The following is a 56,385-nucleotide window of genomic DNA, read 5'->3' as shown; positions in this document are numbered from 1 at the left end:
CTGGACCCCGGCGCCGGGGTGATCGAAGGGGCGGTCGCGGTCGGCGGCTGGGGGCTGAGCGTGCTGCCGGTGCACTGTGTGCCCAGGCGCCGGGCCGCGGGGGCCTTGGGCGCGGGGCGGTGGCGTCGGGCCCTGCGGCGCGGGGCCGGAGGTGCCTCGGCCTCCTCGCGGTCCCGGTTGTAGCGCTTTACAACGGGACGTGACCCGACTAACGTACAACCAAATGGTTGTAGATGGGGTTTCCGAAGTAGCCGAAGAGCGCGTGGACCGCTTGTTCCACGCACTGTCCGACACGACGCGCCGCGACATCCTGCGTCGCTGCGTGCGGGACGACCTGTCGGTGTCGCGACTGGCCGACGCCTATCCGATGAGTTTCGCCGCGGTGCAGAAGCACGTCGCGGTACTGGAGCGGGCCGGTCTGGTGGTCAAGCAGCGCCGCGGACGGGAGCAGATCGTGCGTACCGACCCCGACGCCGTGGGCCGGGCCCGGCAGGCACTGGACGAACTGGAGACGGCCTGGCGCGGCCGGGTGGAGCGGATGTCCCATCTGCTCGCCCAGGACGCGGAACCCGATGCACACGACCCGACGGAAGGACAGATCTGATGAGTGTCACCAGCTTGGACAAGGATCTCGACAACCTGACCTTCACCCTCATCGCCGACTTCGCCGCGCCCGTGGAGCGGGTGTGGGAGCTGTGGGCCGACCCGCGGCAGTTGGAGCGCTGGTGGGGTCCGCCGACCTACCCGGCGACGGTCGAGGAGCACGACCTGACCCCCGGTGGGGACGTCACGTACTTCATGACCGGGCCCGAGGGAGACAAGCACCGCGGGTGGTGGCGGATCGCCTCGGTCGACGCGCCGACGTCACTGGAGTTCACCGACGGATTCGCCGACGCGGACGGCGTGCCGAGCGCCGACATGCCGACGACCACGACCCGGGTCACGCTCACCGAGCGCGACGGCGGCACCCGCATGGAGATGCGCTCGGCCTTCGACACCCGGGAGCAGATGGACCAGCTCGCGAAGATGGGCATGGAGGAGGGGCTGCGCGAGGCGGTCGGCCAGATGGACGGCCTGCTCGCCGGCTGAGCTCTCGGGTTGAGCGCGTTGGCTCAGCGTGTTGGCTCAGCATGTGGGCTCAGCATGTGGGCTCAGCTCGTCTGCTCGAGTCACCCCGGACCGCGCCGCGGCCCGGTACCGGTACGGTCGGCCGGGCGCGGCGCAGGACCGGGCTGGCAGGTCGGGCACCAGTACGTGGGACGCTCCCGGGAGCCGTCGCCCTGGTTCGCCACCCGGACCGACGTGCCGCAGCGCAGGCAGGGGCGGGGCGCACGGCCGTACACGAACAGGTCCTGGCCGCGCAGACCCGTCGTACGGCGGACCGGGCGGTCCCGGTTGGCCTCCAGGAGTTTCTTCGCGAGCGCGGGCAGCCGCGCGGCGTGCGCGGCGGGCAGGTCCCCGACGGGGAGCCAGGGAGTGACGCCGAGCAGGAAGCAGAGCTCGCACTTGTAGACGTTGCCGACACCGGCGAGATTGCGCTGGTCGAGCAGGGCCTCACCGAGCGGGCGGGCGGGGTCCGCACGGAGGTTGGCCAGGGCCTGCTCGGGGTTCCAGTCCGGGCCCAGCAGGTCCGGGCCGAGATGGCCGACGGCGCGCTCCTCGTCGGCGGTGCGGAGGAGTTCCAGCACCGGGAGGCGATAGCCGACGGCCGTGCGGTCGGCCGTGCCGAGGATCACGCGGATCTGGTGCGCCGGGCCGCCGCTCCAGCGCTGACCGGTCGCGAACACCTTCCAGGAGCCGTCCATCCGCAGGTGCGAGTGCACCGTCAGGCCGCCCTCGACCCGGGTGAGCAGGTGCTTGCCGCGCGGGGTGACGTCCAGGACCGTACGGCCGGTGAGATCGGCCGTGGCGTACCGCGGCACGCGGAAGTCGCTGCGGGTCAGCACCTTGCCCGCGAGGGCGTCGTGCAGCCGCCGTGCCGCCTGCCAGACCGTGTCTCCTTCGGGCATGGGTCAAGGGTGACAGGCTCAGGCTCTGATGCGCAGGCCGCGCGGAGTGGCGATGAACCCCGCTTCCTCCAGGAGCGGGCCGAAGGGGGACGTGAGGGCTGCCGCGCCGTTGACCCGCTCCACCGTGACCGTGCCGAGGGAACCGGCGCGGGCGGCCGAGGCGAGCGCCTCCGCGGCCGCCCGCAGACGGGGATCGTCGGTGGGCGGACCGTCCGGGGCGGAGGGCCAGAGCAGGAGCGTCTTGCCGCCGCGCTCCATGTAGAGCGCCGGTTCACCTTCGACGAGTACCACCAGGGAGCCCGCCTTGCGGCCCGGCTTGTGCGTGGCACCGGCCGGGGGCTCGGGCCAGCCGAGGGCCGCGCCGTAGGCGTTGGCCGGGTCGGCGGCGGCCAGGACGACGGCCCGTGGACCGGCGGAGGGGCGGCCCTGACGGCCCGCGAACCCGGTGTCGTACGCGCCGCGCGGGCCGCCGAAGCCGCCGTGCGTGCCGCCTCCGCGCGGACCGCCCGCGCCCGGTTCCGCGTAGTCGCGGGGCGAGACGTAGTCACCCCGGGAGGGCGGCAGCCGCGGAGAGGCCGCGAAGACGTCGCCGGAGCGGTCCGGGGCGCCGGCGTGCCCGTGGTCGCCGGGTGGGAAGTCGTCGAAGGGGGAGCCGCCGAAGACCGGGTCACCCGCACTGTCGGAGCCGTCGGGTGAGACGTGGGCGTCGAAGCCGCCGCCGGTGAAGTCCGGCCGCCCGGGCGGGCCCTCGCCGCGCTCCCGGGCGTTCGACACCGCGCGCAACCGGTCCACGGCACCCTCCATGGCGAACTGTGCCGCGCCCAGCCCTTCCACGACATAGCCGCGCCGGGCCTGCCCGCTCTCCTCGAACGCGGCAAGAATGCGGTACACGGCGGAGAAGCCGCCTTCGACGCCCTCGGCGGCGACGGCGCCGCGGGTCACCACGCCGTGCCGGTCCAGGAGCGTGCGGGCCAGGGCGTGGGCGCGCACGGTGGCATCGGCCTCGCGGACCGGGAGCAGGGACCAGCGGCCCGCGACGGTCGGCGGGCCGGTGCGGGAGGCGGGGCGGGCGGCGGCCGTCAGCGAGCCGTAGCGCCCGCGTGGCACCGCGCGCTTGGCGCGGTGGGTCGTGGAGCCCGCGGTGCGGCCGGAGCCCAGCAGAGAGCGCAGGGGGGCGAGTGTGTCGTTCGTCAGGCGCCCGGACCAGGCCAGGTCCCACAGGACGTCGGCCAGCTGCGGATCGGTGGCGTCCGGGTGGGTGGTGGCGCGGACCTGATCGGCGATCTGCCGGAAGAACAGGCCGTACCCGCCCGAGAGGGTGCTCAGGACGGACTCGTGGAGGGCGGTCGTCTCCAAGGGGTGCGGGGGCGGCAGGAGCAGCGGGGCCGCGTCCGCCAGGTAGAGGGAGACCCAGCCGTCCTTCCCCGGGAGCGAACCCGCTCCCGCCCACACCACCTCACCGGCGGCCGTGAGCTCGTCCAGCATGGCCGGGTTGTAGTTCGCCACTCGGGAGGGCAGGACGAGCTTCTCCAGGGCGGAGGCGGGCACGGAGGCGCCCTGCAACTGCTCGACGGCGCGAACCAGTCCGTCGAGGCCCCGCAGCGCGTGCCCCTTGCCGATGTGCTGCCACTGGGGGAGGAACTGACCGAGTGCGGCCGGCGCCACCGGCTCCAGCTCGTGCCGCAGCGCGGCCAGGGAACGGCGGCGCAGCCTGCGCAGGACGGTCGCGTCGCACCACTCCTGGCCGATGCCGGCCGGATGGAACTCGCCCTGCACCACCCGGCCCGCCGCCGCGAGCCGCTGCAGTGCGCCCTCGGTGACCGCCACACCCAGGCCGAAGCGGGCCGCCGCGGTGACCGACGTGAAGGGGCCGTGGGTGCGGGCGTGGCGGGCGAGGAGGTCGCCGAGCGGGTCCTTGACCGGCTCGGTGAAGGCCTCGGGCACGCCCACGGGCAACGCCGTGCCCAGCGCGTCGCGCAGTCGGCCCGCGTCCTCGATCGCCGCCCAGTGGTCGGCGCCGGCGATGCGCACCCTGATCGCGCGGCGGGCGGCGGCCAGCTCCTGGGCCCACTGCGGCTCGGCGCCCCGCTCGGCCAGCTCGGCGTCCGTGAGCGGGCCGAGCAGCCGCAGCCGGTCCGCGACGCCCTCCGGGTCCTTGACGCGGCGGTCCTCGGTGAGCCACTGCAGCTCGCGCTCCAGCTCGGTGAGCACCTCCGCGTCGAGCAGCTCGCGCAGCTCCGCCTGGCCGAGCAGCTCGGCCAGCAGCCGGGAGTCCAGGGAGAGGGCGGCGGCACGGCGCTCGGCGAGCGGCGAGTCGCCCTCGTACAGGAACTGGGCGACGTACCCGAAGAGCAGGGAGCGGGCGAACGGGGACGGCTCCGGGGTGGTGACCTCCACCAGGCGCACCCTGCGGGACTCCAGGTCGCCCATCAGCTCGGTCAGGCCGGGCACGTCGAAGACGTCCTGGAGGCACTCGCGGACCGCCTCCAGCACGATCGGGAACGAGCCGTACTCGCTCGCCACCTCCAGCAGCTGCGCGGCGCGCTGGCGCTGCTGCCACAGCGGGGTGCGCTTGCCGGGGCTGCGCCGCGGGAGCAGCAGCGCACGGGCGGCGCACTCGCGGAAGCGGGACGCGAACAGGGCCGAGCCGCCCACCTGGTCGGTGACGACCCGGTCGACCTCGCCCTTGTCGAAGACGACGTCGGCCGCGCCGACGGGCGCCTGCTCGGCGTCGTACTCCAGCCCTGGCTTCGTCGGTTCCTGGTCGAGCAGGTCCAGGCTCATCAGGTCGGCGTCCGGCAGGCGCAGCACGATGCCGTCGTCGGCGTGCATGACCTGGGCGTCCATGCCGTACCGCTCGGACAGGCGGGCGCCGAGCGCGAGCGCCCAGGGGGCGTGGACCTGGGCGCCGAAGGGCGAGTGGACCACGACCCGCCAGTCGCCCAGTTCGTCGCGGAAGCGCTCGACGACGATGGTGCGGTCGTCGGGGATGTGGCCGCAGGCCTCGCGCTGCTCGTCGAGGTAGGCGAGGACGTTGTCCGCGGCCCAGGCGTCCAGTCCCGCGGTGACCAGGCGGAGCCGGGCGTCCTCCTTGGTGAGGGAGCCGACCTCGCGCAGGAACGCGCCCAGCGCGCGGCCCAGTTCGAGGGGGCGGCCCAGCTGGTCGCCCTTCCAGAAGGGCAGCCTGCCCGGCACGCCCGGAGCGGGGGAGACCAGGACCCTGTCGCGCGTGATGTCCTCGATGCGCCAGGAGCTGGTGCCGAGTGTGAAGACGTCCCCGACGCGGGATTCGTAGACCATCTCCTCGTCCAGCTCGCCGACCCGGCCGCCGCCCTTCTTCGGGTCGGCTCCGGCGAGGAAGACACCGAAGAGGCCGCGATCGGGGATCGTGCCGCCCGAGGTGACGGCGAGGCGCTGCGCGCCGGGTCGGCCGGTGACCGTCCCGGCGACCCGGTCCCACACCACGCGCGGACGCAGCTCGGCGAAGGCGTCGGACGGATAGCGGCCCGCGAGCATGTCCAGGACGGCCGTGAAGGCCGACTCCGGGAGCGAGGCGAACGGGGCGGCGCGGCGGACGGTGGTGAGCAGGTCGTCGACCTGCCAGGTGTCCAGCGCGGTCATCGCGACGAGCTGCTGGGCCAGGACGTCCAGCGGATTGGCGGGCACCCTGAGCGCCTCGATGGAGCCGCTGCGCATCCGCTCGGTGACCACGGCCGCCTGGACCAGATCGCCGCGGTACTTGGGGAAGACCACGCCCGTGGAGACCGCGCCGACCTGGTGTCCCGCGCGGCCGACGCGCTGGAGACCGGAGGCGACCGAGGGCGGTGACTCGACCTGGACGACCAGGTCGACGGCGCCCATGTCGATACCCAGCTCCAGACTCGAGGTGGCCACCACGGCGGGCAGGCGGCCCGCCTTGAGGTCCTCCTCGACGAGGGCGCGCTGCTCCTTGGAGACCGAGCCGTGGTGGGCGCGGGCGATCACCGTGGGGGCGCCCTGGGCGGCTCCCGAGCCGCCCATGAGTTCGGCGGGGGAGTGGTGCTCGTCCAGGGGCTCACCGGTCGCCCGTTCGTACGCGATCTCGTTGAGCCTGTTGCACAGGCGCTCGGCCAGACGCCGGGAGTTGGCGAAGACGATCGTGGAGCGGTGCGACTGGACGAGGTCGGTGATCCGCTCCTCCACGTGCGGCCAGATCGACGGACGCTCCGCGCCGTCGTTGCCGTCCGCGACCGGGGAACCGCCCAGCTCGCCCAGGTCCTCGACCGGGACGACCACGGACAGGTCGAACTCCTTGCCCGAGTCCGGCTGGACGATCTCCACCTTGCCGCGCGGTGCGAGGAACCGGGCGACCTCGTCCACCGGACGGACCGTCGCCGACAGGCCGATGCGACGGGCCGGCTTCGGCAGCAGCTCGTCCAGCCGCTCCAGGGTGAGGGCGAGATGGGCGCCGCGCTTGGTGCCGGCGACCGCGTGCACCTCGTCCAGGATCACCGTCTCGATGCCGGTCAGCGCGTCGCGCGTGGCCGACGTCAGCATCAGGAACAGGGACTCCGGGGTGGTGATCAGGATGTCCGGCGGGCGGGTGGACAGGGCACGGCGCTCGGCGGCCGGGGTGTCGCCGGAGCGGATGCCTACCTTGACCTCGGGTTCGGGCAGGCCGAGGCGTACGGATTCCTGGCGGATGCCGGTCAGGGGGCTGCGGAGGTTGCGCTCGACGTCGACGGCCAGGGCCTTGAGCGGGGAGACGTACAGGACTCGGCAGCGCTTCTTGGGGTCGGCGGGCGGGGGTGCCGAGGCCAGCTGGTCCAGGGCGGCGAGGAAGGCGGCCAGCGTCTTGCCGGAGCCGGTCGGGGCGACCACCAGCACGTCCGAGCCCTCGGAGATGGCCTGCCACGCGCCCGCCTGGGCGGCGGTGGGCGCGGAGAAGGCCCCCGTGAACCAACCGCGGGTCGCGGGGGAGAAGCCGTCCAGGGCCCGGTGTGCGGAGCTGACCATGGATCCATCGTGCACCCGAGCACTGACAATCGGCCTGAGCTGGACGGATGCCGGGCGGGACTCCGGCGCCGCGAGGCCGTGACGGAGAATGGGGACATGGCGGCATCGGGCGAGCGGGCACGGCACTGGCGGTACGCGGAGCTGCCCGACGTCGATCTGCTGCGGGCCCAGTACATACGGAAGACCTTCGTACGCCATACCCACGAGCACTTCGTCATCGCCGCCATCGCCGACGGGGTGGAGGTCTTCCACCACGGCGGAAGCGATCAGTACGCCGGAGCGGGAGCACTCGCCCTGGTCAACCCGGACACCCCGCACACGGGGCGGGCCGGAGTGCCGGAGGGATGGCGCTACGGGGCCGTCTATCCGGCGCCCGAACTCGTGGCCGGGATCGCGGCGGAGACGACCACGCTGCGCGGGACGCCCGGGTTCGTCCGGCCGGTGCTCGACGATCCGTACGCCGTCGAGCTGGTGCACCGCGTGCTGCGGGCCGCCGACGAGGGAAACGCGCTCGCCGCCGACACCCTGCTGCGGGTGGCCGTGACCCGGTTGCTGCGGCTGAACGGCGGGCCGCTGCCGCGGCGGGAGGTGCGCACGGCAGGGGCCGGCATCGCGGCACGCGCGCGTGCCGTGCTGGAGGAGCGGATGGCCGACCCGCCGAGTCTGGAAAGGCTCGCCGGGGAGCTCGGGAGCAGTCCGTTCGCGCTGCTGCGCGCCTTCCGGGACGCCTACGGGATGCCGCCCCACACCTGGCTGACGGACGCCCGGGTACGGCGGGCGCGGCGGCTGCTGGACGCCGGCACGAGGCCGTCCGAGGCCGCCGTCGCCGTGGGGTTCACCGACCAGCCGCACCTGAACCGGCACTTCGCGCGGATCGTGGGCGTGCCGCCCGGCGCCTACCAACGGGAGCGCAAGAACGTACAAGACGCGCGGCGGCGGCTTCTCCTACCGTCCGAGGCGTGACAGAACAGACAGCCGTTCCCGACGCGGGCGTCGTCGAGGACAAGCCGGACGCCGCCGTCGTACGGGACGCCCTCGGGGTGGGAGTCGCCGTCGGACTGTCCGGGTTCGCCTTCGGGGTGACCTCGGCCGGCAGCGGACTGACACTCATGCAGACATGCGCGCTCAGCCTCCTGGTGTTCACCGGGGCGTCCCAGTTCGCGCTCGTGGGGGCGCTCGCGGCCGGCGGCAACCCGCTCACCGCCGCGGCGGGCGCCTTCTTCCTGGGCGTGCGCAACGCCTTCTACGGGCTGCGGCTGTCGCAGTTGCTGGCCCTCCCGCGCGCGGTGCGCCCGTTCGCCGCGCAGTGGGTCATCGACGAGACGACTGCCGTCGCCCTCGCACAACCCACGCGGCGCAGCGTCCGGATCGGGTTCACCGTCACCGGACTCACCCTGTACCTGCTGTGGAACCTCACCACGCTGCTCGGTGCGCTGGGCGCGGAGGCAATCGGGGACACCGACGCCTGGGGGCTCGACGCCGCCGGCCCCGCCGTCTTCCTGGCGCTGCTCGCGCCGATGCTGAGGACCACCACCGAGCGCGCGGTCGCCGCCCTGGCCGTCCTCCTGGGACTCGGCCTGCTGCCCGTGCTGCCCGCCGGTGTGCCCGTCCTGGTGGCCGCGCTGGCGGCACCGGCCGTCCTGTGGGCGCGGGGACGTCGCGGAAGCAGTGCTGTTGAGGACTCCGCGCGGGAGGGAGAGCGTTGAGCGTCTGGATCGCGATCGGTGTGACCGCCGTCGGCTGCTACGCCGTCAAGCTCCTCGGGCTGCTGGTGCCCGCGGGCGCCCTGGAGCGGCCCCTCGTCCGGCGGCTCGCCGCCCTGCTGCCCGTCGCCCTGCTCGCCGCGCTCACCGCCCAGCAGACCTTCGCCGACGGGCAGGCGCTCGTGCTGGACGCGCGGGCAGCGGGAGTCGCCGCGGCCGCCGTGGCGCTGGTGCTGCGCGCGCCCTTCCTGCTCGTCGTCGCGGCGGCCGTGGTGGTGACCGCGGGCGTGCGGGCCATGGGCGGGTGAGCCGGGTCAGCAGGGTCAGCCGACCGGGCGGCCGTACGCGCGGAGCGTACGCAGGGCCTCGATCGTCACCACAGGGCGCGCCTCCAAGGCGGGGCCGGGTGCCCACCGGCGCCGGCGCACGGGCCAGCCGCCGTCCTCCTCCTGCTCGGCCGAGAGAGCGCGGAGGGACCGGGCCATCTCGTCCTCCGTGAACCACGCGCGCGCGAGGGAGTGCGGGTGCCTCGCGTAGTCGTGGGGGAAGTGGTGCTCGCCCGGGGCGTAGCCGGGGGAGACCGGGTACGCGTCGAGGTCGTCGGGGTCCAGCACCGCCAGGCGCTGCTCGCGCACCAGGCGGCCCAGCCGGTCGGCCGCCGCCTCCGCGCGCGGACGGTCGGGGGCGGCGTCCAGGAAGGCCACGGCGGCCTCGACCTCGTACGGGTGGGAGGTCCCCAGCGACTCGACCGCCTGCCAGCAGAAGTCCGTGGCCCGGAACAGCCAGGCGTGCCATACCTCGTTGCGGTGCAGCAGGCCGACCACCGGACCGGTGGCGAGGAGCTCGCCGGGCGGGTCGTCCACCACCGGCATGAAGGGCGCGGTCGGATACCCGCGTTGGCTGGGGTGGATCGCCGGCAGGGCACCGTCCGCGGTGGACACGGAGGTCAGATAGCGGCACATCCGCTCCACGCGCTGTCCGCCGCAGCGCCCGACGGCGTCCAGGACGCGCAGGGCGTGCGCGGTGTGCGGCGGCTGGCTGACCGGGCCGCGCAGATCGGGTTCCAGCGCGTGGCCGTACCCGCCGTCCTCGTTGCGGTAGGCGTCCAGCGCGGTCTCCACCGGGCCGGCGTCGCCGCCGCGGAAGTGGTACGCGAAGAGGCGCTGCTCCAGTACGCGCGCGGTGAGCCAGACGAAGTGCTCCGCGAGCGCGAGCGGGGAGCGCGCCGTACGGGCCTGGGGCGTCGGGGGGAGTGGGGAAGCTCCAATTTCGGCCATGGTCAGACCGTATGACGCAAAGCGTTCCCGGCACGTGGTCCCGGCGCAGGGCCCACTCTCAGGGGCGGGATACTGGAGTCATGCGGTTGACGGTCTTCTGGGAGCGGATGACGGATCACTTCGGTCCGGGCTACGCCGACACCTTCGCGCGCGATCACGTGATGGCGGAGCTGGGCGGGCGCACGGTGCACGAGGCGCTGGACGCCGGATGGGACGCCAAGGATGTATGGCGGGTGGTCTGCACTGTCATGAACGTGCCGCAGGAGCAGCGTTGACCGGTTACGAAGATCACCGGATGGCGCTCCGCTGTCGGTGGCGTGGGCGAGACTTGGTCCGTGGCACCCACTGACGAGTCCGGGCAGGCGACCCGGCACGCATCCCCGACCGGTACGACGCCGCCCACCGGTCCCCCGCCCGGCGGCCCCGCCGGGCCGGGCGCCCGCATGCCGCGCTGGCTCCCGCGTGCCATGGTGCTGGCCCTCGCGCTCATCGCCGTCTTCCAGCTCGGCAGCTGGGCCTTCCACCAGCTCACCGGCCTGCTGATCAACGTCCTCATCGCCTTCTTCCTGGCCCTCGCCATCGAACCCGCGGTGAGCTGGATGGCCGGACGCGGATTGCGTCGCGGGCTGGCCACCTTCCTCGTCTTCATCACCGTGCTGATCGCCGCCGCGGGGTTCGTCACGCTGCTCGGCTCGATGCTCGCGGGCCAGATCGTCAAGATGGTCGAGGACTTCCCGGACTACCTCGACTCCGTCATCAACTGGGTCAACGGCCACTTCCACACCGAGCTGAGACGGGTGGACATCCAGGAGGGCCTGCTCCGCTCCGACTGGCTGCGCAACTACGTGCAGAACAGCGCCACCGGCGTCCTGGACGTGTCGGCCCAGGTCCTCGGTGGCCTCTTCCAGATGCTGACGGTCCTGCTGTTCTCGTTCTACTTCGCCGCCGACGGCCCCCGGCTGCGGCGTGCGCTCTGCTCCGTCCTGCCGCCCGCCCGGCAGGCCGAGGTCCTGCGCGCGTGGGAGATCGCCGTGGACAAGACCGGCGGTTACCTGTACTCGCGCGGTCTGATGGCGCTGGTCTCCGGCATAGCGCACTACATCCTGCTGGAGATCCTGGAGGTGCCCTACGCCCCCGCGCTCGCGGTGTGGGTGGGTCTGGTGTCGCAGTTCATTCCCACCATCGGCACCTATCTCGCGGGCGCCCTGCCCATGCTGATCGCCTTCACGGTCAACCCCTGGTACGCGCTGTGGGTACTGATCTTCGTGGTGATCTACCAGCAGTTCGAGAACTACGTACTGCAGCCCAAGCTGACGTCCAAGACCGTGGACATCCACCCGGCGGTCGCCTTCGGCTCGGTCGTCGCGGGCGCCGCCCTGCTCGGCGCCGTCGGCGCGCTGATCGCCATCCCGGCGATCGCCACGCTGCAGGCGTTCCTCGGCGCGTACGTCAAGCGTTACGACGTCACGGACGATCCGCGCGTCCACGGACGCCGGAACCGCCGGTCGGACCCTGGGGGCTCGACGCGTCTGCGGAAACTGTGGGCTCGGCGACCGGAGCCGGGACATCCCGGGGCGGAGGGCGCCGGGGGCGGCGGCTCGTCCTGATGAGGCCGCCCAGTACGTGAGAGCGGCCCCCGGAGCGCACCGCCGGCGTCATGCCGGCGGGCCCGGTGGGCCGACAGCGGAACGAGGCGAGCGGTCGGCCGGTACGGTGCCCGGAACCTGGGCAGGTGTTGCCAGGTGGGCGGTGCCGACGGCCTGACGTTCCGCACGGGGCGAGCCTGACCGTGGCCTGCCCGCCCGCGGGACGGCGGCGGGTGCGGGGATCAGCCCTGCGGTTCCTGCGGCTTGGCGTCGACCTCCCGCAGGTTCCGGTCCTTGAACTCGGTGCGGGTCTCCGTGCGGTGGCCGCGGGCGATGTAGTCCCGCACCACCGCCTCGACGGCGTCCTGTGGCGAGCCGATGCCGGCCAGAACCATCGCTTCCACCACCAGTTCGGCGTCGAGACTGATGCTGACCTTGGCCATGCTGTCCCCCTCCTCCACGTCGCGTCCGCACTCTAGCCACCCGACCGCCGGCCCGGCAGACGTACGCTCGGAGGTGCCGCGTGGTGCGCTTGACACCAAAATCGAACATCCATTCTTATGGAGGCTCTGGCGAGGCTCGTGACGGGTGATTCGACTGGGTTTGGGCGGAGAAGCGCCCGAGTTATCCACAGGCCGGACCCGCATCAGGGTGGATTGTCAGTGGCAGGCATTAGCGTCTTTGACGTGAAGCGATCGAATCAAGCAAACCGGGTGGAACCCATGGCAGGAACCGACCGCGAGAAGGCCCTGGATGCCGCGCTCGCACAGATTGAACGGCAGTTCGGCAAGGGCGCGGTCATGCGCATGGGCGACCGGTCGAAGGAGCCCATCGAGGTCATCCCGACCGGGTCGACCGCGCTCGACGTGGCACTCGGCGTCGGCGGCCTGCCGCGCGGCCGCGTCATCGAGGTCTACGGTCCCGAGTCCTCGGGCAAGACGACCCTGACCCTGCACGCGGTGGCGAACGCACAGAAGGCCGGGGGCCAGGTCGCGTTCGTGGACGCGGAGCACGCCCTCGACCCCGAGTACGCGCAGAAGCTCGGCGTCGACATCGACAACCTGATCCTGTCCCAGCCGGACAACGGTGAGCAGGCCCTGGAGATCGTGGACATGCTGGTCCGCTCCGGTGCCCTCGACCTCATCGTCATCGACTCCGTCGCAGCGCTCGTGCCGCGCGCGGAGATCGAGGGCGAGATGGGCGACAGCCATGTCGGTCTGCAGGCCCGCCTGATGAGCCAGGCCCTGCGGAAGATCACCAGTGCGCTCAACCAGTCCAAGACCACCGCGATCTTCATCAACCAGCTCCGCGAGAAGATCGGCGTGATGTTCGGCTCTCCGGAGACCACGACCGGTGGCCGGGCGCTGAAGTTCTACGCCTCGGTGCGGCTCGACATCCGACGCATCGAGACGCTGAAGGACGGCACCGACGCGGTCGGCAACCGCACCCGCGTCAAGGTCGTCAAGAACAAGGTCGCGCCGCCCTTCAAGCAGGCCGAGTTCGACATCCTCTACGGCCATGGCATCAGCCGCGAGGGCGGCCTGATCGACATGGGCGTGGAGCACGGCTTCGTCCGCAAGGCCGGTGCCTGGTACACGTACGAGGGCGACCAGCTCGGCCAGGGCAAGGAGAACGCGCGCAACTTCCTGAAGGACAACCCCGACCTGGCCAACGAGATCGAGAAGAAGATCAAGGAGAAGCTGGGCGTCGGCGTACGTCCCGAGGAGCCGGCCACCGAGCCGAGCGCGGACGCCGCCGCCTCCACCGCCCCGGCCGACGCCGCACCGGCGGTGCCCGCCCCCGCGACCGCCAAGGCCACCAAGTCCAAGGCCGCGGCAGCCAAGAGCTGACCGTGACACGACGAACCGACTGGGCCGAGTACGCGTATCCGGACAACGCCTCGCGGGAGCGCGAGCGGGGGAGACCGGGTGACGCCGGCTCCGTCGGCATGGACGGCGGCGTGTACGGGGCGGCCGCGGCCCCGTACGAGACGGACCTGTCCGACGTCGCGGACGGCACGGCCGACCCCTTCGCGCCGTACGGCGCCGAGGGCCCGCACGGTGCCGGCTCTCCCGGTGACGGTGGGGCACGCCACGGTGACGGTGGCGCGCGTGGCAGGGCTCGACGGGGCCGTGGGACGGGTAGCGGGCGCGGGCGGCGTCGCGAGCGTACGGAGTCGCCCGCCGAGGACGGAGGTGCCACTTCCTCGTCGAGGGCCGAGAAGGGGGAACCTCCGCGGGACCCGGTCGAGCAGGCACGGGCGATCTGCCTGCGCCTGCTCACCGGGACCCCGCGCACGCGCAAACAACTCGCCGACGCCCTGCGTAAGCGGGAGATCCCCGACGAGGCCGCCGAGGAGGTGCTGTCCAGGTTCGAGGAGGTCGGCCTGATCAACGACAGCGCCTTCGCGGAAGCCTGGGTGGAGTCCCGGCACCACGGCCGCGGGCTGGCCCGGCGCGCCCTCGCCAGGGAGCTGCGGACCAAGGGCGTCGACGCCACGCTCATCGACGAGGCGGTCTCGCAGCTGGACTCCGAGCAGGAGGAGGAGACCGCGCGCGAGCTGGTCGCCCGCAAGCTGCGCGCCACTCGCGGCCTCGACCGCGACAAGAGGCTGCGCCGCCTCGCGGGCATGCTGGCCCGCAAGGGCTACCCCGAGGGCATGGCACTGCGGGTGGTCCGCCAGGCGCTGGAGGAGGAGGGCGAGGACACGGAGTTCCTCGGCGACGAGGGGGTCTGACCCGGGTCGCGCCGGCCGGACGACATCCTGGAGGCGGTGGTCGTCCGACCGGTGGAGCCGACCGGGTGGGGTATACGGGCTACGAGGCGGTCACCGGCAGTCCTGCCGCCCGCCAAGCCTGGAATCCGCCGATCAGATCGGTGGCCCGGTGCAGGCCCAGGCGGTGCAGGGACTCCGCCGCCAGGCTGGAGGCGTAGCCCTCGTCGCACACCACGACGACGCGCAGGTCATGGCCCGTGGCCTCGGGGAGACGGTGGCTGCCCTGCGGATCCAGGCGCCACTCCAGTTCGTTTCGCTCGATCACCAGCGCGCCGGGGATCACACCGTCCCGCTCGCGCAGGGCGGCGTAACGGATGTCCACCAGCAGCGCCGTACCGGCCCCGGCGGCGTCGTACGCCGCGAGCGGCGCGATGCGACGGTAACCGCTGCGCACGCGCTCCAGCAGAGCGTCGATGCCGGTCGGCTCGCTCACTGCCAGTCCTCCGGCCGCTCGACCTGCTCCAGGCGCAGGGTCTGCCCGTTGCGGGTGTAGCGGCGGATCCGCGGCAGGGGCGGGTAGTAGGCATGCACGGAGACCGCGTGCCGGTCGGGTGACTCGTTGAGCACCTCGTGCACATGGTGCCGGCCGAATGCGCGTCCCTTGCCCGTCGGCAGCCGGCGCTTCCGGTCCACCCCGTCGGTGAGTTCCAGGGTCTTCCAGCCGTCGGTGGGCAGGCGGGCGGCGAGCGCGTTCTCCGTGAGCTCACCCGCGCCGGTCACGAAGGCGCCCACGGACTCGGCGTGATCGTGCCAGCCGGTGCCCGTGCCGGGCGGCCAGCCGATCAGCCAGGCCTCGCTGCCGCCCGGTCCGGCCAACCGGACCCAGGTGCGGCCCTCCGGGTCGAGCGGGAGGGAGGCGATCAGTTCGGCGTCGGCGGCCGTACGGCGTACGAAGTCGAGGAGTTCGGCCTGAGTGGGAGTGGGAGTGGGAGTGGCCGTGGCCGCGGAGGCGGAGACAGGGGAGGAGACAGACATGGGTACCGTCCTGGGAGTTTCGCGAAGGGGCACGCGGCGGCGCGCAGAGAAGTGATGCGAATTCAGCAGGACGGGCGACACACGCAGCCCGCATAGCGGATGAGGTCCATGTGGACCCTCCGCCACAGGCGTACACAGGTGTCGGTCACGATCCGGAGTAGACCACGGCGGTGTGGGACGGTCAACTCGCAGTCACCACATGGACAGTGTGGACAGTGCCCGGCGACGGCTGACAGCTGACGGCCGACGGCGACGAGCCGTCGGCACGCCCCCCGGACGGCCGTCAACGGGATCCGGCCGCGGCCTCCGCCCCCGCCTCTTCCGCCGTGGGCTCCGTGGCCGTGGTCGTCGCCCCGCCCACCGCCGTCTCCGCCGCCGCGTACAGGTCGGCCGGGCGCACCCCGTTCAGCGCCGTGACGAGGTGACCGTCGGGCCGCACCAGCAGCACGGTGTGGGCCGCGGCACCCGGGTAGCTCTCGGCGACCAGCAGCTCGGCGTGATGCGGCAGTGCCGTCACCGCCGCCGCCAGTCGGGGCATGATGCCGGCGGTCACCCAGTGCTTGCGGTCCCACACACCCGTACCCGGCGCGATCAGCACCACCAGCAGCGCCCCGCGCCCGAGCCGGTCGCGGAGCCGTACGAACGTGCCGTCCTCCGCCGTGACCCGCACATCGGTGACGGGCGCCCCGGGCGGTGTGCCGACGGACACCTCCCCGGCGAGGTCCTCGGGCGCGAGCGGCGAGTCGGCGTACGTGCCCGGCGCACCCAGAGTCCCGCGCCGCAGGTGGCCGTCGGCGAGCAGCGCGTCGTTGCCGCGGGTCGAGCCGGGGACGTAGGAACGCAGGCCTCCGCCGCCGCGCAGCAGCGGCAGTACCTGGTCGGCGGCGCGCAGCCGTGCGGCGATCGCCGTGCGCCGCTCCTCCTGGTAGCTGTCGAGCAGTGCCTCACGCGGTCCGTGATGCCAGGCCAGGGCCAGTTTCCAGGCGAGGTTGTCGGCGTCCAGCAGCCCCTCGTCGAGCCCCTGTGTGCCCAGCGCGCCCAGCAGGTGGGCGGCGTCCCCGGCGAGGAGCACGCGGCCCACCCGCCAGCGGCGGGCCAGCCGGTGGTGGACCGTGTGGACTCCGGTGTCGAGGAGTTCGTACGACGGGGGTGAGCCGCCGGCCCAGCCGGTGAGGGTCTCGCGGACCCGGTTGACCAGCAGTTCGGGCGTGACCAGATCCTTGCCGGGAGGCAGCAGCCAGTCCAGACGCCACACGCCGTCCGGCAGGGGGCGGCCGACGATCTCGCCGGCCGACGGACCGGACGTACGCCATGGAGGCATCCGGTGGAGCAACGCCTCGTCGGTCCACGGGAGTTCCGTGCGCAGTGCGGCGACGGCGTATCGTTCCACCGCCGTACGGCCGGGGAAGCGGATGTCCTGGAGCTTGCGGACGGTCGAGCGGGGGCCGTCGCAGCCCACCAGGTAACTGCCGCGCCACCAGGTGCCGGCGGGGCCGCGGGTGTGGGCCGTGACGCCCGACGCCTCCTGCTCGATACCGTCCAGGCGGCTGTCCACCGCGACCTTGACGAGCGACTCGTGGGCGAGTGCCGTGCGCAGGACGTCGGTCAGTTCGTGCTGGGCGATGTGCAGCGGCGCCGGGTCGGTGTCGCCGAAGACTACCTCGCGCGTCACCTGCTTGCGCCGCATCGACCGCCATCCGGCCCAACGGAAACCCAGCCCCGTCAGCGGTGTGCCGGTCAGCCGCTCGACGAGGGTGACGGCGTCCTCGCCCAGGACGACGGTCCGCGCGGGACGCGGTTCGTCCTTGCCCGGCCCTTCGTCGAGAACGACACAGGGCACCTCCTGCCGCGCCAGCGCCAGGGCGAGCGTGAGCCCCACGGGCCCCGCTCCGGTGATGATCACCGGGTCCACGGCGCGACGCCCCCTGCCCGTGACGGTGTCCCGGGGGACGTGGGTGAACAGGACATTGGAGCAGGGTGCACGGTCACAGAACGTATGCAACCTATTGCCGCTGCTTGCGTCAAGTGACGGAGGCAGTGGCGATCATGCCACTGCCTCCGTTGATGGTCATATGAGGTGACCGAGTGTCAGCTGTGTCAGGCGGCGCCGGTTCCGGCTGCCTCGGCGTCGTCCGCCTTGAGTACCGCGCCGGTCGACTTCTTGGCCCGGCGCAGCCGCCGCTCCAACCAGCTCGCGAAGCTCGTGAGGAGGAAGTTGAGCGCGATGTAGATCACCGCGACAACGGTGAAGCTCGCGATGACGTTGGCACCGTAGTAGCCGCTCATCGTGTTGGCCGACGCGAGCAGTTCGGGGAAGGTGAGGACGGCACCGCCGAGCGCGGTGTCCTTCAGGATGACGACGAGCTGGCTGACGATGGCCGGCAGCATCGTCGTGACCGCCTGGGGCAGCAGGATGGTCCGCATCACCTGGCCCTTGCGCAGGCCGATCGCCATTGCCGCCTCGGACTGGCCCTTGGGCAGGGCCAGGATGCCCGCCCGGACGATCTCGGCGAGGACGGAGGCGTTGTACAGCACCAGACCCGTGACCACCGCGTACAGCGGGCGATCGTCCGAGCTGACGTTGGTGTACTCGGCGAACAGGGCGAGGCCGAAGATCATCAGGACCAGCACGGGGATGGACCGGAAGAACTCGACCACGATCGCGGCCGGAACTCGTACCCACACGTGGTCCGACAGGCGGGCGATACCAAGGATCGCGCCCAGCGGCAGTGCGATGATCACCGCGAGAGCGGCGGCCTTCAGAGTGTTCTCCAGGCCGGGCCAGATGTACGTGGACCAGGCCTCCGAGCCGGAGAAGAACGGCTTCCAGAGGGCCCATTCCAGCTGGCCCTTGTCCTTGAGGGTGCCGTACACCCACCACAGGAGAGCCGCGACGGCCACCACGAAGACAGCCGTGAAGACGATGTTGCGCCGCTTGGCCCGGGGGCCCTGGGCGTCGTACAGAACGGAGCTCATCGCTTCACCGCCACCTTCTTGCCCACCCAGCCGAGAATGAGGCCGGTCGGCAGCGTCAGAACCACGAAACCGAAGGCGATGACCGCGGAGATCAGCAGCAGCTGTGCCTCGTTCTCGATCATCTCCTTCATCAGGAGCGCCGCCTCGGCAACGCCGATGGCCGCGGCCACCGTGGTGTTCTTGATGAGCGCGATCAGAACGTTCGCCAGAGGGACGACGGAGGAACGGAATGCCTGGGGCAGCACCACGTGTCGCAGCACCTGGCCGAAGCTGAGGCCGATCGCCCGGGCCGCCTCCGCCTGCCCGACCGGCACCGTGTTGATGCCGGAGCGCAGCGCCTCGCAAACGAAGGACGAGGTGTAGAGGATCAGGCCGAGGACGGCGAGCCGGAAGTTGATCGTCTCGACGTCGTTCGCGCCGAGGGACACTCCCAGTGTCTGGTTCAGGCCCAGCGACGTGAACAGAATGATGACGGTCAGCGGGATGTTGCGCACGGTGTTCACGTACGCGGTCCCGAAGCCGCGCATCAACGGCACCGGGCCCACCCGCATGGCCGCCAGCATGGTGCCCCAGATCAGGGAGCCGACGGCCGACAGCACAGCGAGCTGCACTGTCGTCCAGAAGGCTCCCAGCAGGTCGTAATCCTCAAGAAAGTCGAACACGATCTCCCGCGCTTCCGCGTGTAGGGATGCCCACCCCGGTGCGCCGCCCCTTCCGGTGGGCGGCGCACCCTGTCAGGCGCTGCCTCAGCTCTTGATGTCGCCGATCTTGGGCGCCGGCTCGTTCTTGTAGTTGGCCGGGCCGAGGTTGTCCTTGACGGCCTTGTCCCAGGACTTGTCGGCGACCATCTCCTCCAGAGCCTTGTTGATCTTGTCCTTGAGGTCGCTGCCCTTCTTGACGCCGATGCCGTAGTTCTCGTTCGTCAGCTTGAAGCCGCCGAGCTTGAACTTGCCCTTGAACTGCTTCTGGGAGGCGTAACCGGCGAGGATCGAGTCGTCGGTGGTCAGCGCGTCGATGGCACCGTTCTGCAGGCCGGGCAGGCAGGCGGAGTACGTCGGGTAGGGCTGCAGCTGCGCCTTGGGCGCCAGCTTCTCCTTGATGTTCTGCGCCGAGGTCGAGCCGGTGACCGAGCAGAGCTTGGCGTCGTTCAGGTCCTCGGGCGTCTTGATCTTGTCGTCGTCGGCGCGCAGCAGCACGTCCTGGTGGGCGAGCAGGTAGGGGCCGGCGAAGTCGACCTTCTCCTGGCGCTGCGGGGTGATCGAGTACGTGGCGGCGATGAAGTCGACGTCGCCGCGCTGCAGCATGGTCTCGCGGTCGGCGCTCTTCGACTCCTTCCACTCGATCTGGTCCTCGGTGTAGCCGAGCTTCTTGGCGACGTACGTGGCGACGTCGACGTCGAAGCCCTCGTAGCCGTCGGGGGTCTTCTGGCCGAGGCCCGGCTGGTCGAACTTGATGCCGATGGTGATCTTCTTGTCGTCGCCACCCGAGGAGCCGCTGTCTCCGTCGTCGGAGCCGCACGCGGTGGCGGTCAGGGCGAGGGCGAACACGGTGGCCGAGGCGGCGGTGACCTTGCGGAGCTTCATGGTGAACATCCTTTGACTGTGATCAGACGATCAGACGATCAGATGCGAGAGGCGAGCCGGCTGGAGCGCGGGCGACACGGACGTCGGGCCCGCACCGTGTCAGTGGTGCAGGATCTTCGACAGGAAGTCCTTGGCGCGGTCGCTGCGCGGATTGCTGAAGAACTGGTCCGGCGTGGCCTCTTCGACGATGCGGCCGTCCGCCATGAACACCACGCGGTTGGCCGCCGACCGGGCGAAGCCCATCTCGTGCGTGACGACGACCATGGTCATGCCGTCACGGGCGAGCTGCTTCATGACCTCCAGCACCTCGTTGATCATCTCGGGGTCGAGGGCCGACGTCGGCTCGTCGAAGAGCATGACCTTCGGGTCCATGGCCAGCGCCCGCGCGATGGCGACGCGCTGCTGCTGACCGCCGGAGAGCTGCGCGGGGTACTTGTCCGCCTGGGCGCTCACGCCGACGCGGTCGAGCAGGGCGCGGGCCTTCTCCTCGGCCTTCTTGGCGTCGACCTTGCGGACCTTGACCTGGCCCAGGGTGACGTTCTCGAGCACGGTCTTGTGCGCGAAGAGATTGAAGGACTGGAAAACCATGCCGACGTCGGCCCGCAGCCTGGCGAGCTCCTTGCCCTCGGCGGGGAGGGGCTTGCCGTCGATCGCGATCGATCCTGAGTCGATGGTCTCCAGGCGGTTGATGGTGCGGCACAGGGTGGACTTACCGGACCCGGAGGGTCCGATGACCACGACAACCTCGCCGCGGGTGATCGTCAGGTCGATGTCCTGGAGCACGTGCAACGCGCCGAAGTGCTTGTTGACACTCTTCAGGACGACCAGTTCGCCGGTCGCGGCCACATCTTCCTTGGCCACCGATACTTCGGTCATCGCTCTCGGGCTCCGTCCTCCTCGGTTTCGGAGGACAGTAGTAACGCCAATCGACCTGCGTCTCTACATCTGAGGGGAATCTGAGCATCACGATCCGGTAGCAATCGGATACGAGTCGTAGCACTTGTGAGCAGGGCGCATATCGGCCGGATAACTTCGAGCGGCCGCAACCGGAAGCCTCTTGACGCCGTCCCCCTCCATCGGCGTCACTGCACAAGGTGCCCGCGCGCGTGCACGTGTCTTTCCTACCCATGCCAAGCGTACGGCCGATGAACCGAAGGGAGCCCGGATGAGACTGCTGCTCGTCGAGGACGACAACCACGTGGCCGCCGCTCTGTCCGCGATCCTGGCACGGCACGGCTTCGACGTCACCCACGCGCGCAGCGGCGAGGAGGCTCTCCAGGCGCTCGTCCCCGAGGTCGACTGCTTCGGCGTCGTCCTGCTCGACCTGGGGCTGCCCGACCAGGACGGCTACGAGGTCTGCGGCAAGATCCGCAAGCGCACCAGCACCCCCGTCATCATGGTCACCGCCCGCTCCGACGTCCGCTCCCGCATCCACGGCCTCAACCTCGGCGCCGACGACTACGTGGTCAAGCCGTACGACACCGGGGAACTGCTCGCCCGGATCCACGCCGTCAGCCGGCGCACCGCCCACGAGGACACCACCGGGAGCACCGAGACCGTGGTGCGCCTCGGAGCGGTGCGTATCGAGCTGCCGACACGCCAGGTCACCGTGGACGGTTCGGTTGTCCAACTCACCCGCAAGGAGTTCGACCTCCTCGCCCTGCTCGCACAGCGCCCCGGAGTGGTCTTCCGCCGGGAGCAGATCATCAGCGAGGTCTGGCGCACCAGCTGGGAGGGGACCGGCCGCACGCTGGAGGTGCACGTCGCCTCGCTGCGCGCCAAGCTGCGCATGCCGGCGCTCATCGAGACCGTCCGCGGCGTCGGCTACCGCCTCGTCGCCCCCACCGGATAGCGGGACCGGGTGAGCACACGCCTGCTCCCGCTGCTCATCGTCCTGATGGCGGCCGTACTGCTCGCGCTCGGCGTTCCGCTCGGCGTCAGCGTCGCCCGCGCGGAGCAGCAGAAGGTCGTCATCGACCGCATAGACGACACGGCACGCTTCGCCGCGCTCGCCCAGTTCGTCACCGAGGACGTGCCGGGCGGCTCGCGCCGGACGACCACGGACGAACGCCTGGAGACGCTGCAGACCGAGCTCATCAGCTACTACGAGGTCTACGGCATCAAGGCCGGCGTCTTCTACCGCAACCACATCCCGATGGCCAACGCGCCGACGACCTGGTTCCTCCCCCAGACCGGCGAGGTGCGCGACTCCTTCGACGAGGCGCTGCTCAGCCGCCGCAGTCACGACCCGCAGCAGGTGTGGCCCTGGGAGGACGGCCGGCTCGTGGTCGCCTCGCCGGTCATCCGGGACGGAGACGTGGTCGCGGTCGTGGTCACCGACTCGCCCACCGACTCGATGCGGTCGCGCACCCTGCGCGGCTGGCTGATCATCGGCGCCGGTGAGGTCGCCGCGATGCTGCTCGCCGTCGGTGCCGCGCTCCGGCTGACCGGCTGGGTGCTCAGGCCGGTACGGGTCCTGGACGCCACCACCCACGACATCGCCACCGGGCGGCTCAAGTCCCGGGTCGCGCCGGCCGGGGGACCGCCGGAGCTCAGGCGCCTGGCCGGGTCGTTCAACGAGATGGCGGACCACGTGGAGGAGGTGCTGGAACAGCAGCGCGCCTTCGTCGCCGACGCCTCGCATCAGCTGCGCAACCCCCTCGCGGCGCTGCTGCTGCGTATCGAGCTGCTCGCCCTGGAACTGCCCGAGGACAACGAGGAGATCGCCTCCGTCCAGACCGAGGGCAAGCGACTGGCCCGGGTCCTGGACGACCTGCTCGACCTGGCGCTGGCCGAGCACAGCCAGGCGGACCTGAATCTCACCGACATCGGCGCGCTGGCCGCCGAGCGGGTGGCGGCCTGGTCACCGACGGCCGGGGCCAAGGGTGTGCGGCTGGTGGGGGACTGCCCGCCGACCACGGGCTGGGCCGACCCGGTGACGCTGTCCAGCGCCCTGGACGCGGTCATCGACAACGCGGTGAAGTTCACACCGGCCGACGAGATCGTCCGGGTCACGGTCGCCTCCACCGGGGATGCCACCACCGTCGTCGTCACCGACAACGGTCCCGGGCTGACCGACGAGGAGCTCGCGCGCGTGGGCGACCGTTTCTGGCGCAGCGGCCGGCACCAGAACATCAAGGGCTCCGGTCTCGGCCTGTCCATCTGCCGGGCGCTGCTCGCGGCGGGCGACGGCTCGATCCACTTCGGCCACCACGAGCCGCACGGCCTCGAGGTGACGGTCACGGTGCCGAGGTCCGGACCGGGTACGGGTGCACCCGAGGAGCCGGAGCGGCCCTACGGCTTCACCGACCGGTAGTAGCGCCGGGCACCCTCGTGCAGCTCCAGCGGGTCGGTGTAGATCGCGGTACGCAGGTCCACCAACTGCGCGGAGTGGACGGTCGCCCCGATGCCGTCGCGGCTGTCGAGCACCGTCCTGGTCAGCCACTCGGTGAGCCGCGGATCCATGTCCGCGCGGGTCACCAGCAGGTTGGACACCGCCATCGTGGGCACCACGGAACCGTTCTGCACGGTGGGGTACGCCGACTCCGGCATGTTGGTGGTGCGGTAGTAGCGGGTCGCGCCGCCCGACTCGTGCAGCTTGGTGACGAGGTCCTCGCCGATCGGCACGAACCGGAAGGCGGAGGTCTCCGCGATCTGCTTGAGCCCGTCCGTGGGCACGCCCCCCGACCAGAAGAACGCGTCTAGCTCGTCGCCCAGCCGGCCCGGACCGGTGTCGATCCCGTCCGCACGCGGCGTGATGTCCTTCTCCGGGTCGATGCCCACGGCCTTCAGCAGCCGGGTGGCGATCAGCCGTACGCCCGAGTTCGGCAGCCCGATGGCCACCCGCTTGCCGCGCAGGTCGGCGACGGACTGGATGTCCGAGCCACTCGGCACCACGAGCTGCACGTAGTCGTCGTAGAGGCGGGTGACACCGCGCAGACCCTCGGCGCCGGGACGGCCGGCGATCTTGTACGTTTCCACGGCGTCGGCCGCGGCGATCGTGAAGTCGGCCTCCCCGGACGCCACCCGCTCGACGTTCTCCTGCGAGCCCGCGCTGGTCATCAGCCGCACCTCCAGGTCCGGCATGTCCTTGCGCAGCTCGCTGCGCAGCAGTTCGCCGTACTTCTGGTAGACGCCCGCACGCGTGCCCGTGCTGAACGTGATCGCCCCGCTCGGCGGTTCCTCGCCCAGCGGCAGCAGCCACCACAGCAGCAGCCCGAGGGCGACGGCACCGGCGACCGCGCCCTGGACGGCGCGGCGTCTGCCGATACGGGAGAGCAGCGAGGACATGTGCGCGATCCTGCCAGCCCGCAACCCGGCTGACCAGGGCGGAGCTCACACGGCGACCGTGCGGGAGCGCGGCGCCGACTGTCAGTGGCACTCGCTACAGTCGTCGGCATGAGTTCCTCGCCCGCCGACCTGGTCCGCGCCTTCCACCTCGCCTTCGGGCTGGACGCCCGCAGCACCCCGACCGAGGTCTCCCCCGACCTGGCCGCCCACAGAGGTGAGTTGCTCGCCGAGGAGGCCGCCGAGGTCGCCGAGGTGTCGGTGACGGGCCCGCTCGACCGGCTCGCGCACGAACTGGCGGACGTGGTCTACGTCGCCTACGGCACGGCGCTCGTCCACGGCATCGACCTCGACGAAGTGATCGCCGAGATCCACCGCTCCAACATGACCAAGCTGGGCCCCGACGGCCGCGTCAGCCGCAGAGCCGACGGCAAGGTCCTCAAGGGCGACCACTACGAGGCACCGGACGTGCCGGGCGTACTGCGCAGGCAGGGATGGACGCCGCGGTCGGCGGAGGCGTTGGAGACGCCGGGCGCCTGACGGGGCTGCGGGGCGGGGGCGCGGAGGCATTCCGCGTTCCTTGCCGCTGCCGCTGCCGCTGCTGCCGCCGACGTACGACCGCTGCCGCCGCCGACGTACGACACTACGACTCCGGCACCTGCGTACCGGGGTCGTATCGGGGCGTACCGAGGCCGTCGCGGGGACGGCGCCGGTTCAGTCGCCCACCGACGCCTCCGCCCCCGCCGTCTGCGGCGTCCCGTCGGGCACGCCGCCGGGGCGGTCGGGATTGTCCCGGCGACGGAAGAGACGGGACGCCAGCGGCTCGGTGAAGCGGGCGGTGAGCGGGCCGAGGACGACCAGGATGAGGACGTAGGCCGTGGCCAGCGGGCCCAGGGACGGTTCGACACCGGCCGACACCGCGAGGCCCGCGATGACGATCGAGAACTCGCCGCGCGCCACCAGCGCACCGCCCGCGCGCCAGCGGCCCTTGACGGAGATCCCGGACCGCCGCGCGGCCCAGTACCCGGTGGCGATCTTCGTCACGGCGGTGAGCAGAGCCAGTGCGAGAGCGGGCACCAGGACCGGCGGAATGCTGGCCGGATCGGTGTGCAGCCCGAAGAAGACGAAGAAGACCGCGGCGAACAGGTCCCGCAGCGGGCTCAGCAGCGTGTGCGCGCCCTCCGCGACCTCTCCGGACAGCGCGATGCCCACGAGGAACGCGCCCACGGCGGCCGACACCTGGAGCTGCTGCGCGACGCCCGCGACCAGGATCGTCAGGCCCAGCACCACGAGCAGCAGCTTCTCCGGGTCGTCGCTGGAGACGAACCGCGAGATCACCCGGCCGTAACGCAGCGCCACGAACAGCACCGCGCCCGCCGCGGCCAGCGCGATCGCCAGCGTGATGCTCCCGGTCATCAGCCCGGCACCGGCCACCAGGGCCGTGACGATCGGCAGGTACACCGCCATCGCCAGGTCCTCCAGGACCAGCACGCTCAGGATCACCGGGGTCTCGCGGTTGCCGACGCGGCCGAGGTCTCCGAGCACCTTGGCGATGACACCGGACGACGAGATCCACGTCACCCCGGCCAGGACGACGGCAGCCACCGGGCTCCAGCCCAGCAGCAGTGCGGCCACCGCGCCCGGCACGGCGTTGAGCGCGCAGTCGACGAGGCCGGCCGGATAGTGGGACTTCAGGTTGGTGACCAGGTCGCTGGCCGTGTATTCCAGGCCCAGCATCAGCAGCAGGAGGATGACGCCGATCTCGGCGCCGGCGGCGACGAACTCCTCGCTCGCCCCCAGCGGCAGCAGGCCGCCCTCGCCGAACGCCAGTCCGGCCAGCAGGTACAGCGGGATCGGGGAGAGGCGGTATCGGCCGGCGAACCGGCCGAGCAGCCCGAGCCCCAGAATGATGGAACCGAACTCGATCAGCAGAACCGCGGAGTGCACCGGCTCACTCCTGCCCGAGTATCGCCGCGGCCGTGTCGACGCCCTCGCGGGTGCCGATGACGATCAAGGTGTCACCACCCACCAGCCGGAAGTCCGGCGCCGGCGACGGAATGGCCTCGGCCCGCCGCAGCACCGCGACGATGGACGCGCCGGTCTCGGTCCGCATGCACGTCTCGCCGAGCAGGCGGCCGTTCCACCGGGACGTCGCGGCCACCTCGATCCGCTCCGCGACCAGCCCGAGATCAGTGGTGTAGAGCAGGCTCGGGCTGTGGTGGGAGGGCTTCAGCGCGTCGATCAGCGCGCCCGCCTCCGCGCCGGCCAGCCGGAGCGAGTGGGCGCAGGAATCGGGGTCGTCGGCCCGGTACATGTTCACCGTCCGGGTGCCGTCGCGGTGTGCCACCACCGACAGGTGCCGGTGCTCGCGGGTCACCAGGTCGTACTGGACCCCGATACCCGGCAGCGGCGTCGCCCTCAGGCGTGGAGCTGACACGAGCTTTCCCCTCATTCGTCTTGCGTCCCTTGCCGCACTTTCCGCACGTGCGTGACGTCCTCGCGGCCTCGCCATGCTGTCATCCGCACGTACGGTGGCGATATGGGTGTCGTGACGGATATACGCGGCCGGTCGCGGGCGGCGAAGGTGGTTGCGGCGGTGTCGTGCGCGAAGGCCGGGAGGAGCGGGAAGAGGACCGTGTCGCTGTTCTGGCGGATCTTCTCGCTCAACGCCGCGGGTCTGGTCGTCGCCACAGCACTGCTGCTGGGACCGGTCACCGTGTCGACGCCCGTCCTGCCCGGGGAGGCGCTGGTCCTGCTGGCGGGCCTCGCGGCGCTGCTGGCCGGCAACGCGGTCGTCCTGCGCATAGGACTCACCCCGCTGCGCCGGCTCGGCCGGGCCATGGCCACCGCCGACCTGCTGGTGCCAGGGGCCCGCCCGACGGTCGCCGGACCGGCCGAGGCGGCACAGTTGATCGCGACGTACAACACGATGCTGGACCGGCTCCAGGCCGAACGCGCCGCCGGCGCCGGCCGCGCCCTGCACGCCCAGGAACGCGAACGCCACCGCATCGCCCGCGAGCTCCACGACGAGGTCGGCCAGACCCTCACGGCCGTACTCCTCCAGCTCAAGCGCGTCGCCGACCGGGTACCCGGCGAACTGCGTGAGGAAGTGTCCCTCGCCCAGGAGGCCACCCGGTCCGGCCTCGACGAGATCCGCCGCATCGCCCGTCGCCTGCGCCCCGGTGTCCTGGAGGAGCTCGGCCTCGCCAGCGCCCTGCGCTCGCTCGCCGCCGAGTTCACACACCACGGGCTGACCGTCCACCACCACGTCCCCGGCGACCTGCCCCCGCTCGCCCCGGAGGCGGAACTGGTGCTCTACCGGGTCGCCCAGGAGGGCCTGACCAGCACCGCCCGCCATGCCGCCGCGGACCGCGCGGAGCTGAGCATCCGCCCGCTGCCCGACGGTGTCGAACTTCTCGTACGCGACAACGGCACCGGTCTCGGCGCGGCCTCCGAGGGCGCCGGCATCCGCGGCATGCGCGAACGGGCCCTGCTGATAGGAGCCGAGATCCACTTCGAACCCGCCCCCGTACGGGGCACCGACGTACGCCTGCGCGTCCCCGCCCCGCCGGGGGACCGGCCCGGAGACCGGGTCGTGGACGCGGTCGGGGGCCGATCCGGAGACCGGGTCCCGGACGCGGTCGGGACCCGGTCCGCGAACCAGGCCGTGGGCGCGACCGGGGACCGATCCGCGAACCAGGCCGTGGAGGCGACCGGGGACCGATCCGCAAGCCAGGCCGCGGACGCGACCGGGAACCGCCCCCAGGACCGAACCGGAGACCGCCCCTGATGCCCGCCCGGCCCCCGATCCGCGTCCTGCTCGCCGACGACCACACCCTCGTACGCCGCGGAGTGCGCCTCATCCTGGACGGCGAACCGGACCTGACCGTCGTCGCCGAGGCCGGTGACGGGGCCGAGGCGGTCGCGGCGGCGCGGGCCACCGAGGTCGACCTCGCCGTCCTGGACGTCGCGATGCCCCGCATGACCGGCCTCCAGGCGGCCCGCGAACTCTCCCGCCGCCTGCCCGAGCTGCGCATCCTCATCCTGACCATGTACGACAACGAGCAGTACTTCTTCGAGGCCCTGAAGGCCGGTGCCTGCGGCTACGTCCTCAAGTCCGTCGCCGACCGCGACCTTGTCGAGGCATGCAGGGCGGCCGTACGCGACGAGCCGTTCATCTACCCGGGCGCCGAGCGGGCCCTGGTCCGCTCCTACCTGGACCGCCTGCACAGTGGCGGTGGCCTGCCCGAGCGGCCCATCACCGAACGCGAGGAGGAGATCCTCAAGCTCGTCGCCGAGGGCCACACCTCCAAGGAGATCGGCGAGCTGCTGTTCATCAGCGCCAAGACCGTCGAACGCCACCGTGCCAACCTCCTCCAGAAGCTGGGCGTCCGCGACCGCCTGGAGCTCACCCGGTACGCGATCCGCGCGGGCCTCATCGAGCCCTGACCGCCGGCTCCGGTCACCGGCTCCGACCAGCCCTGACCAGCACCGACCCCGGTTGTCCACAGGCGGCCCGGGCCATCGCCGCCGACCGCCTACCCTTATTGCCATGAGCAGCATCGACCGGAGCCAGTCAGTGGGCGGCACGCGCACCTATGAAGTCCGCACCTACGGGTGCCAGATGAACGTCCACGACTCCGAGCGATTGTCCGGGCTGCTGGAGGACGCGGGCTACGTCCGCGCCCCCGAGAGCGCCGACGGCGACGCGGACGTCGTCGTCTTCAACACCTGCGCCGTACGGGAGAACGCCGACAACAAGCTGTACGGCAACCTCGGCCACCTCGCCCCGAAGAAGGCGAGCCGCCCCGGGATGCAGATCGCGGTCGGCGGCTGCCTGGCGCAGAAGGACCGCGACACCATCGTGAAGCGGGCCCCCTGGGTGGACGTCGTCTTCGGCACGCACAACATCGGCAAGCTGCCGGTGCTGCTGGAGCGCGCCCGCGTGCAGGAGGAGGCGCAGGTCGAGATCGCCGAGTCCCTGGAGGCCTTCCCGTCCACGCTGCCGACCCGGCGCGAGAGCGCCTACGCGGCCTGGGTCTCCATCTCCGTCGGCTGCAACAACACCTGTACCTTCTGCATCGTCCCGGCGCTGCGCGGCAAGGAGAAGGACCGGCGTCCCGGCGACATCCTCGCCGAGGTCGAGGCCCTGGTCGCCGAGGGCGTCTCCGAGATCACCCTCCTCGGGCAGAACGTCAACGCCTACGGCTCCGACATCGGTGACCGCGAGGCGTTCAGCAAGCTGCTGCGCGCCTGCGGGAACATCGAAGGCCTGGAGCGCGTCCGCTTCACCTCCCCGCACCCGCGCGACTTCACCGACGACGTGATCGCAGCCATGGCCGAGACGCCGAACGCGATGCCGCAGCTGCACATGCCGCTCCAGTCCGGTTCCGACCCGGTCCTGAAGGCCATGCGCCGCTCCTACCGCCAGGACCGCTACCTGGGCATCATCGAGAAGGTGCGGGCTGCCATCCCGCACGCGGCGATCACCACCGACATCATCGTGGGCTTCCCCGGCGAGACCGAGGAGGACTTCGAGCAGACCCTGCACGTGGTGCGCGAGGCCCGGTTCGCCCAGGCCTTCACCTTCCAGTACTCCAAGCGGCCCGGCACCCCGGCCGCCGAGATGGACGACCAGATCCCCAAGGCGGTCGTCCAGGAGCGCTACGAGCGTCTCGTCGCCCTCCAGGAGGAGATCTCCTGGGAGGAGAACAAGAAGCAGGTCGGCCGCACCCTGGAGCTGATGGTCGCCGAGGGCGAGGGCCGCAAGGACGGTGCCACCCACCGCCTCTCCGGCCGCGCCCCCGACAACCGCCTGGTGCACTTCACCAAGCCCGACCAGGAGGTCCGCCCGGGCGACGTGGTGACGGTCGAGATCACCTACGCCGCTCCGCACCACCTCCTCGCCGAGGGTGAGGTGCTCGGTGTGCGCCGCACGCGCGCGGGCGACGCCTGGGAGAAGCGCAACGCGGCCGAGCAGGCCAAGCCCGTGGGCGTGATGCTGGGCCTGCCGAAGATCGGCGTTCCCGAGCCCCAGCCCGTCGTGGCGAGCGGCTGCGGCTGCGACTGACCGCAGGGCGTACGACGGCGGACGGCGGTACGGGGCTACGCTGCCGATCATGCTTGTCGCCGCCGCTGTCTGTCCCTGCCCGCCGCTCCTCGTGCCGGAGGTCGCCGCGGGCGCCGAACCCGAGCTGGACGTCACCCGTGCCGCCTGCACGGACGCGCTGGGTGTGCTCGCCGCGGCCCGGCCCGACCGGCTCGTGGTGGTCGGGCCCGCCGACGGCACTGGACCCGAGGTCTATCCGCAGGGCGCCCAGGGCTCGTTCCGCGGGTTCGGCGTGGATCTGGACGTGCGCCTGGGCCCGGACCGCGGTGCGGAGCCGGAGCGGACCGGTCGTGAGCTGCCGTACGGGTTCGCCGTGGGCGCCTGGCTGCTCGAACGGACCGGGTGGGCCGACGCCCCCGTCGAGGGCATCGGTGTGGGGGAGGCCCTCCCCGCCGATCGCTGCGCGGCGCTGGGCCGGGACGTCGCCGCGCGGGCCGGCCGGATCGCGCTGCTGGTGCTGGGCGACGCCAGCGCGTGCCGCACGCTCAAGGCCCCCGGGTACCTCGACGAGCGGGCGGCGCCCTTCGACGCGGAGGTGGGGCGCGCGCTGGGAGCGGCGGACGTGACCGCCCTCGCGGCGCTGGACGTCGCGCTGGCCCGCGAACTGAAGGTGTCCGGCCGGGCGCCCTGGCAGGTCCTCGCGGGCGCGGCCGAGGACACGGCTCTCGCCGGCACGCTGCTGTACGAGGACGCGCCGTACGGGGTGGGGTACGCCGTGGCCACCTGGTCGTAGCAGGGCGGCCGCGGGAGGTCCGTCACACACGAGCCGGCGGACGGCGGCGGGCGCGGGTCATCCGCCACGCACGAGCCGGCGGACGGCCCGGAGCTGATCCGCTCGTGACCGTCCGCCGATGTGCCCGTGACCCGCCCGCGCGCCGGGCGCCGGCCGCGCGGGGCGCGGGTCAGGAAGCCGGAGGCGGCCCGGCCGGCGGGGTGCCGCCCGAGGCGGGGCCACCCGGGGTGGGACCGCCCGGGGTGGTACCGGGAGTGTGTCCGCCGCCGTTCATGCCGTCGGCGTCCTTGTGGGCGAGGCGGTCCATGGCGCCCTTCGCCTTGCCCGTACCCGTCTGGATCCGGTCGCTGTACTTGCCCTTGGTCCTCTCGTCGACGGTCTTCGCCACCTTGTCGAGACCGCGATCGATCTTGTCCCCGTGCTGCTGCGCGAGGTCGGAGACCTTGCCCTTCGCCGGTCCCAGTTTGGCCTTCAAGTTGTCCAGCAGACCCATGGTTCGCCTTCCCTCACGGGGCAGTCAGGTGCGGGCGCCCTTGTCGGCCTCGTTGTCGACGGCCTCCCCGGCGGACTGCTGCTTGGGGATGCCGACGCTCTCCGAGTCGGCGGACTCGTCGGCCCCGGCGGACTCGTCGGCCTCCGCCGACTGTGCCGTGTTCCGGGGCCCGGCTTCGGTCGATTCCGCGGCCTCTGCCGCGTTCGCCTCCGCCGCACGCTCGGGCTCCGGGGTATCGGCCGACGTCGCGGCGGCCGGCGCCTCCTCCGTGGTCTTCGACCTCCGAAAAAGCCGTGCAAAAACGCCCATATCAACTCCATACGTTACTCGTGCGGGCGAAATCCCGCGGCATCCGGTGCGTCCGTTTGCGTGGCCGGGGCCATGGCCCCGGTGGTCCGGGGCGCGGGAACCTCGCAACGGGCAACGATCCCGGCCCCGCACCGTCACGTAACTCGTTCGAGGGCCGGGCGAGAGGTTTGCGAGACTGGTGCGGTGAGCAGCGCACCCCCCGCCCCCCGCGTCATCGCCGTAGTCGGACCCACCGCGGCCGGAAAGTCCGATCTGGGCGTCTTCCTGGCCGAGAGGCTCGGCGGTGAGGTCGTCAACGCCGACTCCATGCAGCTCTACCGTGGGATGGACATCGGCACCGCGAAACTGACGCCCGAGGAACGCGGTGGCGTCCCGCACCACCTGCTCGACATCTGGGACGTGACGGTCACCGCGTCCGTCGCCGAGTACCAGCGGCTCGCGCGGGAGCGGATCGACGCGCTGCTCGCCGAGGGGCGCTGGCCGGTCCTCGTCGGCGGCTCCGGCCTCTACGTCCGCGGGGCCGTCGACAACCTGGAGTTCCCCGGCACCGACCCCGAGGTCAGGGCCCGGCTGGAGGAGGAACTCGCAGCGCGGGGCCCCGCGGCGCTGCACGCCCGTCTCGCCGCCGCCGACCCGGAGGCCGGGCGGGCCATCCTGCCCAGCAACGGGCGCCGGATCGTGCGCGCCCTGGAGGTGATCGAGATCACCGGCAGGCCCTTCACCGCCAACCTCCCCGGCCACGACTCCGTCTACGACACCGTGCAGATCGGCGTCGACGTGGCGCGCCCCGAGCTGGACGAGCGCATCGCCCACCGCGTCGACCGGATGTGGGAGGCGGGTCTGGTCGAGGAAGTACGCGCACTCGAGGCGCAGGGGTTGCGCGAGGGGCGTACGGCGTCACGCGCGCTCGGCTACCAGCAGGTGCTCGCGGCGCTCGCCGGGGAGTGCACGCTGGACGAGGCGCGGGCCGAGACCGTCCGTGCCACCAAACGCTTCGCGCGCCGTCAGGATTCGTGGTTCAGGCGCGATCCGCGGGTGCACTGGTTGAGTGGGGCTGTGGCGGATCGCACGGAACTTCCGCGGCTCGCCCTGTCGTTGGTCGAACGACCGGTTACAGCCTGATCACGTGATGGCATCGGGACGCCCCGGCCGTCATCCGGGCCTTCGGCGGCGTGCCATCATCGAGCTTCGATCGACCGAGTGAGTCCTAGTTGGGAGGGCGCGTGGCGATGGAGGCCGGCCCTCGCGACACCGCACCGAGCACCGAGCACGGCACCGCCGATCACGGCGGACCGGAGCCGGACGGAGCCGGTCTGAGCCCCGACGGCCCCGACGAGACGCCGCAGGGTGTGGCGGCCGACGGCCCCGAGCCCGACGAGATGTACGGGGACGAGGTCGAGGTCGAGCTGCGTCCGCAGCGACGGCTGCGCATCTGGCAGCTCGCGCCCATCGTGTGCCTGGCCGCGGTCGGCTCGCTGATGTTCGCCTTCCCGCTCGCCTTCGACTTCGGCGACAGCGGCGCCGTGATCGCGATGCTGGGGCTGCTGATCTGCTCCTGCGCGGCCGGCTGGGGCATGATGGCCGCCCGCCGGGTCGGCTACACCTGGCCGGGTCTGCCGCAGCGCGGATCCGGGCGCCGTGCCGACTGGCGGATGATCCTCGTGTACGCCCTGGCGGTCGCGGCCGTCGTCGTCCTCGCCGTGTGGCGGGTGGCCCGCCTGCGGGGCTGACCCGAGCCCACTGGCGCGAGGCCCGCGCGCGTGTGCGCGAGCCCGGGTCCGAGCACGTCCGCCCCTCCTTCACTGCCTCGCCGTCCTGTCGTACCGACCCCGTACGATCGAGGAATGAGCACGCGGATCGCCTTCCTCAAGGGTCACGGCACCGAGAACGACTTCGTGATCGTCCCGGACCCCGAGAACGCCATCGACCTGCCCCCGGCGGCCGTCGCCGCCCTGTGCGACCGCCGCGCGGGCATCGGCGGCGACGGACTGCTGCACGTGGTGCGGTCCGCGGCGCACCCCGAGGCCAAGGACATGGCGGCCGAGGCGGAGTGGTTCATGGACTACCGCAACGGCGACGGGTCGGTCGCGGAGATGTGCGGCAACGGCGTGCGGGTCTTCGCGCGCTACCTCCAGCGCGCCGGGCACGCCACCGAGGGCGATCTCACCATCGCCACGCGCGGGGGCGTGAAGCGCGTCCACCTCGCGAAGAACGGCGACGTGACCGTGGGCATGGGCCGCGCGCTGCTCCCCGAGGGCGACGTCGTGGTGAGCGTCGACGGGCGCAGCTGGCCCGCGCGGAACGTGAACATGGGCAACCCGCACGCTGTCGCCTTCGTCGCCGACCTCGCCCACGCGGGCGACCTGTACTCCCCGCCGGCCCACGAGCCCGCCACCGCCTACCCGGACGGTGTCAACGTCGAGTTCGTCGTCGACCGCGGCCCCCGCCACGTCGCCATGCGCGTGCACGAGCGCGGCTCCGGGGAGACCCGTTCCTGCGGCACGGGCGCGTGCGCCGTCGCCGTCGCCACCGCCCGCAGGGACGGCGCCGACCCGGCGGTCACCGGCACCCGGGCGACGTACACGGTCGACGTGCCCGGCGGCACCCTGGTGATCACCGAGCGCCCCGACGGCGAGATCGAGATGACGGGCCCCGCCGTGATCGTCGCCACGGGAGAATTCGACTCCGCATGGCTGGAAGGGGTACTCGCCTGAACCACGACCCGGTGAACCACAGCCCGGTCCATGACACTCAGTGCGAAAACGTAAACCCTCGGACCATCGCTCGAATGGGTGATCCGTTTCACGCTCGGCGAGAGGCGGTCAGCCGCACGTGATGGGCTCGATAGCATCAAGCACCGGCCCGGACGGGGGACCAACACCATCCCCTGAGCCGTGTCCGCCCTGGGATACCCCGTCCGCCGGTCCGTGCAGCCGGAGGTGCCCATGAACGCGGAGGCCGTGAATCCAGCGAGCCCAGGCCCTGTGACGCCCGCGGTCAACGGCGCCGTCGCGCCGGCGGCGCCCCGCAGGAAGGCCCGCCCCCGGATCGACCTGCGCCGCCTGGGCCGCGCCGCACTGCTCGGCTCCGCCACCCGAGGCCGGCTGCCCGACGCCATCGGCCACGTCGTCGAGGCACACCGCGCCCATCACCCCGACGCCGACCTCGACCCGCTGCGCCGCGCCTACGTGCTGGCCGAGTCCTCGCACCGCGGCCAGATGCGCAAGAGCGGCGAGCCGTACATCACCCACCCCCTCGCCGTGACCCTGATCCTCGCCGAGCTCGGCGCGGAGACCACCACGCTCACCGCCTCCCTCCTCCACGACACCGTCGAGGACACCGAGGTGACCCTCGACCAGGTCGGCGAGCAGTTCGGCGCCGAGGTCCGCTACCTCGTCGACGGCGTCACCAAGCTGGAGAAGGTCGACTACGGCGCCGCCGCCGAGCCCGAGACCTTCCGCAAGATGCTCCTCGCCACCGGCAACGACGTCCGCGTGATGTCGATCAAACTCGCCGACCGGCTCCACAACATGCGCACCCTCGGCGTCATGCGCCGGGAGAAACAGGAGCGCATCGCCAAGGTGACCCGGGACGTGCTCATCCCGCTCGCCGAACGGCTCGGCGTACAGGCGCTCAAGTCCGAGCTGGAGGACCTCGTCTTCGCGGTCATGCATCCCGAGGAGTACGCGCACACGCGGGAGTTGGTCGACGAGAACGCCGCCCGCGCGGACAACCCGCTCACCGCGGTCGCCGACGAGGTGCGCAAGGTGCTGCGCGAGGCCGACATCACCGCCGAAGTCCTCATCCGGCCCCGCCACTTCGTCTCCGTGCACCGGGTCTCCCGCAAGCGCGGCCCGCTCGGCGGCGCGGACTTCGGCCGCCTCCTGGTGCTCGTCCAGGAGGACGCCGACTGCTACGCCGTCCTCGGTGAACTGCACACCTGCATGACGCCCGTCGTATCGGAGTTCAAGGACTTCATCGCCGTACCCAAGTTCAACCTGTACCAGTCGCTGCACACCGCGGTGGCCCGCGCGCAGGACGGCCAGGTCGTCGAGGTCCTCATCCGCACCCACCAGATGCACAAGGTCGCCGAGGCGGGTGTCGTCGCGCTCGGCAATCCCTACGCCCCGCCGGCGGAGGAGCAGACCGCGGGCGACGGCGAGCGCGCCGACCCGACCCGGCCCGGCTGGCTCTCCCGGCTGCTCGACTGGCAGCGGGGCGCCCCCGACCCCGACACCTTCTGGTCCACCCTCCGCGCGGACCTCGCCCAGGACCGCGAGATCACCGTCTTCCGGCCCGACGGCGGCACCCTCGGCCTGCCCGAGGGCGCGACCTGCGTGGACGCCGCGTACGCCCAGTACGGCGAGGACGCGCACGCGTGCATGGGCGCCCGGGTGAACGGCCGCCTGGCGACCATGAGCACGGTGCTGCGGGACGGCGACACCGTACAGCTCCTGATGGGCCAGGACCCCGCCTCCGAGCCCTCCAGGGAGTGGCTGGAGCACGCCCACACGGCTGCCGCACGGATCGCCATCCAGCGCCGGCTCGCGACCCACCCCGCGCAGCCGCCCGCCGAAGCGGAGGAGACGTCCCGCGCTCCCGCCGCCGGCGACGCACCCGTCTCGCGCCCGGCGTCCGACGGACCGGCCGCCCGGCCCGCCTCCGCCGACGTCCTCGTCGACCCGCCGGGCGCGACCGTACGGCTGGCCGGCTGCTGCACCCCCGTACCGCCCGACGAGATCACCGGCTTCGCGGTGCGCGGGGGAGTGGTGACCGTGCACCGCGCGGAGTGCGCGGTGGTGGCGCGGATGAAGAGCGCGGGGCGCGCGGAGGTCGGCGTGCGCTGGGGGGAGAGCACGCAGTGCCGGGTCACGCTGCTCGCCGAATCGTTCGGCCGCCCGCACCTCCTGGCCGACCTCACGGAGGCCATGGCAGTCGAAGGCGCCGAGATCGTCTCCGCGACCGTCGAACCCCCCGACCGGCAGCGGGTCCGCCACACCTACACCGTCCTGCTCCCGGACGCCGCCCGACTGCCCGCCCTCATGCGCGCGATGCGCGACGTGGCCGGGGTGTACGACGTGAGCAGAGCACAGCCGCAGACCACGGGAGTCTGAGCGGAACCCGGGCCGGTCGAGTTCGTGCGGGCCGTACGCGGGCCGGTCGTGTCCGTGCGGGCCGTACGCGGGCCGGTCGTGTCCGGGTCGGCCGTGCCCGGGCGGGGCGTCGGCCGCCGGGACGTACCCGTTCGGGTGCTCCGGGCGCGCGCCGTCGCCGCAGCGTCCGCACGCGCTGATAGCCGTGGGGGATGCTGCACACCCCTCACACCCCGACTCCGCGGCCCCGCGCGTGGTCCCGCCGCCGGTTCCGGGCCGCGGCGCTGCTCGCCTCGGCCGTCTCCGTCTGCCTGGTCGCCGCGAGCGCCCCGCCGGCCCCCCTGGGCGTCGGCGACCGCCTCTTCCCGCACCTGGGCAACCCCGGCTACGACGTGACGGCCTACGACCTGTCCTTCACCTACTCCGGCGACAACAGCGAGCCGCTGAAGGCCGTCACCACCATCGACGCCCGGACGACGGCCGACCTGGACCGGGTCAACCTCGACTTCGCCCACGGCAAGGTCGACTCCATCGAGGTCGACGGCGAGCCCGCCGGCTTCGCCACAGCCGGCGAGGACCTCGTGGTCACGCCGGAGGACTCGCTCGACGAGGGCGACCGGACGCGGATCACCGTGCGGCACAGCAGCGACCCCGTGTACGCCGAGGACCGCCAGGGCGGCTGGGTGCGCACCGCCGACGGCCTCGCCATGGCCAACCAGGCCGATGTCGCACACCTGGTGTTCCCCTGCAACGACCACCCCTCCGACAAGGCGCGCTTCACCATCAGCGTGACCGCCCCCGACGGGCTCACGGCCGTCGCCAACGGCCTGCCGACGGACGTGGCCCGGGCCGGCGGAGCGACCACCTGGACGTACCGCACCCAGCACCCCATGGCCACGGAGCTGGCCCAGGTGTCCATCGGCCGCTCCACGGTCCTGCACCGCACCGGCCCGCACGGACTCCCCGTCCGGGACGTGGTGCCGACGAAGCACCGCGCGGCGCTCGAACCGTGGCTGGAGAAGACCCCCGACCAGATCGCCTGGATGGAGAACAAGGTCGGGCGCTACCCCTTCGAGACGTACGGCCTGCTCATGGCCGACGCCACCACCGGCTTCGAACTGGAGACCCAGACGCTCTCCCTCTTCGAGCGAGAGCTGTTCACCGAGCCCGCCTACCCCGCGTGGTACGTCGAGTCGATCATGGTGCACGAACTGGCCCACCAGTGGTTCGGCAACAGCGTCAGCCCGGGCACCTGGTCCGACCTGTGGCTCAACGAGGGACACGCCACCTGGTACGAGGCGCTGTACGCGGAGGAGACCGCGGACAAGCCCATGGCGGCGCGCATGAAGGCCGCCTACGGCGCCTCCGACCGCTGGCGCACGGCGGGCGGACCGCCGGCCGCGCCGAAGCCGCCGAAGAACGGCAGCAAGACCGGGATCTTCCGCTCCAACGTGTACGACGGTGCCGCCCTCGTGCTCTACGCCCTGCGCCAGGAGATCGGCCGCCCCGCCTTCGAGGGTCTCGAACGAGTCTGGGTCACCCGCCACCAGGACGGCACCGCGACGACCGCCGACTTCGTCCGGCTCGCCTCCGAGATCTCCGGCCGCGACCTGGGCGACTTCTTCCAGGGCTGGCTGTACGGCGAGAAGACCCCGCCCATGCCCGGCCACCCCGACTGGAAGCCGACGGCGACCGACCAGGCGCCGGCGGCCGCCACCGGGAAGACGCACGGGGAATAAGCCGGTGACGAGACGGCCCGTGCCGTGCGACCATCTTCGGGACGGCACGGCAGGGGCCGCGGGAATCTCCCCGGCGGCTCGTGCGTTGTGCAGAGTGTCGCGGTGTCAGTGCCGCGCGCGATTCCATTCCCAGCTGCGTAAGGATCCAATGACCTCCTCTTCTTCCCCCTCCCAGGACACCAAGCGTCTCGAGCAGACCTATCCCGAGGGCCTCCGGGCCGATGCCCTGATGGAAGAGGACGTCGCCTGGAGCCACGACACCGACCCGAAGTGGGACGGCGAGCAGTTCGACCGCTCCGACCGCGCGGCACTGCGCCGCGTGGCGGGCCTGTCCACCGAGCTCGAGGACGTCACCGAGGTCGAGTACCGCCAGCTCCGTCTGGAGCGGGTCGTCCTCGTCGGCGTCTGGACCTCGGGCACCGTGCACGACGCGGAGAACTCCCTCGCCGAGCTGGCCGCCCTCGCGGAGACCGCGGGCGCGCTCGTGCTCGACGGCGTCATCCAGCGCCGCGACAAGCCCGACGCCGCCACCTACATCGGCTCCGGCAAGGCCCAGGAGCTGCGGGACGTCGTCCTCGACACGGGCGCGGACACCGTCATCTGCGACGGTGAGCTGAGCCCGGGACAGCTGATCCACCTCGAGGACGTCGTCAAGGTCAAGGTCATCGACCGTACGGCCCTGATCCTGGACATCTTCGCCCAGCACGCCAAGTCCCGAGAGGGCAAGGCGCAGGTCGCGCTCGCGCAGATGCAGTACATGCTGCCGCGGCTGCGCGGCTGGGGTCAGTCGCTGTCCCGGCAGATGGGCGGCGGCAAGGGCGGCGGCCTCGCCACCCGTGGCCCCGGTGAGACCAAGATCGAGACGGACCGGCGCCGGATCCGCGAGAAGATGGCGAAGATGCGCCGTGAGATCGCGGAGATGAAGACAGGCCGCGAGATCAAGCGCCAGGAGCGCAAGCGCCACAAGGTGCCGTCCGTCGCCATCGCGGGCTACACCAACGCGGGCAAGTCCTCGCTGCTCAACCGCCTCACGGGCGCGGGCGTGCTGGTGGAGAACGCGCTGTTCGCCACCCTCGACCCGACCGTGCGCCGCGCGGAGACGCCGAGCGGACGGCTCTACACCCTGGCGGACACCGTCGGATTCGTCCGGCACCTGCCGCACCACCTGGTCGAGGCGTTCCGCTCCACGATGGAGGAGGTCGGCGAATCCGACCTGATCCTGCACGTGGTGGACGGTTCGCACCCGGCTCCGGAGGAGCAGCTGGCCGCCGTGCGCGAGGTGATCAGGGACGTCGGCGCCACCGACGTACCCGAGATCGTGGTGATCAACAAGGCCGACATGGCCGACCCGTTGGTGCTCCAGCGGCTGCTGCGGGTCGAGAAGCGGTCCATCGCCGTCTCGGCGCGCACCGGCCGGAACATCGACGAGCTGCTCGCACTGATCGACAACGAGCTGCCGCGCCCTTCGGTGGAGATCGAGGCGCTCGTGCCGTACACCCGCGGCAAGCTGGTCGCCCGTGCCCATGACGAGGGCGAGGTGATCTCCGAGGAGCACACCCCGGAGGGCACCCTGCTCAAGGTGCGGGTGCACGAGGAACTGGCGGCGGAACTCACGCCGTACGTTCCGGCCCCGCTCGCCTGACGCTCAGGCGCACAGCGACGACGAGGGCCCGCCCCCTGCCGACAGGGGGCGGGCCCTCAACGCGTGCGCGTGCGTGTGCGTGTCAGCGACCGCCGTACGTCTTGCTCATGTTCTGGTACATCGCCTCGGCCTCCCGGCCCAGCTGCGGACCCGCCAGCCAGGTGTTCTCCAGCGGGCCGATCGAGGTGTTCGAGACCAGCTTGGTCTCGCCGTCCACCACCCGGAACCAGCCGCCGCCGGACGAACCGCCGGTCATGGTGCAACCGATGCGGTACATCGTCGGCAGCGACGGGCTCAGCGACAGCCGGCCGGGCCGGTCCACGCACTTGAACATCTTCAGGCCGTTGTACGGCGCGGCGGCCGGGTAGCCCCAGGCGCCCATGCTGGCGACCTCCGTCGCGGAGGGGGTGGAGAAGTCCACCTCCAGCGCGGCGCCGACCGTCTCCTCCAGGGACTTGCTGCCCTGCTCCGGCTTCACGTGCAGCACGGAGTAGTCGTACGCGGCGCCGTCGCCGCCGTCCTCCGCGCCACCCTGGATCCACTGGTTGGAGGTCGAGGCCCAGTCGGCCCACCAGGTGCCGTACGGGGTCATCTCGGTGGTCGTCGCGCCCGCCAGCTCCGCCTCGGACTTGCCGAGGTCGTTGTACGAGGGCACGAAGGCGATGTTGCGGTACCAGCCGCCGCTGCCGCCGGCGTGCACGCAGTGGCCGGCCGTCCACACCAGGTTGGACTTGCCCGGGTTGTTCGCGTCCTTGATGACGGTGCCGGAGCAGACCATCGACCCCTCGGGGGAGTCGAAGAAGACCTTGCCGACCGGGGCCGCGTTGTCGTGGTACGGCGTCTTCTCGGCCACGGCCTCGACGGGTGCCGGCTCCGGATCGGTGGCGCCCTGGTCGGCGGCGGTGTCCTTGGTCGTGACGGTCTTGTCGGCCTCGGTCGCGGACTGCATCCGGTCCGGCTTCCACAGGCCCTCGATCACCGGGTTGACGAAGTCCTTGGCCTCAGTGAGCCACTTGTCCTTGTCCCAGTCCTTCCAGCCGCCGTCCTTCCACTGGTCGACGTCGATGCCGTGCTCCTTGAGCCGGTCCGCGAGGCCGGCCGGGACCTCGACCTTGCCGTCACCGCCGGCGTCGGCGGCCTGCGAAGTGCCGCCGCTGGGCTTGGCGTCGGCCTCGTCCTTCTCCGAGCCGCCACAGGCGGTCGCGGTGAGCGCCAGGGCGGCGACGAGACCGGTGGCGGCGAGCATGGTGCGCCTTCGGTGCCGTGGAGCGGCGGGCGTTGGTGCGGAACGCATGGTGGGTCGACCCCCGTTGAAACGTATGAGTGCTGAAACGTACAGCTGCTGAAACGTACAGCTGCTGAAACGTATGGATGTGGAACATACGCATGTCACCGAGGCGCGGTGGGGTGCCGGGTGGGCCCGACGCACCCCACCGCCCTCGCGGTCACTGGCCGGCGAACTTGCCGCTCACCGCGTCGAACACACCCTTGGCCTCCTCGCCCAGCCGCGGACCGGCCAGCCAGCCGGCCGTCACCGGGCCGATCGAGGTGTTGGACACCAATGCCGGCTTGCCGTCGGAACCGGCCGCGACCCAGCCGCCACCGGACGAACCGCCGGTCATGGTGCAGCCGATGCGGTACATCGTCGGGTCGGAGGCGCCGATCGACAGCCGGCCCGGCTTGTCCTCGCACTGGTACAGCTTCTGGCCGTCGTACGGCGCCGCGGCGGGGTAGCCGATCGCCTTGAGGCTCTTCACCTGGGGCACCGCGGGCGCGTCGAAGTCCACCGGGAGCGCGTCACCGACCGTCTCCTCCAGGGACTTGCCGTCGCTGCCCTTCTCCGGCGTCACATGGATGACGGCGTAGTCGTACGAGGCGCCGTCACCGCCCGTCGCGCCGCCCTGCTCGATCCACTGGTCCGAGGTCTGCGCCCAGTCGCCCCACCAGACGCCGTACGGAGCGACCTCCTCCTTGGTGGCGTTCTGCAGTTCCGCGGTCGACTTGCCGGCGTCGTTGTACGAGGGCACGAAGGCGATGTTGCGGTACCAGCCGCCCTTCTTGCCCGCGTGCACGCAGTGGCCGGCCGTCCAGACCAGGTTGGACTTGCCCGGGTTGGCCGGGTCCTCCACGACCGTGGCCGAGCAGACCATCGAGCCCTGGGGGGAGTCGAAGAGCAGCTTGCCCGCGGTGGCCGCGCTGTCGTGGTACTTGGGCGGCATGGCCTGTGCCTGCACCGGCTGCGGCTCCGGGTCGGTGACGCCCTGGTCACCGGAGAGGTCGCTGTCGTCGACCTCCTGGTCCGGCTCCTGGGCGTCCCGCATGCGGTCCGGGTCCCACAGGTCCTCGATGATCGGGTTGACGTAGTCCTGCGCCTCACGCAGCCAGTCGTCCTTGCTCCAGTTCTTCCAGGCGCCGTTCTTCCACTCGTCGACGTCGATCCCGTGTTCTTTGAGCTTGTCCTTGATGTGGTCCGGGATCCGGATCTCGCCGTTGCCGCCGTCCGCGGCGGACGCGGAGGCCGAGGCGTCGCCGCCCGCCTCGGGGTCGCCGGACTCGCAGGCGGTGGCGGTGAGCGCGAGTGCCGAGACGAGCGCAACGGCGACCGGCACGGGGGAGTTTCTGCGCCGCCCGCGCCTGTGCCCGCGCGTGGTGAACGACGGCCGTATGGATCGCATGCTGGTGATTCCCCCTATGGTGAACTGCCCTGGAACGGCACCACACACTATTCGTTCGCTGTGGGGGAGTTCCGACGGAACGGCAACGGTTCGGATACAAGCCGTCTGACCTGGCAAGCGTCCGTCGGGTGCGGGCCGGGTTCTGCCGACGCGTCCGGGCGAGGCGACGGCCGAGCCCGGGTGGCGAGGTCGTCCACCCGGGCCGTGCGTCCGCCTACTCGCCGATGTCGGCGTAGTCGGCGAGCGGGACGCAGCCGCTGTTGGCGATGGGCACCGCGTCCAGGTACCCGGCGGGCAGGTCGAAGGCGTCGACCAGGGCCGTCATGTACGGGGCGAGGCCGCCGGTCACCGTGTCGAGGACGGTGGGCAGAGCACGGACCTGCTCGGTGCTCATGTGTCCGTGCGCCAGCAGGTCCCCGGTGCGCTCACGCACTTGGTGCAGCAGGAACAGCAGGCAGAGTCGTTCCAGCAGTTCACGGGCCTGCGGCTCGCGGGCCAGGAAGACCGCGTCGAGGAAGGCGTCGGCCGCACGCAGGGAGGCGTGGGCGGAGACCATCTCCAGGGCCGCCGACGAGGTGGCGTTCCAGCGGGCGACCGGGTCCTTGGCGGGCCCCTGCCGCAGCGCCAGGCGCGCACGGGCCTGCCAGACGGCCTCGGACCGGGCCAGGAGGTGCCGCAGGAAGTGGGGGTCGACGAGGTCCTCTGCGCCGGTGGCCGGGACCGGCCACCCATCCTTCTCGGCCTCGTGGTGGAAGACCAGTTCGGAGGCGGCCTTCGCCCAGATCACGAGGTTGTCACCCTCGGCGGTCACCGTCCCCTCGACGTACTCGGGGAAGCCGGACAGACCGTTGACGGCGAACAGGCCCTGCGCGCCGCACCGTTCGCGGCACTCGACCGTGATGCCGCGGGCCTGCCAGGTGATCCAACCCTTGGCGACGGCCACCAGGCGTTCGACGTCCTCTCGTTCCTCGTCGGTGTGGCCGCCCCACCGGGAGAGCACCGAGCGGTGCAGGAAGGTCATGGCGTACGCCGTGGACAGCGCACCGAGCAGTCGGCTGTGGTGGGTCCGGTACGCGTTGACGGCGATGCGCTCGCCCGCCCTGGGCCCGCTGACGTGGCGGTGCTCGCCGTAGCGGACGGCGATGGCCAGGGCGGCCCGGGAGGCCCCGACCGCCGCGCCGCTCATGCACAGCTTCCCCACCGTGACTCGCCCGATCGAGCGCAGGAATCGTTTGCGGCGGTTGCCGAGGGTGCTGCTCAGCGTGCCGTCGCCGCCGAGCCGGCCGTGCTCCGCCTCCAGCAACGCCTCCCGGGGCAGCCGCAGCCGGTCGAAGGCGGTGAGGCAGTGGTCGACGGGCGCGCCGGAACGGAAGGGCAGCCGACGTACCCGTACGCCGGGCAGCAGGCCTTCGTCGTCGCTGAGTGGGGTGAGGAAGAGGAAGACGCCCTGGTCCTGTCCGCCGACGAGGAGACGGGCGGCGACCACCGCCGTTTTGGGGCCACCGGTCGTGCTGGTGTTGGGCATGAACTTCTGGGCGCCGGGATGCGGCGTGTTCAGAATGAAACCGCCCGTCTCGGGATCGAGTTCGGCGGTGGTCTCCAGCGCGAAACTGTCGTTGCCGTGCTCGACTTCGGTGCACAGGAAGGTACCGATGCGCCGCATGGACGTGAACTCGGTAAGGTCGCGACGCGAGTCGCCCTCGTGGTCCAGGAGGCTGCCGAGGAACAGGTTGTAGTGGATGCTCGCCACCGTGCACAGGCCCCCGCCGCCGTCCACGATCGCCGCCCACTCGTGCAGACTCGCCAGCCGGCCGGCGTCCTCGGCGAGATCCTCGGGTGTCGGAACAGCGTCGTTGACCATGCGCAGCCAGTCGTAGGACCGGGCGGCCTGCTCGGCGGGTGACAGGCCCGGGCGGTGTCTGAACGCGCTGTCGGCCATCAGTCGCTGCCAGGGGCGGTGTATCCGCTCCCGCTCCCCCTCGCGGTCGAAGAGCAGGCGGGTGAGTTCCCTGGTGGGTGTGGTGCCGGTCGTCCCGAAGTCGCCGAACGCCAGGCTTTCGAACGCGCGCAGATCGTCCGCGAGGGACTGATCCGGATGAGTGGTCGCGCGGTCCCGCGCGGTGGGGTGTTGCTCGGTCCTCGATGTCAGAAGGGCCATGACCCTCTCCCCCGTGAGTTGCAGATCCGGATGGTTGGACGTGCAGTGCCAGAAGATACGGACCTACCGGTTTTATTATCAAGTCAAGAGTTGGCAAATTGGCGTTCTCTCGGGACCTTTGGCGGGTGTGATCCGACGCGCCCGGCACTAACGGAATACGCGCTTCAGCTTGGTGTTCAGGGCATATGCCCAGCCGTTGAGTGGTGCCGGCTTCTTTGTTGAAAAACCGGCGCCATGGTTTGTTAATGGGCTGGCCACTCGGGGATATTGCCCTTATGTCGTTCTTGCGCCGATTTCGGTGGCCCTCGAGTGTGCGGCACTTGATCCTGGGCGCGGCCGAGTGACAGAATACGAACCTGTCGGTTTTCTTTTGCTCGAGCAGGTACCGGGCTGACGCGGAGGTGTGGAGCGTGGCACTGCAGGAACGCGCGATCAGGACGCGCCACTCCATCCTGGTGGCGGCCGCCTCGGTGTTCGCCGACGTCGGCTACGAGGCGGCGACGATCTCGGAGATCCTGCACCGGGCCGACGTGACCAAGGGCGCGCTGTACTTCCACTTCTCCTCCAAGGAGGAACTGGCGCAGGCGGTGCTGTCCGACCAGGTCGGCGCCGTGCCCGAGCCGGCCCCGCAGGAACTCGTCCTCCAGCAGGGTCTGGACTCGACCTTCCTCCTCGCCCACATGCTGAGCACCGGTGACGCGATGGTCCGCGGCAGCATCCGGCTCACCGTGGAGCAGGGCGTCCCGCGGGACGGGTTGAACCGGCAGACGCCGATGGCCGGCTGGATCGAGTACAACGCAGCGGTTCTGGCCCGGGCCAAGGCGAACGGGGAACTGCTGCCCCAGGTCGACGTCGAGGACACCGCGCGGATGTTCGTCGCGGCGTTCACCGGAGCCCAGATCCTGTCGAAGATCATGACCGGCTACGCCGATCTCATGGACCGGGTCGCCGACATCGAACGGCACCTGATGTCGAGCGTCGCGGTCCCGGCCGTGCTCGTACGACTGGACATGGGAGCGGACCGCGGAGCCCGTGTCTACGAGCAGGCGGTGGAACTGCGCCGGCAGGCGCAGTCGGAGGCGGTCGGCTGACCGGTGCATGTCCCGGGGCGCGGTGACGGGCGCTCCGGTGCGGGGGGCGTTCCGCATGGCGAATGTCAATGCGTTGGGCAAGACCAACTCAGGGAGTGCCAATGGGAATGACAGCCTGTCCTTACGCGCTGGACGTGACGGGGCAAGACCTCGTCGGGGAGGCGGCGCGGCTGCGGGCCCAGGGGCCCGCCGTGCAGGTGGAGTTGCCCGGAGGGGTGATCGCCTGGGCGGTCGTCGGGCAGGAGTACGTGGAACGGCTGCTGACGGACCGCCGGGTGTCCAGGGACGCCCGACGGCACTGGCCCGCCTTCATCTCCGGGGAGATAACGGAGCAGTGGCCGCTGTATCCATGGGTGGCCAACGAGAACATGCTCTTCTCCTATGGGGAGGACCACACCAGGCTGCGCCGGTTGATAGCCGGGGCATTCACGGCGCGCCGGTCCGGGTCCCAGCGTCCGAAGGTGGAGCGGATCGCCGGCGAGCTTCTCGACGAGATGGGGCAGACCCCGACCGGGACACCGGTCGACCTGAAGACCGCGTACGCCGACCTGCTGCCGTTGCGGGTCATCTGCGAGCTGTACGGCGTGCCCCGGGGCGAGGCCACGGACGAGCTCAGCGCCGCGCTCCACACGGTGTTCTGCAGCACCGTCACCGGGGAGGAGATGGGGGCCGCGCGCCTGCGCGCCTACGGCCTGCTCGCCGAGCTGGTGAAGAACAAGCGGACGCAGCCGGGTGACGACCTGACCACGTCACTGATCCAGGCGAGGGACCAGGAGGACCGGCTCTCCGAGGAAGAACTCCTCGGCACGCTCTTCATGATGATCGCCGCTGGTCAGGACACCACGGCGATGCTGATCACCAACGCGGTCGCCGAGCTGCTGAGCCATCCCGAGCAGCTGGAACACGTGCGTGCCGGCCGCGCCGGCTGGAGCGACGTGGTCACCGAGACCCTGCGGGTGCACACGCCTCCGGCGTTCGCCCCGATGAGGTTCGCCGTCGAGGACATCGACCTCGACGGTGTGCTGATCAAGCGGGGTGCCCCGATCATCGTCGCCTTCCACGGGGCCGGCCACGAGGCGGAGCGGCACGGGCCGGACGCCGGCCGCTTCGACCTGCTGCGGGACAAGCGCGACCACCTCGGCTTCGGCCACGGTACCCACCGGTGCCTGGGGGCCCCGCTCGCGGAGATCGAGGCGGGGGTGGCCTTCGCCCAGCTCTTCGAGCGGTACCCGAAGATGGAACTGGCCTGCGCGCCGGCCGAACTCCGGCCCATACCCACCTTCATGCTCCATGGGTACGGCGCGCTTCCCGTCCTGCTCGGCCCCGCCTCGGCCTGACGCTCGGTACTCCGCCGGCCGACTCCGCCGCCCCGCCGGGACGGCGGAGTTCCCGCGTTCGGGTTGCGTCCCTTGGGTCCTGCCCCGGCTGCCCACCGGTGAGGCGGCGGACATGCGTCGCGCTCAGCGGGAGCCGGCCGGATCGGAGCGCCGGAACGGTATGAGCACCGGCGCGGGGGCGGCGATCAGGGAGTCCGTGCCCTCCGGGTCGACCGCCACGTGCGCCTCGGCGACGGAGGGCAGCAGCAGCCGCCAGTAACGGCTGAGTGAGCGGCGGGACAGCCATTCGTGATTCTCCCGGCTCAGTATCTCGAACCCGGTGGTCGCGGCGACCAGGGCCATCACCAGGTCGCGCTGAGGCAGACCGGGCTTGAGCGAGCCCTCGTCGGCGGCCTGGGCCAGCAACTGCTGCACGCAGCTCTGCCACTCCTGGCGGAGACTGAGCCCGGTGCGCAGTGTGTTGTCGCAGTTGAGCCGGAAGCCGGCCCGCACCACCACGTCCTGACGCAACAGATGTGCCAGGACGTGAGAGACGTCGACCAGTGTCTGCAACGCGTTCGGCTGATCGTCGTACGCCTTGCGCGCCGACCGGCGAAGGATCCGGCCGGCCTCGCTCTCCACGGCGTCGGCCACGGCGGTCTTGTTGGGGAAGTGGAAGTGGAGCGCCCCGGAACTCACACCGGCTCCCGAGCTGATCTCCGCCAGGCGTGCCTGCACGTATCCGCGTTGCTCGAACAGCTCGGCCGCGGAACGGATCAGGGCGTGACGGGTGCGGATGGCCCGTTCCTGTTTCTTCACCGATTGGCTCCGTTGCGGAGTGTGCCTGGTGTGGCGGGGCGGCAGGGGAAGCGGCACGCGCACGGTGCGAACCGGGGGAGCGAGTGCCACCCCCGCAGTATAAAACCAACTTTGCGGTTTTGTATGTACGGCGGCATCACCGATTTTCGGACAGGGATGCTTGTTGTGTTCGGGGATTGATGCAGCTGTAGGGCGATTTATTGCTGTTTGGCAGGTCCGTCGACGCGTTGCCGGGTCGCCGCCTGGTGGGCCCGTGAAGATTGACAAACCGGGCTCGCGGTTTGTAATGTCCCGGCGAACGGTCTACTTGTAACGCGCCTATCGCGCGGACGTGGGGAGTTACAGATGAACCGCCAGAGCACAGACCTCCTGGAACCCCGTATGACACGACGCCACGGAGCCCCCCACACGGCTCCGCCCATATCCGGGTCGCCCCTCGTCGACGCGGCTGCGCCGCCACGGCAGGGTGCCCTGCGGCTGCTCGTCGTGGAGAACGAGGCACGGGCCGCCGACTCCCTGGTGCAGGGGCTGCGCCGGCACGGCTACACGGCCGAGAGCGTGCCCACCGGCGCCGAAGCGCTGCGGACGCACCAGAGCTCGGACCTCATCCTGCTCGACCTCGACCTGCCCGACCTGGACGGTCTCGAAGTGTGCCGCAGCCTGCGGGCCACGAGCGAGACGCCGATCATCGCCGTCACCGCACGCGACAGTGAACTGGACCGGGTCCTCGGACTCCAGGCGGGTGCGGACGACTACATGGCGAAGCCCTACGGGTTTCGTGAACTGCTGGCCCGGATCGAGGCGGTGATGCGCAGGGTGCGGCCCCAGCAGCCGGTGGAGCAGGTCCTCATGCACGGTCCGCTGCGCATCGACGCGCGGGTCCGTGAGGTCTGGCTGGACGGGCGCAGCGTGGGCATGACCCGCAAGGAGTTCGACCTGCTGCACCTGCTCGCCGCCCAGCCGGGAAAGGTCGTCTCCCGCAGGCAGTTGATGACACAGGTCTGGGAGGACAGCTGGTCGCGTCCTGGCCGAACCATCGACACCCACGTCAGCAGCCTGCGGGGAAAGCTGGGGTCCAGTACCTGGATCATCACGGTACGCGGCGTGGGTTTCCGCCTCGGTCACCCGTAGGCACCCGACCGGGTCACTACGGCCGTTCGTCCTCCGCCGGGCCGCTTCCCGGTGGGGGACGAACGTGCTGCGGACGAGGGGAAGTATTTCTCACCAAGGTTTGTAGCGAAGTGGCTTGATCCCTGAAGCGAAGGCCCGCGAGTCTGGCGGGAGTTGTCCGTACGCTCAGGAAGGTGAGCCGTCGTGCGCAAGGTGCTCATCGCCAATCGTGGCGAAATCGCTGTCCGTGTGGCCCGGGCCTGCCGGGACGCCGGGATCGCGAGCGTGGCCGTCTACGCGGACCCGGACCGGGACGCTCTGCATGTCCGCGCCGCTGATGAGGCGTTCGCCCTGGGTGGTGACACCCCCGGCACCAGCTATCTGGACATCGCCAAGGTCCTCAAGGCCGCGCGCGAGTCGGGTGCGGACGCCATCCACCCCGGCTACGGATTCCTTTCCGAGAACGCGGAGTTCGCCCAGGCGGTCCTGGACGCGGGTCTGATCTGGATCGGCCCGCCCCCGCACGCCATCCGCGACCTGGGCGACAAGGTCGCCGCCCGCCACATCGCCCAGCGCGCCGGCGCCCCGCTGGTCGCGGGCACCCCGGACCCGGTCTCGGGCGCGGAGGAGGTCGTCTCCTTCGCCAAGGAGCACGGCCTGCCCATCGCGATCAAGGCCGCCTTCGGCGGCGGCGGCCGCGGCCTCAAGGTCGCCCGGACCCTGGAAGAGGTCCCCGAGCTCTACGACTCGGCGGTCCGTGAGGCGGTGGCCGCGTTCGGCCGCGGCGAGTGCTTCGTCGAGCGCTACCTCGACAAGCCCCGCCACGTGGAGACCCAGTGCCTGGCCGACACCCACGGCAACGTGGTCGTCGTCTCCACCCGTGACTGCTCCCTCCAGCGCCGCCACCAGAAACTGGTCGAGGAAGCCCCCGCCCCGTTCCTGTCCCAGGAGCAGCTGGCCGAGCTGTACGCGTCCTCCAAGGCCATCCTGAAGGAGGCCGGCTACGTCGGCGCCGGCACCGTCGAGTTCCTGGTCGGCACCGACGGCACGATCTCCTTCCTGGAGGTCAACACCCGCCTCCAGGTCGAGCACCCGGTCACCGAGGAAGTCGCGGGCATCGACCTGGTCCGCGAGATGTTCCGCATCGCCGACGGCGAGGAACTCGGCTACGACGACCCGGAGCTGCGCGGCCACTCCTTCGAGTTCCGCATCAACGGCGAGGACCCCGGCCGGGGCTTCCTCCCCGCCCCCGGCACCGTCACCCTCTTCGACCCGCCCACCGGCCCCGGCGTCCGCCTGGACGCCGGCGTCGAGTCCGGCAGCGTGATCGGCCCGGCCTGGGACTCGCTGCTGGCCAAGCTCATCGTCACCGGCCGCACCCGCGCCGAAGCCCTCCAGCGCGCCTCCCGCGCCCTGGAAGAATTCACCGTCGAGGGCATGGCCACCGCCATCCCCTTCCACCGCACGGTCGTCCAGGACCCGGCCTTCGCCCCGGAACTGACCGGCTCGACCGACCCCTTCACGGTCCACACCCGGTGGATCGAGACGGAGTTCGTCAACGACATCAAGCCCTTCACCGCCCCCGCGGACACGGAGGCGGACGACGAGATCGGCCGGGAGACCGTCGTCGTCGAGGTCGGCGGCAAGCGCCTGGAGGTCTCCCTCCCCTCCAGCCTGGGCATGAGCCTGGCCCGCACCGGTCTCGCGGCCGGCGCCAAGCCCAAGCGCCGCGCGGCGAAGAAGTCCGGCCCCGCCGCCTCCGGCGACACCCTCGCCTCCCCGATGCAGGGCACCATCGTCAAGATCGCCGTCGAAGAGGGCCAGGAAGTCCAGGAAGGCGACCTGATCGTCGTCCTGGAAGCCATGAAGATGGAACAGCCCCTCAACGCTCACAAGTCCGGCACCATCAAGGGCCTGGGCGCCGAGGTCGGCGCCTCCGTCACCTCCGGCGCCGCCATCTGCGAGATCAAGGAATGAAGCCGCCTGCCACGAAAGAGGGGCGCCCGGCGGACCACAACGGTTCGCCGGGCGTCCCTCTTCCGTGAAGCAGAAGCCCCGGGGACGTTCAGCGGGCGTTCGCCGCTGTCACCACGCGGTCGAGCGTCTCGTACACGTCGACCCCGTGGTAGAACGTCCGGCCGGAGCGGTTACGGCGGCGCCACTTCCGTGTGCTCGCGTGCCGGTAGATACTGCCCACCGGAATTCCCCAGAGACTGGCGATGTCCGCCGCGGTCACCCAGCGCACCTCCTGCCCGGCATCCGCCGGACCGGGCTCCGGTGTCTGTGTCCCGGTCGCGCGGCCCTCCTCAGCCGAGCCCGCACCGGGCGACGCCGTCGCCAACGAACCCGTCGCCGACGACTCCGCCGACAACGACTTCGCGGCGCCGATGCGGCGGCTCAACTGCAGCCACTCGTGCCCGAACCAGGAGTGGGAGCCATCCGCGTCGCACGTGATCTCGGCGGGCACCTGCGGCTGCTGCGGCCGTACGACCGCGGTGAGCGCGCCCGGACACCCCGGCTCCACGCAGCCTCCGATGACGACGTGACGGCTCGGCACGGGATCGATCACACCGCGCGCCTTGCGCACCAGCCGCGCCACCTCGCCGGACACCTCACCAGCCGCGTTGTGCGCCGCGAGCCAGTCGCCGTGCCGGGCCAGGAACTGGGCCAGGGGGGCGACGGACCGCCGCGGACCGGCCAGGCCGCGTTCTTCCACCACCATGGAGGCCCAGGAGGCGAGCACCCCCAGAATCGAGGTGCGCGCGTCGGCCGCACGGGAGTTGAAGGGCATCCCCGGCAGTGGCCCCCCGGAGGTCTTCTCCCGGCACGGGCCGCTATCTCCTCCCAGCCGCAGTCCGCACTCCTCGTACAGGCCCGGCAGCCGCATCAGCTCCAGCAGCAGGCGCCGGTGGCAGGGCGGGCACAACCGGGAACCGGCGACGGCCGGCCGCCGGGGACGTCCGGCGGCCTCACCCCGGACGCAGCCGGCGCCGACGCACGTCGCCGTCCCCATGTTTCTGCGGATGGTCTCCTCGATCACTGTGACTCCCCCTGATTTTCCGGTAATGGCGGCAACGCTATTCGGGGAAATGCGGGCGGACAAGTGTCGAGAGTGTCTTCTATACAACTCGTTACGGAACTCGAAAGGTTACAAGATTTCCTGCGCAATCTCTGACGTGAATGTGGGACGAGCCGGACGCGCACGGCCCGCTCGGACGAAATGACATAACCGTCACCAGGATTGACCGTAATCTGACATGAAACGCATTGACCGGTCCGGGCCGGACCGAAGAAGCTTTACGGCAGAGTCCCCCGCAGTGCGCCAACCGAAGGACGAGATGTCTTCCCTCCTCGCCGGTGCGTTCCAGTCCCTGACCATTCGCAATTTCCGGCTGTTCGCGGCGGGACAGCTCGTCTCCGTCGCCGGCACCTGGATGATGGTCGTCGCCCAGGACTGGCTCGTCCTCTCCCTCACCGGTGACTCGGGTACCGCCCTGGGCGTGGTGACGGCCCTCCAGTTCGCGCCCCTGCTGTTGCTCACCCTGTACGCGGGCGGCCTCGCCGACCGGTACGACAAACGCCGGCTGCTGGTGGCGGCGAACCTCGCCTCAGCCGTCCTGGCGCTGCTCCTCGGCCTGCTCGTCCTGACCGGCGAGGCCCGGCTGTGGCACGTCTACCTCTTCGCTCTCGGGCTCGGCACCGTCAACGCGGTGGAGACGCCCACCCGTATGTCCTTCGTCAGCGAACTCGTCGGTGCCGACCTGCTGCCCAACGCGTCGGCCCTCAGCGCCGCGTACTTCAACTGTGCCCGGGTGGTGGGACCGGCGCTCGCCGGGCTGATGATCAGCTGGTTCGGCACCGCGACCGTGATGCTCCTCAACGCGGTGAGCTACGGGGCGACCGTCGTCGCCCTGCGGCTGATGCGCCCCGACGAGCTGCACCGCCCGGAGCGGCGCCCCGCACGCGCCGCCGTCCTGGACGGCGTACGGCACATGATGGCGCGCCGCGATCTGCTGCTGCCGATGGTCCTGGTCGCCGCGGTCGGCATGCTCGGCTTCAACTTCCAGCTGACCCTCCCACTGCTGGCCAAAACGGTCTTCCACACGGACGCCGCCGCGTTCGGACTGCTCACCACCGCCTTCGCCGCGGGATCCCTGCTCGCGGCGTTCACCACCACACTGCGCCGCGGGCGGCCCCGGCTCGGCCTGGTGATCGGAGCGGCCATCGGGTTCGGCACGCTGGAGACACTGGCCGGACTCGCGCCGACCTACGCCCTGGCGGCCGTACTGCTGCTGGGGACCGGCTTCGGCTCGATCTACTTCGCGCAGGCCGCGAACCACCGCATTCAACTGGGCACCGACCCCGCCTACCGGGGCCGGGTCATGGCCCTCTACACCCTGGTCTTCCAGGGCACCACGCCACTCGGCGCACTTCTGGTCGGCGTCCTCAGCGAGAGCCTCGGGGCGCGCTCCGGCCTCCTCGTGGGCGGCACGGCCTCGGTCCTGGCGGCCATCGCGGTGCTCCTCGTCCACCTGCGCGGCCGGCACCGCGTACCCGGCGGGACGGACGTCGCGGACACCGGCGCGGCCCTTGAGGGACAGACCGACCGGGCGGGCTGAGCGCGGCCGAACGCCCGCTCCCGCCCCGGCGGCCAGTACGGAAACCACACATCAACGGGAGGAACACCCATGACCACGCAGCAGGCAACCATGGCGCGCGTCCAGGCCGGACCGGCGGAGGAGCGCCAGGCGATCGTGCGGGCGGCCCGTGCCGTCTTCGCGCGGGAGGGCTGGACGCACACCGGCGTCAAGGACGTCGCCGAACAGAGCGGCCTCGAGGAGGCCACGGTCGTCCACTACTTCCGGGACAAGGAGCAACTGCTGCTCTCCGTCCTCCTGGAGGGCGCCGCCGCGGTCTCCGCCGCGCTGACGGTCATCGCGGAGGACCACCTCGCCGAGATCACCGACCTGGAGCAGGACCTGGCGGCCCTGGGCCGCGCCTGGCTGACGCCGCTGTCCGCCTTCCCGGAGCACTTCGCCATCGTCCGCCACCTCGGTGCCGAGATCACCACACGGCCGGCCGGCGTCCTGGAGATGTGGCAGACCGCCGGCCCCCGGCAGGCCAACCGGGAACTGGCCCGGCGCCTCCAGCGCGTGGCCGACCAGGGCCTGCTCGCCTTCACCGACGCCGAGCACGCCGCCGAACGCTTCATCCAGCTGGTCGCGGGCGGCGTCGTCCAGCGCTCCTTCCACGGCGCCCTTCCGCTCCCGGACTTCGAGACGGAGGCGCTGGTCACCACCGGCGTCGCGGACTTCATCCGGCTGTACCGGCCCGGATCCGACCGCTGATCGCCGTCACCCGACGACCCAGGGAAGGTGGGGAACACCATGGCCACAGCGCACGAGTCGATCCAGTCCCGGATCGACGAGCTGACCGAGATCAAGGAGACGGCGCGGCTCGGCCCCGACCCGGCGGCCACCGAACGCCAGCACGCCAAGGGCAAGCTGACAGCCCAGGAGCGCATCACCCTCCTATTGGACAAAGGATCGTTCAACGAGGTGGAGAGCCTGCGCCGGCACCGGGCCACCGGGTTCGGCCTGGAGGACCGCAAGCCGTACAGCGACGGCGTGGTGACCGGCTGGGGCACCGTGCACGGCCGCACCGTCTTCGTCTACGCGCACGACTTCCGGATCTTCGGCGGCGCGCTCGGCGAGGCGCACGCCCAGAAGATCCACAAGATCATGGACCTGGCCGAGGCGGCGGGCGCACCGCTGGTCTCGCTCAACGACGGGGCCGGCGCCCGTATCCAGGAGGGTGTCACCGCGCTCGCCGGCTACGGCGGCATCTTCCAGCGCAACACCCGCTCCTCCGGCGTCATCCCGCAGATCTCCGTGATGCTCGGCCCGTGCGCGGGCGGCGCCGCCTACTCGCCCGCGCTGACCGACTTCGTCTTCATGGTCCGGGACACCAGCCAGATGTTCATCACCGGCCCGGACGTCGTCAAGACGGTCACCGGCGAAGAGATCAGCCAGAACGGACTGGGCGGCGCCGACGTCCACGCCGCGACCTCCGGCGTCTCCCACTTCGCCTACGACGACGAGGCCGAGTGCATCGAGGACGTCCGCTACCTGCTCTCGCTGCTGCCCGCCAACAACCGGGAACTGTCGCCCGTCGAGCGTTCCGGCGACCCGGCCGACCGGCTCAACGACGCGCTGCTCGACCTGGTCCCGGCCGGCGCCGGACAGGCGTACGACATCCGCAAGGTGATCGAGGAGGTCGTCGACGACGGCGAGTACTTCGAGGTGCATCCGCTGTGGGCCGCGAACATCGTCTGCGCGCTGACCCGGCTCGACGGCCACGTCGTGGGCGTCGTCGCCAACCAGCCCGCCGCGATGGCCGGAGTGCTGGACATCGACGCCTCCGAGAAGGGCGCCCGCTTCGTCCAGTTCTGCGACGCGTTCAACATTCCCCTGGTCACCCTGGTCGACGTGCCGGGATTCCTGCCCGGGGTGGACCAGGAGCACAACGGCATCATCCGGCGCGGCGCCAAGCTGCTGTACGCGTACTGCAACGCCACCGTGCCACGGATCTCGCTGGTGCTGCGCAAGGCGTACGGTGGCGCCTACATCGTGATGGACTCCCGTTCCATCGGCGCCGACCTGGCCCTGGCCTGGCCTACCAACGAGATCGCGGTGATGGGGGCCGAGGGCGCCGCCAACGTCGTCTTCCGCCGGGAGATCAACGCCGCCGAGGACCCCGACGCGGTCCGTGAGCGGCGCATGGCGGAGTACAAGGACGAGCTGATGCACCCGTACTACGCGGCCGAACGCGGACTGATCGACGACGTGATCGACCCGAGGGAGACCCGCTCGGTGCTGATCCGCTCCCTCGACATGCTGCGGGCCAAGCACGCCGACCTGCCCTCGCGCAA

Annotated in this window: 51 protein-coding genes and 1 pseudogene (2 of these 52 only partly in view); 30 read left to right on the top strand and 22 right to left on the bottom strand. The window is 71.5% G+C overall.

Features of this window, described 5'->3' with window-relative positions; all coding sequences use genetic code 11:
• The 3 genes in view from RI578_RS10800 to RI578_RS10790 are tightly spaced (at most 40 nt apart) and all read left to right on the top strand, a layout consistent with a single transcriptional unit that may run on beyond the window.
• On the top strand, nt 1-183 hold the 3' portion of the coding sequence (locus RI578_RS10800) for a hypothetical protein (protein ID WP_310870894.1). It extends 81 nt beyond the left edge of the window; the window shows 183 of its 264 coding nt (coding positions 82-264); its start codon lies beyond the left edge, outside the window; its stop codon occupies nt 181-183.
• Between the two features lie 40 nt (nt 184-223).
• Nucleotides 224-604 carry a metalloregulator ArsR/SmtB family transcription factor gene (locus RI578_RS10795; RefSeq protein WP_310870893.1) on the top strand — a complete coding sequence of 127 codons (381 nt, stop codon included), beginning with the start codon at nt 224-226 and terminating at the stop codon, nt 602-604.
• Nucleotides 604-1,089, top strand: coding sequence for an SRPBCC domain-containing protein (locus RI578_RS10790; RefSeq protein ID WP_310870892.1), 486 nt, complete (start codon nt 604-606; stop codon nt 1,087-1,089). The genes RI578_RS10795 and RI578_RS10790 overlap by 1 nt, the downstream gene beginning before the upstream one ends.
• Before the next feature lie 80 nt (nt 1,090-1,169).
• On the opposite strand, the gene RI578_RS10785 is transcribed toward RI578_RS10790, so the two are convergent.
• The gene (locus RI578_RS10785) at nt 1,170-2,009 is read right to left on the bottom strand and encodes a DNA-formamidopyrimidine glycosylase family protein (RefSeq protein WP_310870891.1); all 840 of its coding nucleotides are present in this window, start codon (nt 2,007-2,009) and stop codon (nt 1,170-1,172) included.
• 18 nt (nt 2,010-2,027) lie between these two features.
• Entirely contained in the window at nt 2,028-7,004 is a 4,977-nt protein-coding gene (locus RI578_RS10780; protein WP_310870890.1) for an ATP-dependent helicase, read from the bottom strand.
• Nucleotides 7,005-7,100: 96 nt separating this feature from the next.
• Between RI578_RS10780 and RI578_RS10775 the strand changes: the two genes are divergently transcribed.
• Genes RI578_RS10775 through RI578_RS10765 form a run of 3 tightly spaced genes read left to right on the top strand, consistent with a single transcriptional unit; the run spans nt 7,101 to nt 9,015 of the window.
• On the top strand, nt 7,101-7,967 hold the full coding sequence (locus RI578_RS10775) for an AraC family transcriptional regulator (protein WP_310870889.1): 867 nt from the start codon (nt 7,101-7,103) through the stop codon (nt 7,965-7,967).
• Entirely contained in the window at nt 7,964-8,710 is a 747-nt protein-coding gene (locus tag RI578_RS10770) for an AzlC family ABC transporter permease (RefSeq protein ID WP_310870888.1), read from the top strand. The genes RI578_RS10775 and RI578_RS10770 overlap by 4 nt, the downstream gene beginning before the upstream one ends.
• A complete protein-coding gene (locus tag RI578_RS10765; protein WP_210962765.1) occupies nt 8,707-9,015 on the top strand; it encodes an AzlD domain-containing protein in 309 nt (102 codons plus the stop codon). The genes RI578_RS10770 and RI578_RS10765 overlap by 4 nt, the downstream gene beginning before the upstream one ends.
• A gap of 15 nt (nt 9,016-9,030) precedes the next feature.
• On the opposite strand, the gene RI578_RS10760 is transcribed toward RI578_RS10765, so the two are convergent.
• Nucleotides 9,031-9,984, bottom strand: a complete 954-nt coding sequence (locus tag RI578_RS10760; RefSeq protein ID WP_310870887.1) for a hypothetical protein — start codon at nt 9,982-9,984, stop codon at nt 9,031-9,033.
• Between the two features lie 80 nt (nt 9,985-10,064).
• Between RI578_RS10760 and RI578_RS10755 the strand changes: the two genes are divergently transcribed.
• Together RI578_RS10755 and RI578_RS10750 are read left to right on the top strand one after the other, a co-directional pair.
• Nucleotides 10,065-10,259, top strand: coding sequence for a DUF3046 domain-containing protein (locus RI578_RS10755; protein WP_210962767.1), 195 nt, complete (start codon nt 10,065-10,067; stop codon nt 10,257-10,259).
• A gap of 60 nt (nt 10,260-10,319) precedes the next feature.
• Nucleotides 10,320-11,591, top strand: coding sequence for an AI-2E family transporter (locus RI578_RS10750; RefSeq protein WP_310870886.1), 1,272 nt, complete (start codon nt 10,320-10,322; stop codon nt 11,589-11,591).
• Between the two features lie 221 nt (nt 11,592-11,812).
• Here the strand turns inward: RI578_RS10750 and RI578_RS10745 are convergent, their stop codons facing one another.
• Nucleotides 11,813-12,013: a type II toxin-antitoxin system VapB family antitoxin gene (locus RI578_RS10745; protein WP_055419896.1), complete on the bottom strand. Its 201-nt coding sequence runs from the start codon at nt 12,011-12,013 to the stop codon at nt 11,813-11,815.
• 279 nt (nt 12,014-12,292) lie between these two features.
• On the opposite strand from RI578_RS10745, the gene recA reads away from it, so the two are divergent.
• The gene (gene recA / locus RI578_RS10740; protein WP_310870885.1) at nt 12,293-13,420 is read left to right on the top strand and encodes a recombinase RecA; all 1,128 of its coding nucleotides are present in this window, start codon (nt 12,293-12,295) and stop codon (nt 13,418-13,420) included.
• A gap of 2 nt (nt 13,421-13,422) precedes the next feature.
• Nucleotides 13,423-14,307 (top strand): recombination regulator RecX, encoded by an 885-nt coding sequence (recX, locus tag RI578_RS10735; RefSeq protein ID WP_310870884.1) that lies wholly within the window; start codon nt 13,423-13,425, stop codon nt 14,305-14,307.
• Nucleotides 14,308-14,386: 79 nt separating this feature from the next.
• Here recX and RI578_RS10730 read toward each other — a convergent pair whose 3' ends face one another.
• From RI578_RS10730 to RI578_RS10695, 8 genes are all read right to left on the bottom strand, one after another.
• A complete protein-coding gene (locus tag RI578_RS10730) occupies nt 14,387-14,779 on the bottom strand; it encodes a rhodanese-like domain-containing protein (RefSeq protein ID WP_310870883.1) in 393 nt (130 codons plus the stop codon).
• Nucleotides 14,776-15,321, bottom strand: coding sequence for a cysteine dioxygenase (locus RI578_RS10725; RefSeq protein WP_310870882.1), 546 nt, complete (start codon nt 15,319-15,321; stop codon nt 14,776-14,778). Before RI578_RS10725 ends, RI578_RS10730 begins: the two co-directional genes overlap by 4 nt.
• Nucleotides 15,322-15,383: 62 nt before the next feature.
• Nucleotides 15,384-15,431, bottom strand: a complete 48-nt coding sequence (locus tag RI578_RS42690; protein ID WP_342781581.1) for a hypothetical protein — start codon at nt 15,429-15,431, stop codon at nt 15,384-15,386.
• Between the two features lie 173 nt (nt 15,432-15,604).
• A complete protein-coding gene (locus RI578_RS10715) occupies nt 15,605-17,233 on the bottom strand; it encodes an FAD-dependent monooxygenase (protein WP_310870881.1) in 1,629 nt (542 codons plus the stop codon).
• A 185-nt stretch (nt 17,234-17,418) separates the two neighbouring features.
• Nucleotides 17,419-18,297, bottom strand: coding sequence for an amino acid ABC transporter permease (locus RI578_RS10710; RefSeq protein ID WP_310870880.1), 879 nt, complete (start codon nt 18,295-18,297; stop codon nt 17,419-17,421).
• Nucleotides 18,294-18,959, bottom strand: coding sequence for an amino acid ABC transporter permease (locus RI578_RS10705; protein ID WP_121749597.1), 666 nt, complete (start codon nt 18,957-18,959; stop codon nt 18,294-18,296). Before RI578_RS10705 ends, RI578_RS10710 begins: the two co-directional genes overlap by 4 nt.
• 84 nt (nt 18,960-19,043) lie before the next feature.
• Nucleotides 19,044-19,880 (bottom strand): glutamate ABC transporter substrate-binding protein, encoded by an 837-nt coding sequence (locus RI578_RS10700; protein WP_310870879.1) that lies wholly within the window; start codon nt 19,878-19,880, stop codon nt 19,044-19,046.
• Nucleotides 19,881-19,979: 99 nt separating this feature from the next.
• Nucleotides 19,980-20,756, bottom strand: coding sequence for an amino acid ABC transporter ATP-binding protein (locus RI578_RS10695; protein WP_310870878.1), 777 nt, complete (start codon nt 20,754-20,756; stop codon nt 19,980-19,982).
• Nucleotides 20,757-21,045: 289 nt separating this feature from the next.
• On the opposite strand from RI578_RS10695, the gene RI578_RS10690 reads away from it, so the two are divergent.
• Together RI578_RS10690 and RI578_RS10685 are read left to right on the top strand one after the other, a co-directional pair.
• Nucleotides 21,046-21,732 (top strand): response regulator transcription factor, encoded by a 687-nt coding sequence (locus tag RI578_RS10690; RefSeq protein WP_210962776.1) that lies wholly within the window; start codon nt 21,046-21,048, stop codon nt 21,730-21,732.
• A gap of 9 nt (nt 21,733-21,741) precedes the next feature.
• The gene (locus tag RI578_RS10685) at nt 21,742-23,196 is read left to right on the top strand and encodes a HAMP domain-containing sensor histidine kinase (protein WP_310870877.1); all 1,455 of its coding nucleotides are present in this window, start codon (nt 21,742-21,744) and stop codon (nt 23,194-23,196) included.
• Here RI578_RS10685 and RI578_RS10680 read toward each other — a convergent pair.
• Nucleotides 23,175-24,170 carry a TAXI family TRAP transporter solute-binding subunit gene (locus RI578_RS10680; RefSeq protein WP_310870876.1) on the bottom strand — a complete coding sequence of 332 codons (996 nt, stop codon included), beginning with the start codon at nt 24,168-24,170 and terminating at the stop codon, nt 23,175-23,177. The genes RI578_RS10685 and RI578_RS10680 overlap by 22 nt on opposite strands.
• A gap of 108 nt (nt 24,171-24,278) precedes the next feature.
• Between RI578_RS10680 and RI578_RS10675 the strand changes: the two genes are divergently transcribed.
• The gene (locus tag RI578_RS10675) at nt 24,279-24,707 is read left to right on the top strand and encodes a MazG nucleotide pyrophosphohydrolase domain-containing protein (protein ID WP_310870875.1); all 429 of its coding nucleotides are present in this window, start codon (nt 24,279-24,281) and stop codon (nt 24,705-24,707) included.
• A 174-nt stretch (nt 24,708-24,881) separates the two neighbouring features.
• Here the strand turns inward: RI578_RS10675 and RI578_RS10670 are convergent, their stop codons facing one another.
• Together RI578_RS10670 and RI578_RS10665 are read right to left on the bottom strand one after the other, a co-directional pair.
• On the bottom strand, nt 24,882-26,114 hold the full coding sequence (locus tag RI578_RS10670; RefSeq protein ID WP_310870874.1) for a cation:proton antiporter: 1,233 nt from the start codon (nt 26,112-26,114) through the stop codon (nt 24,882-24,884).
• Between the two features lie 4 nt (nt 26,115-26,118).
• Nucleotides 26,119-26,604: a TrkA C-terminal domain-containing protein gene (locus RI578_RS10665; protein ID WP_310870873.1), complete on the bottom strand. Its 486-nt coding sequence runs from the start codon at nt 26,602-26,604 to the stop codon at nt 26,119-26,121.
• Between the two features lie 102 nt (nt 26,605-26,706).
• Here RI578_RS10665 and RI578_RS10660 point away from each other — a divergent pair.
• From RI578_RS10660 to RI578_RS10645, 4 genes and pseudogenes are all read left to right on the top strand, one after another.
• Nucleotides 26,707-27,771 (top strand): annotated as a pseudogene (locus RI578_RS10660) (sensor histidine kinase); the annotation flags it as partial.
• A gap of 185 nt (nt 27,772-27,956) precedes the next feature.
• Nucleotides 27,957-28,616, top strand: a complete 660-nt coding sequence (locus tag RI578_RS10655; protein WP_055419881.1) for a response regulator transcription factor — start codon at nt 27,957-27,959, stop codon at nt 28,614-28,616.
• 103 nt (nt 28,617-28,719) lie between these two features.
• On the top strand, nt 28,720-30,237 hold the full coding sequence (miaB, locus tag RI578_RS10650) for a tRNA (N6-isopentenyl adenosine(37)-C2)-methylthiotransferase MiaB (protein ID WP_310870872.1): 1,518 nt from the start codon (nt 28,720-28,722) through the stop codon (nt 30,235-30,237).
• Nucleotides 30,238-30,286: 49 nt separating this feature from the next.
• Entirely contained in the window at nt 30,287-31,009 is a 723-nt protein-coding gene (locus tag RI578_RS10645) for a class III extradiol dioxygenase subunit B-like domain-containing protein (RefSeq protein ID WP_310870871.1), read from the top strand.
• Between the two features lie 169 nt (nt 31,010-31,178).
• Here the strand turns inward: RI578_RS10645 and RI578_RS10640 are convergent, their stop codons facing one another.
• Both RI578_RS10640 and RI578_RS10635 read right to left on the bottom strand, forming a co-directional pair.
• Complete coding sequence (locus RI578_RS10640) at nt 31,179-31,502, bottom strand: antitoxin (protein WP_310870870.1); 324 nt, start codon at nt 31,500-31,502, stop codon at nt 31,179-31,181.
• A gap of 24 nt (nt 31,503-31,526) precedes the next feature.
• A complete protein-coding gene (locus tag RI578_RS10635; RefSeq protein ID WP_310870869.1) occupies nt 31,527-31,811 on the bottom strand; it encodes a hypothetical protein in 285 nt (94 codons plus the stop codon).
• Nucleotides 31,812-31,994: 183 nt separating this feature from the next.
• On the opposite strand from RI578_RS10635, the gene miaA reads away from it, so the two are divergent.
• The 6 genes from miaA (at nt 31,995) to hflX (ending at nt 40,285) form a co-directional block, all read left to right on the top strand.
• Nucleotides 31,995-32,933, top strand: a complete 939-nt coding sequence (gene miaA / locus RI578_RS10630; RefSeq protein WP_310870868.1) for a tRNA (adenosine(37)-N6)-dimethylallyltransferase MiaA — start codon at nt 31,995-31,997, stop codon at nt 32,931-32,933.
• A gap of 107 nt (nt 32,934-33,040) precedes the next feature.
• Complete coding sequence (locus RI578_RS10625) at nt 33,041-33,541, top strand: hypothetical protein (RefSeq protein WP_310875731.1); 501 nt, start codon at nt 33,041-33,043, stop codon at nt 33,539-33,541.
• Between the two features lie 114 nt (nt 33,542-33,655).
• On the top strand, nt 33,656-34,525 hold the full coding sequence (dapF, locus tag RI578_RS10620) for a diaminopimelate epimerase (RefSeq protein ID WP_310870867.1): 870 nt from the start codon (nt 33,656-33,658) through the stop codon (nt 34,523-34,525).
• A 231-nt stretch (nt 34,526-34,756) separates the two neighbouring features.
• Nucleotides 34,757-36,925 (top strand): HD domain-containing protein, encoded by a 2,169-nt coding sequence (locus RI578_RS10615; RefSeq protein WP_310870866.1) that lies wholly within the window; start codon nt 34,757-34,759, stop codon nt 36,923-36,925.
• Between the two features lie 191 nt (nt 36,926-37,116).
• Complete coding sequence (locus RI578_RS10610) at nt 37,117-38,643, top strand: M1 family metallopeptidase (RefSeq protein WP_310870865.1); 1,527 nt, start codon at nt 37,117-37,119, stop codon at nt 38,641-38,643.
• A 148-nt stretch (nt 38,644-38,791) separates the two neighbouring features.
• The gene (gene hflX, locus RI578_RS10605; RefSeq protein WP_310870864.1) at nt 38,792-40,285 is read left to right on the top strand and encodes a GTPase HflX; all 1,494 of its coding nucleotides are present in this window, start codon (nt 38,792-38,794) and stop codon (nt 40,283-40,285) included.
• Between the two features lie 82 nt (nt 40,286-40,367).
• Here the strand turns inward: hflX and RI578_RS10600 are convergent, their stop codons facing one another.
• The 3 genes from RI578_RS10600 to RI578_RS10590 form a co-directional block, all read right to left on the bottom strand.
• Nucleotides 40,368-41,579, bottom strand: a complete 1,212-nt coding sequence (locus tag RI578_RS10600) for a hypothetical protein (RefSeq protein ID WP_310870863.1) — start codon at nt 41,577-41,579, stop codon at nt 40,368-40,370.
• A 151-nt stretch (nt 41,580-41,730) separates the two neighbouring features.
• Nucleotides 41,731-42,960, bottom strand: coding sequence for a hypothetical protein (locus RI578_RS10595; RefSeq protein ID WP_310870862.1), 1,230 nt, complete (start codon nt 42,958-42,960; stop codon nt 41,731-41,733).
• Nucleotides 42,961-43,174: 214 nt separating this feature from the next.
• Nucleotides 43,175-45,118 carry an acyl-CoA dehydrogenase gene (locus RI578_RS10590; protein WP_310870861.1) on the bottom strand — a complete coding sequence of 648 codons (1,944 nt, stop codon included), beginning with the start codon at nt 45,116-45,118 and terminating at the stop codon, nt 43,175-43,177.
• Between the two features lie 410 nt (nt 45,119-45,528).
• Here RI578_RS10590 and RI578_RS10585 point away from each other — a divergent pair, with 410 nt between their 5' ends.
• Nucleotides 45,529-46,209 (top strand): ScbR family autoregulator-binding transcription factor, encoded by a 681-nt coding sequence (locus tag RI578_RS10585; protein ID WP_310870860.1) that lies wholly within the window; start codon nt 45,529-45,531, stop codon nt 46,207-46,209.
• A 107-nt stretch (nt 46,210-46,316) separates the two neighbouring features.
• The gene (locus RI578_RS10580) at nt 46,317-47,546 is read left to right on the top strand and encodes a cytochrome P450 (protein WP_310870859.1); all 1,230 of its coding nucleotides are present in this window, start codon (nt 46,317-46,319) and stop codon (nt 47,544-47,546) included.
• Between the two features lie 123 nt (nt 47,547-47,669).
• Here the strand turns inward: RI578_RS10580 and RI578_RS10575 are convergent, their stop codons facing one another.
• Nucleotides 47,670-48,344 carry a ScbR family autoregulator-binding transcription factor gene (locus tag RI578_RS10575; RefSeq protein WP_310870858.1) on the bottom strand — a complete coding sequence of 225 codons (675 nt, stop codon included), beginning with the start codon at nt 48,342-48,344 and terminating at the stop codon, nt 47,670-47,672.
• 381 nt (nt 48,345-48,725) lie between these two features.
• Here RI578_RS10575 and RI578_RS10570 point away from each other — a divergent pair, with 381 nt between their 5' ends.
• Nucleotides 48,726-49,475, top strand: a complete 750-nt coding sequence (locus RI578_RS10570; protein WP_383556450.1) for a response regulator transcription factor — start codon at nt 48,726-48,728, stop codon at nt 49,473-49,475.
• A 183-nt stretch (nt 49,476-49,658) separates the two neighbouring features.
• Nucleotides 49,659-51,431, top strand: a complete 1,773-nt coding sequence (locus tag RI578_RS10565; RefSeq protein ID WP_310870856.1) for a biotin carboxylase N-terminal domain-containing protein — start codon at nt 49,659-49,661, stop codon at nt 51,429-51,431.
• A gap of 88 nt (nt 51,432-51,519) precedes the next feature.
• Here RI578_RS10565 and RI578_RS10560 read toward each other — a convergent pair whose 3' ends face one another.
• The gene (locus RI578_RS10560; protein WP_310870855.1) at nt 51,520-52,494 is read right to left on the bottom strand and encodes a hypothetical protein; all 975 of its coding nucleotides are present in this window, start codon (nt 52,492-52,494) and stop codon (nt 51,520-51,522) included.
• Nucleotides 52,495-52,792: 298 nt separating this feature from the next.
• On the opposite strand from RI578_RS10560, the gene RI578_RS10555 reads away from it, so the two are divergent.
• The 3 genes from RI578_RS10555 to RI578_RS10545 all read left to right on the top strand — a co-directional run.
• On the top strand, nt 52,793-54,073 hold the full coding sequence (locus tag RI578_RS10555; protein WP_310870854.1) for an MFS transporter: 1,281 nt from the start codon (nt 52,793-52,795) through the stop codon (nt 54,071-54,073).
• 69 nt (nt 54,074-54,142) lie between these two features.
• Nucleotides 54,143-54,802, top strand: a complete 660-nt coding sequence (locus tag RI578_RS10550) for a TetR/AcrR family transcriptional regulator (protein WP_310870853.1) — start codon at nt 54,143-54,145, stop codon at nt 54,800-54,802.
• Between the two features lie 39 nt (nt 54,803-54,841).
• Nucleotides 54,842-56,385, top strand: the 5' portion of a protein-coding gene (locus tag RI578_RS10545; protein WP_310870852.1) for an acyl-CoA carboxylase subunit beta. It continues 22 nt past the right edge of the window; 1,544 of the gene's 1,566 nt are visible here — the first part of the coding sequence; its start codon is at nt 54,842-54,844; its stop codon lies off the right edge, out of view.

This window comes from Streptomyces sp. BB1-1-1 (assembly GCF_031597775.1).
Classification (GTDB): domain Bacteria; phylum Actinomycetota; class Actinomycetes; order Streptomycetales; family Streptomycetaceae; genus Streptomyces; species Streptomyces thinghirensis.
This window is presented reverse-complemented; position numbering and strand designations above follow the sequence as displayed.

Excerpts from the sequence above, each read along its gene's own strand:
- RI578_RS10625 (WP_310875731.1), top strand. The coding sequence starts at position 33,041 with ATGGAGGCCGGCCCTCGCGACACCGCACCGAGCACCGAGCACGGCACC.
- RI578_RS10695 (WP_310870878.1), bottom strand. The coding sequence starts at position 20,756 with ATGACCGAAGTATCGGTGGCCAAGGAAGATGTGGCCGCGACCGGCGAA.
- RI578_RS10780 (WP_310870890.1), bottom strand. The coding sequence starts at position 7,004 with ATGGTCAGCTCCGCACACCGGGCCCTGGACGGCTTCTCCCCCGCGACC.
- RI578_RS10550 (WP_310870853.1), top strand. The coding sequence starts at position 54,143 with ATGACCACGCAGCAGGCAACCATGGCGCGCGTCCAGGCCGGACCGGCG.
- RI578_RS10640 (WP_310870870.1), bottom strand. The coding sequence starts at position 31,502 with ATGGGTCTGCTGGACAACTTGAAGGCCAAACTGGGACCGGCGAAGGGC.
- RI578_RS10690 (WP_210962776.1), top strand. The coding sequence starts at position 21,046 with ATGAGACTGCTGCTCGTCGAGGACGACAACCACGTGGCCGCCGCTCTG.
- RI578_RS10610 (WP_310870865.1), top strand. The coding sequence starts at position 37,117 with ATGCTGCACACCCCTCACACCCCGACTCCGCGGCCCCGCGCGTGGTCC.
- RI578_RS10655 (WP_055419881.1), top strand. The coding sequence starts at position 27,957 with ATGCCCGCCCGGCCCCCGATCCGCGTCCTGCTCGCCGACGACCACACC.
- RI578_RS10745 (WP_055419896.1), bottom strand. The coding sequence starts at position 12,013 with ATGGCCAAGGTCAGCATCAGTCTCGACGCCGAACTGGTGGTGGAAGCG.
- RI578_RS10785 (WP_310870891.1), bottom strand. The coding sequence starts at position 2,009 with ATGCCCGAAGGAGACACGGTCTGGCAGGCGGCACGGCGGCTGCACGAC.
- RI578_RS10795 (WP_310870893.1), top strand. The coding sequence starts at position 224 with ATGGTTGTAGATGGGGTTTCCGAAGTAGCCGAAGAGCGCGTGGACCGC.
- RI578_RS10790 (WP_310870892.1), top strand. The coding sequence starts at position 604 with ATGAGTGTCACCAGCTTGGACAAGGATCTCGACAACCTGACCTTCACC.
- RI578_RS10595 (WP_310870862.1), bottom strand. The coding sequence starts at position 42,960 with ATGCGATCCATACGGCCGTCGTTCACCACGCGCGGGCACAGGCGCGGG.
- miaB (WP_310870872.1), top strand. The coding sequence starts at position 28,720 with ATGAGCAGCATCGACCGGAGCCAGTCAGTGGGCGGCACGCGCACCTAT.
- RI578_RS10775 (WP_310870889.1), top strand. The coding sequence starts at position 7,101 with ATGGCGGCATCGGGCGAGCGGGCACGGCACTGGCGGTACGCGGAGCTG.
- dapF (WP_310870867.1), top strand. The coding sequence starts at position 33,656 with ATGAGCACGCGGATCGCCTTCCTCAAGGGTCACGGCACCGAGAACGAC.
- RI578_RS10710 (WP_310870880.1), bottom strand. The coding sequence starts at position 18,297 with ATGAGCTCCGTTCTGTACGACGCCCAGGGCCCCCGGGCCAAGCGGCGC.
- RI578_RS10700 (WP_310870879.1), bottom strand. The coding sequence starts at position 19,880 with ATGAAGCTCCGCAAGGTCACCGCCGCCTCGGCCACCGTGTTCGCCCTC.
- RI578_RS10725 (WP_310870882.1), bottom strand. The coding sequence starts at position 15,321 with ATGTCTGTCTCCTCCCCTGTCTCCGCCTCCGCGGCCACGGCCACTCCC.
- RI578_RS10675 (WP_310870875.1), top strand. The coding sequence starts at position 24,279 with ATGAGTTCCTCGCCCGCCGACCTGGTCCGCGCCTTCCACCTCGCCTTC.
- RI578_RS10590 (WP_310870861.1), bottom strand. The coding sequence starts at position 45,118 with ATGGCCCTTCTGACATCGAGGACCGAGCAACACCCCACCGCGCGGGAC.
- RI578_RS10635 (WP_310870869.1), bottom strand. The coding sequence starts at position 31,811 with ATGGGCGTTTTTGCACGGCTTTTTCGGAGGTCGAAGACCACGGAGGAG.
- RI578_RS10555 (WP_310870854.1), top strand. The coding sequence starts at position 52,793 with ATGTCTTCCCTCCTCGCCGGTGCGTTCCAGTCCCTGACCATTCGCAAT.
- RI578_RS10600 (WP_310870863.1), bottom strand. The coding sequence starts at position 41,579 with ATGCGTTCCGCACCAACGCCCGCCGCTCCACGGCACCGAAGGCGCACC.
- RI578_RS10615 (WP_310870866.1), top strand. The coding sequence starts at position 34,757 with ATGAACGCGGAGGCCGTGAATCCAGCGAGCCCAGGCCCTGTGACGCCC.
- RI578_RS10680 (WP_310870876.1), bottom strand. The coding sequence starts at position 24,170 with ATGTCCTCGCTGCTCTCCCGTATCGGCAGACGCCGCGCCGTCCAGGGC.
- RI578_RS10580 (WP_310870859.1), top strand. The coding sequence starts at position 46,317 with ATGACAGCCTGTCCTTACGCGCTGGACGTGACGGGGCAAGACCTCGTC.
- RI578_RS10570 (WP_383556450.1), top strand. The coding sequence starts at position 48,726 with ATGACACGACGCCACGGAGCCCCCCACACGGCTCCGCCCATATCCGGG.
- RI578_RS10645 (WP_310870871.1), top strand. The coding sequence starts at position 30,287 with ATGCTTGTCGCCGCCGCTGTCTGTCCCTGCCCGCCGCTCCTCGTGCCG.
- recA (WP_310870885.1), top strand. The coding sequence starts at position 12,293 with ATGGCAGGAACCGACCGCGAGAAGGCCCTGGATGCCGCGCTCGCACAG.
- hflX (WP_310870864.1), top strand. The coding sequence starts at position 38,792 with ATGACCTCCTCTTCTTCCCCCTCCCAGGACACCAAGCGTCTCGAGCAG.
- RI578_RS10760 (WP_310870887.1), bottom strand. The coding sequence starts at position 9,984 with ATGGCCGAAATTGGAGCTTCCCCACTCCCCCCGACGCCCCAGGCCCGT.
- RI578_RS10755 (WP_210962767.1), top strand. The coding sequence starts at position 10,065 with ATGCGGTTGACGGTCTTCTGGGAGCGGATGACGGATCACTTCGGTCCG.